This is a genomic window from Rhodoferax sp. GW821-FHT02C08, assembly GCF_059421805.1.
The window spans coordinates 1-55,311 of record NZ_JBWKVR010000014.1 but is presented as its reverse complement, the minus strand read 5'-3'; the positions used below and the strand labels follow the sequence as shown (position 1 = coordinate 55,311).

Genomic DNA, 55,311 nt, shown 5'->3' with positions numbered 1-55,311 from the left:
CTCGGCCACGCGCATCACGCGGCCAATGTCGCGGCTGTAGAAGTAGGCGGCCAGGCCGAACTCGGTGTTGTTGGCGCGCTCAATGACCTCGGCTTCGGTGTCGAACACGAAGATCGGGGCCAGCGGGCCGAAGGTTTCGTCCTGGGCGAACAGCATGTCCTCGGTGGCACCGCCGATGACGGTGGGCTCGAAAAACAGGCCACCCAGCGCGTGTGGCTTGCCACCGGCCAGCACCTTGCCACCCTTGGCCACGGCGTCGGCGATATGCTCCTTCACCTTGGCCACGGCCTTGGCGTCAATCAGCGGGCCCTGGGTGCTACCGGCGTCCACGCCGTTGCCCACCTTCAAGGCATTGACCTTGGCGACCAGCTTGGCGGTGAATGCTTCCAGCACGCCGCGCTGCACATACAGGCGGTTCGCGCAGACGCAGGTCTGGCCGGTGTTGCGGTACTTGGAGATCATGGCGCCATCGACCGCCGCGTCCAGATCCGCGTCGTCGAACACGATGAAGGGTGCGTTGCCGCCCAGCTCCAGCGACAGCTTCTTGATGGTGTCGGCCGACTGGCGCATCAGGGTGCGACCCACTTCGGTGGAGCCGGTGAAGGTCAGCTTGCGCACGATGGGGCTGCGCGTCATCTCGCCGCCGATCTGGCTGGCGGAGCCGGTCAGCACCGACAACAGTCCCTTGGGCACGCCGGCGCGGTCGGCCAGCTCGGCAAAAGCCAGGGCCGAGTACGGGGTTTGCGTGGCGGGCTTGACCACCATGGAGCAACCTGCGGCCAGCGCCGGGCCGGCCTTGCGGGTCAGCATGGCGGTGGGGAAGTTCCAGGGCGTGATGGCGGCCGTCACACCGATGGGCTGCTTGATGGCCAGCAGGCGGCGGTCGGCGTTGGGCGTGGGGATGGTGTCGCCATAGCTGCGGCGGGCCTCGTCGGCAAACCATTCGATGAAGGAAGCGGAGTAAACGATCTCGCCCTTGGCTTCGGCCAGCGGCTTGCCCTGCTCGGAGGTGAGGATCAAGGCCAGGTCATCCTGGTGCTGCAGCATCAGGTCGTTGAGCTTGCGCAGAATGGCCGCGCGGTCCTTGCCCGACACATTGCGCCACTGGCGCTGGGCGACCTCGGCGGCGGCAATGGCGCGCACGGTTTCCGCCGTGCCGCACATGGGCACGGTGCCCAGCACTTCACCCGTGGCGGGGTTGGTCACGGGCACGGTTTCACCGTTATCGGCATCGACCCAGGCACCGGCAATGAAGGCCTGCTGACGCAGCAGGGTGGGGTCTTTGAGATTGAGCTTGGTAGTCATCAGATGATCTTCGTTATGCAGTCATGGCGGCAGCCAGGATGTCCAGGCCTTCGGCCAAAACATTGTCTTCAATGGTCAGCGGGAACAGGAAGCGAATCACGTTGCCATAGACGCCGCAGGTCAACAGGATCAGGCCCGCGTCCAGCGCGCGCTTTTGTACGGCCTTGGTGAAGTCGGCGTCAGGCGTGCCGTCGGCCTTGTTGAACTCTACCGCCACCATGGCGCCCAGGCCGCGGATTTCGGCGATCTGCGGCACCTTGGCGCGCAGGCTTTCCAGGCGGGCTTTCAGCACCTGGCCCAGACGCTCGGCGCGGGCGCACAGCTGTTCTTCTTCGATCACGTCCAGCACGGCATGGGCCGCGGCAATCGCCAGCGGGTTGCCGGCGTAGGTGCCGCCCAGGCCACCGGGCGCCGGTGCGTCCATGACTTCGGCGCGGCCGGTCACGGCGGACAGGGGCATGCCGCCGGCCAGGCTCTTGGCCATGGTCATCAGATCGGGCACCACGCTGTGGTGGTCCATGGCAAACATCTTGCCGGTGCGGGCAAAGCCGGTTTGGATTTCATCGGCGATCAGCAGGATGCCGTGCTGGTCGCACAGGGCACGCAGGGCCACCATCAGCGCGGACGGCATCACATAGAAGCCGCCTTCGCCCTGGATAGGTTCCAAAATGATGGCAGCCACTTGCGCGGGGTCGATATCGCACTTGAACAGCTGCTGGATGGCATGCAGCGTGTCGTCCACCGTCACGCCATGCAGGTCCGTGGGGGCTGGCACGTGGTAGATGCTGCCGGGGAAGGGACCGAAGCCGACCTTGTAGGGCACGACCTTGCCGGTCAGCGCCATGCCCATGAAGGTGCGGCCATGGAAGGCGCCGGTGAGTGCGATCACGCCGGGGCGGCGGGTGGCGGCGCGGGCGATCTTGATGGCGTTTTCCACGGCTTCGGCGCCGGTGGTGAAGAAGGCGGTTTTCTTGGCGTGGCTGCCGGGCGTCAGTGCGTTCAGGCGCTCGGCCAGGTGCACCGAGCTTTCATAGGGTACGACCTGGTAGGCGGTGTGGGTGAAGCAGTCCAGTTGGGCCTGGATGGCAGCAACCATGCGCGGGTGGCGGTGGCCGGTGTTCAGCACGGCAATGCCTGCAGCAAAATCGATGAAGCGGCTACCTTCCACATCCCACAGCTCGGCATTCAAGGCACGGGCGGCGTACATCGGCGTGCCGATGCCCACACCACGCGGCGTGGCTGCGGCACGGCGCGCATCCAGGGCTGCGTTGCTGGCGGCGGTGGCAGGGCGGAGATGCTGGGTATCGGTAGCGGAGTTCATAGAGTCCTTGAAGACGGTAGATGGTGAGTGTGGCGAAGTTTAAAATTAATTTGGCCCCAAAATTAGAACCAATATCGAATACTTTATGGAACCAATTAAGCACAACCGGGTGGCCAAGGCCAGCACCCTGCCCGACTTTGTGCTGCGCCAGTTCGACCGGCACAGCGGCCAGCCGGACCACCGCCAGCTCTACACCATCTTGCAGGGAGGCATACGCCAGCAAGTGCTGGCGGCGGACACCAAGCTGCCGCCCACGCGCGCCCTGGCCCAGGCCCTGGGCATTGCGCGCAACACCGTGGTCCATGTGTACGAACAGTTGGCGCTGGAAGGCTATGTACAGGCCGGCGTGGGCCGCGGCACCTATGTGGCGGCCATAGGCCCGCGCCTGGTGGACCGCAGCAGCACGCCCGCCCGAGCGCGCAGCGCCCTGCTGTCCAAACGCGGCAGCCAGCTGGTCAGCGAGGCGCGGGCCGCGCGGCTGCAATGGGGCGCCTTCACCCCCGGCGTACCCGAGGTGCGCATGTTTCCCACCCAGGTGTGGAGCCGGCTGCAGGCGCGGCTGGCACGCAGGCACACGCCGGACCAGCTGACCTATGCCACCGGCCCGGGCGACGCAGGCCTGCGCCAGGCCGTGTCGGACTACCTGCAGGGCACGCGCGGCGTGGTCTGCAGCCCGGAGCAGGTGGTGATCACCAGTGGAACCCAGCAGTCGCTGCACCTGGTGGCGCAGCTGCTCAGCGACCCGGGCGACAAGGTGTGGATGGAGGACCCCGGCTACTGGGGCGCCCGCAGCGTGCTGCGCGCGCACGGCCTGGATCTGCAGCCGGTGGCGCTGGACGCCGAAGGCATGGCGCCCACGCCCGAGCAACTGCGCCAGCCGCCGCGCCTGATGTTCGTCACCCCATCGCACCAGTACCCGCTGGGCGCATTGATGGGCCACGGCCGACGCCAGCAGCTGCTGGACTACGCAGCGGTGCACGGCGTGTGGGTGGTGGAGGACGACTACGACAGCGAATTCCGCTATGGCACCCGCCCCCTGCCGGCGCTGCAGGGCCTGGACGTGCACGACCGCGTGGTCTACCTGGGCACGTTTTCCAAAACCCTGTTCCCCGCGCTGCGCATTGCCTATCTGGTGCTGCCACCCGACCTGGTGGACGGCTTCGCACGCGCGCTCAACGAGCTGTTCCGCGAGGGGCAAACCGTGCAGCAGGCGGTGCTGGCGCAGTTCTTGTCCGAAGGGCATTACGCCACCCATATCCGGCGCATGCGCGGCGTGTACAGCAGCCGGCACGACGCACTGATCCACGCCATCCAGCATGAGTTTGGCGGCCAGCTACCCGTCATCGGCGGCGATGCCGGTCTGCACCTGGTACTGGGCCTGCCCCAGCATGTGGACGACGCCGCCGTGGCGGAAGCGGCCCAGCGCGCCGGCATCAGCACCCGCCCGCTGTCGCTGTACCACCTGCAGCAACCCGCCGCAAACAAGGGCCTGCTGCTGGGCTACGGTGCAGTGCCCGAGGAAGAAATTGGCCCCAGCTTTGCGCGGCTGGCACAGGTGGTGCGGGGATTTTTGTAGTCACGGCGACGCTGAACAAGGCTGCGCGCCGCAGACCGCCCGAGACCAGGGATGCGCAGGCCGCGAGAGACTTGGTCTGCGTTGCCTTAACCCTCTGCGGGTACGTCCGCATCGCTGCAAACCTGGTTGCGGCCCTCGCGCTTGGCGCGGTAGAGCTGCGCATCGGCCGCGTCGAGCATGGTGTGAAAACTCTCCACCTGGGTATTGCTGCTCAAACCCATGCTGATGGTGATGCGCAGGTCCGGGTGCACCTCGTGCCAGGGGTAGGCCTCGACCCGCTGACGCAGGGCCTCGCAGGCTTCTCGCGCGTGCGGCAAATCGGCCTCGGGGAAGGCCACCACGAATTCCTCGCCGCCGTAGCGCGCCACCAGATCAGAGGCACGCATGCTGCTCTGCAGAATCTGGCCGATGCGGCGCAACACCTCGTCCCCCGTGGCGTGAGAAAACCGGTCATTCACACTTTTGAAGTGGTCTATGTCACCCAGCATCACACTGAACGGGCGCTGGTAGCGCTGCGCGCTGGCGAAGAACTGCGCGCACTGCTCGTCGAAATGGCGTCGGTTGTGCAGGCTGGTCAACACGTCGCGCAGGCTGAGTTCACGCATCTGCGCGGCCATGGCCTCGATCTGCGCGTGGGATTGGCGCAGGTCTTCGTACTGCTGGGCGATGACGTCGCTCATGCGGTTAAAGGCCTGGGCCAGCACGCCTGCCTCGTCCTGTGACTCCACGGGCACGCGCTGGCGCAAATCCCCCTGACCCATGGCATGCACCGCGCGGGTGAGCTTGCGCAGGGCATGGCTCAGGCGGTTGCCCAGCACCACGCCCAACACCAGGGTCAACAGCATGCCAGCCGCCGTGCCCATCAGCAGAGACTCACGCATGGCGGCCAGATAGCCCAGGTCAAGATCGGAATAGTTCACCTTCCCCTGCGGAGAGGCGTAGGCTACCAGCTGGCCGTCCAGCAAGATGGGTTGCATGCGGCCCCGATCTTCTTCACGAATAGGGTCACCCGGGTGATAGGGCTCCAACTCGAAAAGCGAGCGGTAGTCCGCATCAAACAGATAGAAGCGGAAAGGCGGCCGATGCAGATTACCCGGTGGTGGCGGCCGCTGGCCCGGCTCGGGCGCTAGCCCCAGCTGCTCCACCGGCGGCGGACGCAGCCCACCGCCGGCATCCGGGCGCATGGTGGCATGTCGGCGTTCAACAAAGGCGCGGAAAGGCTCGCGCCGCTGTGCTTCGGCCCAGGTTCCGTAGGTGCGGAAATACTGCTGCACATCGGCCTGGAAGTTGCGACTGGACTCTTTCATCACGAGGGTGTCGAACTTCTGCATCAAACGCTGGTGCGCCAGCACGCCCACGATGGCGATAGACACCTGGCTGGTCACCAGCAGATAGCAGATGAGCTTGGTTCTGAGCGAAAGGTTACTGAAAGAAAATGGGAACGGCATAGAGTGGCTCAACTTAACGTGCTGCATCCAGGGCCGAGCGCAGCGCATCCATGCTGATGCCCAACCGGCCTGCCGCGCCCACCAGGTCTGGAGGCGGCGGGCCTAGGGCATCGCGTAACTTCTGGACCGAAATACCCAGCGTAGCTGCGGCACGGCTCAGGTCCGGCGGGCCGTCCATGGGGCGCGGCGCGCCACCGCCAGGCATGGCCATGCCCGACCCAGGTGGATTGCGCCCCTCGGCCCCGGGCCTTCCGCCCTGTCCGCGCTGCGGATGCGGTCCGCTGAGAGCCATCACGTCGGCATTGCTGTACTTGCCACGCAGACAGCCGGCGGTATAGGGGAAGTCCGGTGTTGCGTGGTAGTGGTACATAGCGACCTGCTTGCCCTCCCACGCAATGGTGTGGATATGGCCATGGCATTCGTCCAGGTCCTGGCTGGCCAAGGCCTGGCCGTTTTCGCCATACGTGCCGTACAGCCCAAAACCGTCCAGCAGATAACCCACCAGCACGGAATGCCCGCCGGGTTCGCGCTTGTCGGGCAGGCAGTTGCTGAGGCTGTGGTAGTGGTACACGCCGCTTTCCTGCGGGTGTCCCTGGCAGGCGTCCTGGGTTTCATGGGCCACGGCGTCGCGGCCTGGCGCGTCCAGCGCGTTGAACAACACGGCCCCGGTTAGCAAAAAGCCCAACGCCCCCGGCGCGCAACTGGCCTGCGCCGCCAGTGCGGGCCACAGCGGCAAAGCCACCTGCAGGGACTGCGCGCCAATGCGATTGGGATTGCGGTCGTAGCGGTAGGCCTCGCTATCGCTGGGTACCGGGAAGGTGCCCGTAGCGTGGCTGGGCAGATCATTGCTGCTGAACACGCGCTGGTCCTGCCGCACCGTCAAGCTGAACTGCGAAGGCCAGGCCACCTGCCCCGGCACCACGGCCTTGGCCGTCACGTCATAGGTGCCCTTTGCCGCATTGATCCAAGGCCCGTCGCGCTGCGAGCCACCGGCCTGCGGATCGACATGGCAGGCCCAGATCCAGCCCACCTTGGGCGCCTGCGACAACTTGCCGTCGCCCAGCGGCAGCGCCTTCAAGTCATGTGCGTAGCCCAGATTGGACGCGCAAACCAAGGCCATCGTGGCCGCCATCTTGTTCATTCCCATCTCCGCTGCTTCGCTGTAGTGGGGGTGAGGATAAAGCGGTTTGTAAAGCAATTGGCTCCCGATCAACCCGGCCCGTACCAGCTACTGGACCACCCTCGCTCAGTTATGGAGTCAGGGATGGATGGACGATTGCTCTTAAATTAGTAGCTGGCTGCGCAGGTATCTTCTACGCTAGCGGGCGATTTGGCTTGATGTTTCTTTGGGGCTTGTTGACGCCACGCGCATCCCCGGCCGGGTAGTCGCCCCGGCAGGCGACTAACTTCTTTTGCTTCGCCAAAAGAAGTCAGCAAGAAAAGGCGAGCCGAAGTCGTCGCCCCCTGCGCTACGCTACGGGGTACGCTGCGTTGCTCGGTCTGGTCGGGGTCCCGCTCGAACTCGCTGCGCTCAAACAATCGCGGGCCCTGATCCGCCCAACCCTGCGCTACTCGCCGACGCCACACGGCAGGGAAACCAACAGCCAATACCCAGCCCGGCGCAGCCGGGCTGCAACAGCCTCGCGCCCTAGGCGCGATGTGGCGCACAGCGCCACCGATCCCGATCCCTGGGGTCCCCCTCTGTATGCGCCGAGGAGCACAGCTTTGGGCGGATCAGGGCTGGCGTTGTTTGAGCGCAGCGAGTTTAGCCAGACCCCGCACAAAGCGAGCACCGCAGGTTTCCCAGCGCGATAGCGCTGGGACGCAGACAGTGGGGGCGCCTTTCTTTTGGTGACTTTTCTTTTGCGCAAAAGAAAAGTTACTGCGCCGCCGGGCGCACATCCCGGCCAGGGATCGCATAGACGCCAAGTGCTATCTGCACCACCCCAAACCGCATATAAACCTTCATATAAAAACTGGCTCCAGCGCAAACTCAACCTGTGCAAGCAGCTATGAAAAGTGGAGCATTTGGTAGTTCTGAGGAAGACGCATGCGGGGCGGGAGCCGATTGGAGGGGTTACAGCTGGCGCTGCACATGCCTGCGTGCAACCCCGAAGCGCAGGAGTCGGCGCGGGACTTCATGGTGCGGGTGGGGCGTAAGGTGGTCAAGAAAGAGAGTTACAGGGCAATGCGCCGGCGTCCTCGGGGTATTGCTGTGCCGGCTGAGGCTTTGGACGCTGGCACGGTGCTTCGTCCCAGTGCGCACAGCAGACCCATCCACTGGGGCGGTCGCTTGGGTGCAGGCGTAACAGAAATAGCCACCTGAACGGCACTCGAATCACGCCATAATTTGCGCCATAGGCAGAAGGAATTTGAGTAATCCCCTATCCCGTCACCAACTATCAACGGCCATTGCGGGCGTTGGTTCAGCCTAACAAGGTTTATCCGCCGCGTATGAACATCGCCATCGTCTCTTGCAGCGCATCGCGGCAGATAAACGCTATTCGCTAGGCATCATGAGCATCGTTGCGCCCAACATAACGAACTTCGGATCGCCGGTGTATCCGCTGACGCCTGACGAGCAAGTGAACGTTCGGCTCAGCGCGATATTGAATGAGGCTGCGCATGTGTTCGATTGGCACGCTGAGGGCCTCTGGAAATCGGAATATAAAGACGGATTTGCGCGCCTGTTGGTGCCAGAAGTAAAGCAGCATCCCAAGCTAATTCGATCGATTCTCAAGCTCGATGATCGCGTCTTCTCTATGGTGGTATATCGTGCTGTTGAACTTCTCAAGCAAGATACAGATACGAATGGCTAACAGTTCGGCGCGAGGGCGACAGCCTGCGGCTGCGCTTGGCCTCAAGCGTTGAACCTCATGGGTACCAGCGCCGTCATCATCTTCGTATTGGTTTTTGGGTTTTTGTGTGGAACACTTAAAAGCCCGCGACCAGCAGGGAAGAAGTCGAACTCAGGCTGGGTTGGTCTCTTTGTTATTTGCGTGCTGCTTGGTGGACTTTTCTTTGCAAGCAAGACAGGAAATTCGAGTTACGGATGGTTTTTTGGCATCGCATTGTGTGCGGCGATACCCGCAATGTTTTTGTTTGCTGTTGGTATGGCTGCCGGTCGTAGATTCAAAGGCGGGAGAAATGAAAAGCTGTAACCAGCGCATGCGGTTTAACTGGTCGCCTAAGGCGGAAGGCTGCGGCTCTGCTTGGCGTCGACGTTAGAACGTAACCGTGGCACTCCTGTCGAATGTCCGCACGAAAGCATGGGAGGCGCTAATACGCGCGTTTCGCGGTAGTTTCAGTGCGCTGTGGGTCCCCCCGGTTGGAGCTGTGGTTGACGTGCTCGTTCGTGCCCCACTTCAGGGACCTCTAACTTTCGATCACGCCTTCGGAATTTATATCGGCCTTGGTGTTGCAGCGCTTCTGGGTTTGTTGCTGGGCGCCGCTTGGCTCTTGACTCTTGGCGTTCCAGTGCTATTTGGTTTGATCCTTGTTCGTGCTAGCCATCCGCTAATTGCAGCCGCCTTCGGTGGTTGCCTGATGTATTGGCTCTACTATGGCCATGCCACCCAGACTGTGATCGGGGCAACCGCAGGTTTGTTTGCGGCGATCAATGCACGTTCTCTCAAGAAACACCACCCAACTGATTGATTTTGCTGCTGTGTTCAAGCCGGGTTCTCTGCGGGCACGAGGCCCATGGCCTTGGCGCGCTGGGCGAAATTGTGCAAAACCCGCTGCCGGTAGCGCTAACCCTTTGCTGCAGCGGACCGATTAGCAGTCTGCCGAGCGTGAACACCCCCCCCTCACCCCCCCAACCCACCCGCCGCCTCCCGCACCCCCTGCGTCAAGCGCTGCGCGGACAGGGGCTCGCGCTCCCAGTGGTGCCAGTACAGTGCCACCTCCACGGCGCTGCCGGGTAGTACTTCTTCCAGCGGCAAGCGGCCCTCGCGGCGGGCCAAAAACTGGTCGGGCACCATGCCCCAGCCCATGCCGTGCTCCAGCGCGGTTTCATACGCATCGACGGCGGGCACGAAGTGCCGGGGGTATTGCGGCGCGGACAAGGCGAAGTGCTGCTGCAAGAATGCATCTTGCAGGCCGTCCGTGCGGTTGAAGATGATGGCCGGCGTAGCCAGCATGCGGTGCACCGATACGGCCCCCGACTTGGTGCGGCACTGCGACACCAACGCAGGCGCGCCGACACAGCGGTAGCGCATGACGCCCAGCGGCTCGGCCACACAGCCGCGCATGGGCTGGGCCAGGGTGCTGACACAGCCGACCACTTCGCCGTTTTTCAGGGCCTCATGGGTGTGGTCCTGGTCATAGACCTGCAGATCCAGCAGCAGGCGATAGCGCGCCACGCAGGTGGCCACGCCCGGCAGGAACCAGCTGGCCAGAGAATCTGCGTTGATAGCCACGCCCAAGGTTTGCCAAGCTGGCGTGCTGCCTTTGGCGCGGGGCAAGGCACCCACCAGATCCGCCTCCATCAGGCGCAGCTGCTTCACATGGGCCAGCAGGGCCTGGCCGGCGGGCGTGGCGCGCACGGTCTTGCCGCGCACCAGCAGGCGCTGGCCCAGCGCCGTCTCCAGCCCCTTGATGCGCAGCGACACCGCCGCCAGCGTGAGGTTCAGCGCGGTGGCCGCTGGCCCAAAGCCACCGTGTTCCAGCACGGCGGCCAGGGCTTCGAGTTGTTTCGCGTCGAGCATGCGGCGACTTCCATCAAGTATTTTTTACGTGATGGAGTTTATGCCGAGCCAAATTTAAACCTGCACCTTCAAATACCGTCCAACAACACCAGGTCAAACTTGGCGCCACTCAGGCGCAGCTGCTTCAGCGGAGCGTGGGCCGGGTCGTCGTACCAGGCATGGGCCTGGGCCGCGCTGGGAAACTCGATCATCACGGTGGTTCCCGGCAGATGCGCCTCGCCCTCCAGCAGTTGTACGGGGCCCCGGGCGCGCAGGATGCCGCCGTGCTTGGCCACCAAGGCGGGCATTTTTGCACCGTATTCCTTTTGCCAATCGGTGTTGTGGATCACGAGGGAGCCAATCGCGTAGGTAGTCATCAGATAGTCCTTGGATGCGTAGTACCACCCATCTGCACGGCGGCATGCAAAGCCACCGGCCTGGGCGTATAGGCATTGTTTAAGGCACTACCATTGCAGTAAATGGGGTGATCATTGCGACACCCGTAACCAATACTTCCGAATATGAGCGACAAATTGCGCAGCATGCAGGTCTTCGTGGTGGCGGCAACGGCAGAGAGCTTTGCCGCGGCGGGGCAGATGCTGGACCTGTCTGCCGTCATGGTCGGCAAACATGTGCGCGCACTGGAAGAGCAGTTGGGCGCCCGCCTGATAGAGCGCACCACCCGCAAGCAGGCTTTGACCGACATCGGCAACAGCTACCTGGAGCGTTGCCGCGAAGCGCTCGCCAGCGTGGAGGCCGCCGACCGGGTGGCAGAAAGCCTGCGCGAGGCACCGCAAGGCACACTGCATATTTCCGCGCCCGTAGCCTACGGCCTGTACTGCCTGACGCCACTGCTCAGTGCCTACGCCGCGGCCTTCCCTGCCGTGCACATCAACCTGGTGCTGAATGACCGCGTGGTGGATATGGCGGAAGAAGGCATTGATGTCGCGTTGCGCTCCGGCACCATCGCAGACAACGAACTGGTCGCGCGCGCCCTACGCCCCACCGAGGTCTGGGCCGCGGCCAGCCCGGCCTACCTGGAGCGCCGGGGCGTACCCGTCCATGCTGCGGATCTGGCGCAGCACGACTGCCTGGCATTTGCGGCCTGGGGAAGCAAGCCGCAATGGCGCTTCAGCCGTGGCGGTGAGACGGTGGCCGTGCCGGTGAAAGGCACATTCGTCAGCAACAACGGCCAGGCTTTGCTGGCGGCGGCGGTGAGTGGAATGGGCGTTGCCGTGCAGGCGGACTACCTGCTGAACCCGGCCATAGCGGCCGGCCAGCTCATCCGCCTGTTGCCTGACTGGCAATTGCCCCAGCGGGCCATGCACATCGTGCGCCGTGCGGAACGCCAGCCCACGGCCAAGCTGCGCAGCTTTATTGACTTTGTGCTGGCGCGCCTGGGCGAATAGAACTTTTACTCAATTATTTTTTATCTAATGCAATTTGAATTTAGCTTTGTTTAATTAGCAGCACAGATGCCAGACACTGCAAGCCGTTCCACAGCCCCGTTCAAAGTCCGCCATGTCCACCCTGCCCTCTTTGCTGTTCACACCCGCCTTCACCGCCGGACTGGTTCTGTGCCTGTCGCTGATCGTGGCGCTGGGGCCGCAGAACGCGCATGTGCTGCGCATGGGGCTGACCGGCCAGCATGTGTGGTTGACGGTGGCGGTATGCATCGTGTCGGACATCGGGCTGATCGGTCTGAGCGTGCTGGGCCTGGCCCAGCTGGGCGGCATGTCGGACAAGCTGCAGGGCGCACTGGTGGGCTCGGGCATCGTCTTCCTGCTGTACTACGGCTGGCAGGCGTTTGCACGCTTTCGCAGTGGCACCCATCCGGGGGCCGTGGGCCTGCCCTCACAGGCGCCGATGACGCGTCGCCAAGCAGTAACTGCGGCCCTGGCTTTCGCCTGGCTGAACCCGCATGCCTGGATGGATACAGCCGTGCTGATCGGCACCGCCTCGCTGGCCTGGGGTCGGCCGGGCAATGCCTGGTTTGGCCTGGGCGCGATCACGGCATCCACCCTCTGGTTTGCCAGCCTGGGCCTGGGTTTGATGCTGCTGGGCCAGCGCCTGCGCGCCCCAGCCCTGTGGCGTGCGCTGGACGGGCTGGTGGCGCTGATGATGTGGGGCACAGCCCTGGTGCTGGCCTGGGGGCTGGTGTAGCCGGTCAAAAACAGATTGCTATTTAAAACATAGCTGCCAGCGCAGGATATAGCTGCGCTAGCGCCTGTTTTTATGCATCAACCCAGATCAGGCTCATCCACCAGAGTAGACAGCGGCAGCTCGGCAATCTCCTGCAGCAGCAGTGCCAGCTGCTGGCCCGACGCATCCACCAGCGCCTGGCCTTTGTCTGCCGTGGCGGCGGCGGCGTTGCCGGCTGCACCGGTGGCGTTGTAGTCCTGCATCTGCCAGCCCAGCTTGGCGCTTTTGCCGTTGCCAAGGATGGGGTACTTGGCAGCCCGGTCTTGCGAGCTGGACTTGAAATCGCGCGCCTGTGCCATGTCCACAAACTGCGGGCGCAGGGCCAGCATCATCGAGGTTTCCACGTCGCCGGCATGCACGCCAAAGCGCTGCTCCTCGGCGCTGAACGGGCTGTTCGCCGCGCCCAGCGGCAGGTTGAACCAGCTGGCGCTGTAGACCAGCAAACCATGCTCGGTACGCAGGGTGCGCGCCACGATATCCATCAGACTGACCTGGCCACCGTGCGAGTTGAAGATCAGCAGCTTCTTCACGCCGCTGCGCGCCACGCAGGCGCCAAGCTCGGTCCAGATACGGATGACGGTTTCGGACGACAGAGTCAGCGTACCGGGGAAGCGCTGGTGCTCGGGGCTGAAGCCAACCTGCTGGGTTGGCAGAAATAGCACCGACGCATCGGCCGGCAGGTGCGGCAGCGCAGCCGCCACCACGCCATCGACCAGCGTGGTGTCCACACTCAGGGGCAGGTGCGGGCCATGCTGCTCGGTGGCCGCCACGGGCAAAACGGCGACGGTGCGGGCCGGGTCCAGCTGCGCGAAGTCGCGCGTGGTCAGGTCGGCCCAGAAATGGGATTTGGCTTTCATCCGCCGGATTTCACCACAGGCTGCGGCAAAAGTCGGCCACACGCGGGTCCATGTCGTGCACCACGGCCCACAAGGCCACGGCCACCAGGGCGCCCCCTGCCGCGCGCATGCCCCATTCCTTGCGCTTTGGGCTGCGCCAGGCCTGCAGGCGCAGCCACAGCCAGGGGCCGGCCATAAGAGTGATGGCGCTGCCTGCGGCAAACAAGGCCATGCATAGCGCGCCATCCAGCGGGCCGCCGCTCAAGGCCGCCACCAACAGGGCCGAATACAGCAGGCCGCAAGGCATGAAGGCCCAGGCCGCGCCCACGCCAAAGGCCCAGCCATACCCGCCGGAGCTCGCCCGCAGGCGCGCCCACAGCTTGCGGCCCATGCCGTCTACCCATACCGGCTGGCGTGCCAAAACCAGCAAAGTCCCGCCCCAGACCAGCACGGCCACATGGAACAGGGTCCACAGCGGCTGCAGCGCGGTTGACTGGCGAGCCAGCCAGGCCAGGTTGTCGGCCGCCCAGGCCGCCAGCGCACCGGCCAGGCTGTAGCCCACCAGGCGCCCGGCCTGCAGCTGCAGCATGCCCAGCCAGGGCCGCTGCGCGCCGGCCAGACGGCCCAGGCTGCCACAGGCTGCGCCGCACATGGCGGCGCAGTGCGGACCGCCGGCCAGGCCCATCAGCAGTGCGGTCCAGGCCAGGCCCGTTTGCATGTTCAAATGATTCTTGAGAAGCGGGCGCGGTTGCGGTCGGCCTGCAGGTAGCGGTCAAACACCATGGCCACCGCGCGCACCAGGAACCAGCCAGTGGCCGTGACGCGGATACCGCTGTCTTCCAGCTGCACCAAGCCGGCCTCCACCAAGGGCTGCAGAGCCGCCAGCTCGGCGGCGAAGGTCTTTTTGAAATCCACCAGAAATGCCAGCTCGATGGATTCGAACTGCACCTCGCCCTGGCACATCAGGCCCATGATGATGGCGCGGCGCACCAGGTCGTCGCGGTTCAGCGCCAGGCCACGCACCACCGGTAGCTGGCCCTGGTCGATACGGTCGCAGTACTCCTCCAGGGTCTTGGCGTTCTGGCTGTAGGTGGCGCCTATGCGGCCTATGGCCGACACGCCCAGGCCGACCAGGTCGCAGTCGGGCTGGGTGCTGTAGCCCTGGAAGTTGCGGTGCAGCCGGCCCTGGCGCTGGGCGATGGCCAGCGCGTCGTTGGGCAAGGCGAAGTGGTCCATGCCGATGTACACATAGCCGGCTTCCAAAAAGGTGTCGAAGGCCTGCGACAGCATGGACAGCTTGTCGGCCGCCGCCGGCAGCTCAGCGCCCAGAATGCGGCGTTGGGGCTTGAAGCGCTCGGGCAGATGGGCATAGGCGTACAGGGCAATGCGGTCGGGCCGCAGCTCTACCACCTGCTCCAGCGTGCGTGCAAAAGATGCCGGTGTCTGCCGCGGCAAGCCGTAGATCAGGTCCACATTGATGGACTCAAAGCCCAGCGTGCGGGCCACCTCCACCAGCTCGAACACTTGCTGCGCGGGCTGGATGCGGTGCACCGCTTTTTGCACGTCGGCATCAAAGTCCTGTACCCCAAAGCTGAGCCGGTTGAAGCCCAAGGTGGCCAAGGCCTGCAGGCGTTTGGCGTCCACGGTGCGGGGGTCCACCTCAATAGAGTATTCGCCGCCGGGGGCCAACACGAAATGGCGCCGCAACATGGCCATCAGCTGGGCCAGCTCGTCGTCACTCAAAAAAGTAGGGCTGCCGCCGCCCAAGTGCAGTTGGCTGACATTGCGCCGCTCGCCCAGCTGGGCGGTGTGCAGAGCGGTTTCGCGCTCCAGATAGCGCAGATAGGCGGCTCCGCGCTCATGCCGCTTGGTGATGATCTTGTTGCAAGCGCAGTAGTAGCAAAGCGACTCGCAAAACGGTATGTGCACGTATAGCGACAGGGGCAGGCTCAGTGCTGCCGCCCCCTGGTTGCGTTGCTGCAGGGCCCGGCTATAGTCCTCACAGGTAAAGGCCTCGACAAACCTGTCGGCGGTGGGATAGGACGTGTACCGCGGCCCAGGCACATCAAAACGGCGTAACAATTCGGGCAAAACACGGGTCATGGCGGGCAGTCAGGTTGCATGACTGGAATGTGCCGCGAAGCCACGCTTGTTTCATTGACGTGGATCAAAACCGCAGCAGATGGCACCAGAGACAATGAGATACATCAAATAGCTCCATTGATCTCCATCAAGTTCATACTCTGCGCATGGTCCCCACCTCAATCAAAGTCGCTTGCTCCAACTGCAACCTGCGTGAGCTGTGCATGCCCTTGGGCCTGAACAAAGAAGAGCTAGAGCGCATTGACGACCTGGTAGCAGTACGCCGAAAAGTACTGCGAGGCACGGCGCTGTTCCATAACGGCGAAACCTTCAAGGCGCTGTACGCCATCCGTACAGGCTTCTTCAAGACCACCGTCACCACCGAAGATGGCCGCGACCAGGTTACCGGCTTTCAAATGGCTGGCGAAATCATCGGCCTGGACGGCATCGTCAACGACCACCACACCTGCGATGCGGTGGCCCTGGAAGATGCCGAAGTGTGCGAAATGCCCTTCCACCGCATTGAAGAGCTCTCGCGCGAAGTCAACTCCTTGCAGCGCCATGTGCACAAGATCATGAGCCGTGAGATCGTGCGCGAGCACGGCGTGATGCTGCTACTGGGCAGCATGCGCGCCGAGGAACGCCTGGCGGCCTTTTTGCTAAACCTGGTGCAGCGCCTGCATGCGCGCGGGTTTTCACAGTCCGAACTCATCCTGCGCATGACGCGCGAGGAAATCGGCAGCTACCTGGGCCTGAAGCTGGAAACCGTGAGCCGCACCTTCTCCAAATTTGTGGAAGACGGCGTGGTCGAGGTCAAGCAGCGCCACATCCGCATCCTGGACACCGAAGCGCTCAAGCGTATCGTCAATCTTCAGCCCTGTCTCTAGGCACCGCCACCGGCTGGCCCACCAGCAGCGTCAGGCAACCCACCAGCACAGCCACCGCCCAGAACGCAAAGAACGCCAGGCTGTACACGCCCTGGCGTGACAAAGGCAGCGGCTGCCCCAGCCATTGCAGGCTGTAGGGATCGACCACCGCAAACACCAGCATCTCCAGCATGCATGCGCCCAGGAACGCGGGCCAGACCACACCTACCACCCTAAAGCTTTGCATAGTGCCCTCCGGCTACTTGGTACGCACCGAGCCGGGCGGCGACGCAGCATGGTTGCGCCCCTGCTCGGCCGGTGCCAGCGGGCCCTGGGCGGCCAGGGTCTTATTGATCTCCAGCCCCTGGCGGTAGTAGTCCTGGGCCAGCACCGGGTCCTGCTGGCGGATGGCGATCCAGCCCGAGACCAAGGCCGCCACCACCACGGCCAGCGGGCCAGAAATCACCAGCCAGACATAGCCGTAGCGCCACCATGGCAGCGGCACCGGTGTAGCAGATACATGAGAGGGCATGGCAGTCTCCTGGAGTTATCGTCAGCGGGGAACAAAGAACGTGGACTTTTCCGATACCTTGGTGCTTCCATCCGCGGTCTGGATGTCGAAGAATACCGGGTAAGAGCCCGGTTCGACAGAACCATAAGGGATATGCAGGCGCACCGCCACCCAGCGCGAGGCTACCGGCTCCAGGTCCACCCATTCGTCCGAGGCCAGCACAAGCCCGTCCAGCCCATGGGCTGTAAGGTGGTAGCGCTGCGGCACTTCACTGGCGTTCATGACCTGCAGGCGGTACACGTTTTCAAGCTGGCCACCGGACACAATGCGCGATAGCGCCGCGCGGTCACGCACCACGTCCACCTTCAGCGGGGTACGCGTCAACAGGCTGCCTAGCAGCGCCAGCGTCAACACCAGCAGCACCGTGCCGTAGACCAGTACCCGAGGCCGCAGCACACGCCGCAGTATCTGCCGGCCCGACCAGCCCTGGGCCATGCCGTTCTGGGTGGCAAAGCGGATCAGGCCTGGGGCATAGCCCATCTTGTCCATCACGCCGTCGCACACATCCACGCAGGCGGCGCAGCCTATGCATTCGTACTGCAAGCCCTCGCGGATATCGATACCTGTGGGGCAGACCTGCACGCACAGCGTGCAGTCCACGCAAGAGCCCAGGCCCAAGGCCGCGGGGTCCGCCTTGCGCGAACGCGAGCCCCGGGGCTCGCCACGGGTGGTGTCGTAGCTGACGATCAGCGTGTCCTTGTCGAACATGGCGCTCTGGAAGCGCGCATACGGGCACATGTATTTGCAGACCTGCTCGCGCATGAAGCCGGCGTTGCCATAGGTGGCAAAGCTGTAGAACAGGCCCCAGAACACTTCCCACGAGCCAAAGCTGCCGCTCAAAGACTCCTGCAGCAGCGCATAGGTGGGCGTGAAATACGAGACGAAGGTAAAACCGGTCCAGAGGGACAGCAGCAGCCAGGCGGCGTGCTTGGCCGACTTGCGGGCCAGCTTGTGGCCCGACATAGGCGCACCGTCCAGCCGCATGCGGGCGGCGCGGTCGCCCTCGATATGGCGCTCTATCCACATGAAGATTTCGCTGTACACCGTCTGCGGGCAGGCAAAGCCACACCATAGGCGCCCTGCCACGGCGGTGAACAGAAACAGGGACAGCGCAGACACCACCAGCAGCCCGGTCAGGTAGATGAAATCCTGCGGGTACAACACCAGTGAAAAGATGTAGAAGCGGCGAGCCTCCAGGTCAAACAGTACCGCCTGGCGCTGGCCCCATTGCAGCCAGGGCAGGCCGTAGAACACCAGTTGCGTCAGCAACACCATGGCCCAGCGCCAGCGCGCAAACAGGCCCTGCACTGAACGTGGGTAGATCTTCTTGCTGGCCGCGTACAGCGACACCATCACCTCATCGGCATCTGCTCCAGGCACAGGCACGATGGGGATGGTCTTGCGGGGCGCGGCGGTGTTCACACCATGCTCCTACTTGCTGGCCACGGGCTTGTTGGACATGCCCCAGATGTAAGCCGTCAACACATGGATCTGGGCCTCGGTCAGCTTGCCTTGCTGGGCCGGCATCTGGTTGATCTTGCCCTTATTGACCATCTCCATGATGGCGGCCTCGCCCCAACCGTGCAGCCAGATGTCGTCCGACAGATTCGGGGCGCCCAGCGCCTGGTTGCCCTTGCCGCCCACCCCGTGGCAGGCCGCGCAGACACCAAACTTGGCCTTGCCCAGACCGGCGCGCACCGAGTCATGCGGGCTACCCGACAGGCTCAGCACATAGTTGGCCACGTTCTTCACGTCGTCCGGCGTGCCCACTGCGGCGGCCATCGGGGGCATTTGGCCGATGCGGCCATGGGTGATGGTTTCCTTGATCTTGTCCGGCGTACCACCGTGCAGCCAGTCGGCATCGGTCAGGTTGGGGAAGCCTTTGCTGCCACGGGCGTCCGAGCCGTGGCACTGGGCGCAGTTGTTCATGAACAGGCGCTCGCCAATCGCCATGGCGGGCGCGCGGCCCGCCAGTTGCTCGGGCGGCAGAGCCACAAAATCGGCATACAGGGGCTGCAGCGCCGCATCTGCGGTCTTCACTTCGTCGCTGTATTCGTTGGCCGAAGTCCAACCCAGCTTGCCGGCAAAGTTGCCCAGGCCAGGGTAGAAGGCCAGGTAGCCGACTGAGAACACGATGGTCAAGACGAACAAGCCCACCCACCAGCGTGGCAAGGGGTTGTTCATCTCGCGCAGGTCACCGTCCCACACATGGCCGGTGGTGTTGTCGCTCTGGAACGGCACCTTTTTACGGGCCGTGATCCAAAGCAGCAGCAGGCAGGCGGCAATGCTGGCGACCGAGATGGCCGCGATGCATACCGACCAGAGATTGTTTGTGAAATCGCTCATACAAAATCCTCTTGGGAATCAGTCTTGCTGGAAAGGCAGTTGTGCTGCCTCGTCAAACTGGGCTTTGTTGCGGCTGGAAAAAGCCCAAACCCAGATACCAACAAAGGTGATGAAGCTGACAACCGTGGCGGCGATGCGCAAGGTGGTGACGTCCATGGCGGGCTTTCTGTATCAAGGAGCGTTAACTGGAGTAACGGGCGTGGCGGACGCTGGAGCAGCGGGCGCCGTGGCAGCGGCCTGCGCGGCCAACTGATCAGACAGCGCACGGCCCAGCACCTGCAGGTAGGCGATCAGGGCTTCCTGTTCGGTCTTGTCTTTCACCTCGGCCGCTGCGCCGGCAATTTCGGCGTCGGTATAGGGCACGCCCACGGTGCGCAAGGCCTTCATGCGCGGCGCCACATCGGTCGGGTCCAGCAGGGCCTTTTCCAACCAGGGGTAGGCCGGCATGTTCGACTCGGGCACCACGTCGCGCGGGTTGTGCAGGTGGATGCGATGCCATTCGTCGCTGTACTTGCCGCCCACGCGGTGCAGGTCCGGGCCGGTGCGCTTGCTGCCCCACTGGAACGGGTGGTCGTAGACAAACTCACCCGCCACCGAGTAGTGGCCATAGCGCAGTGTCTCGGCGCGGAACGGGCGGATCATCTGCGAATGGCAGCCGTAGCAGCCTTCGCGCAGGTAGATGTCGCGGCCCATCAGCTGCAAGGGTGTGTAGGGTTTCAGGCCGGTGACCGGCTCGGTGGTGGACTTCTGGAAGAACAGCGGCACGATCTCCACCATGCCGCCCACGGCGACCACCAGCAGGATCAGCACGATCATCAAGAAGTTATTGGTCTCGATCTTCTCGTGCGAGAAGAAGGGCACGGGTTTGTTGTTGTCAGACATGGGTTGTATTCCTCAGGCGTGGGCCACCGACGTGTTGGGCACAGGCACCAGTTGCGAGCGTCCGGAGATGGCGGTCATCCACACATTCCAGGCCATGACCAGCATGCCGCCCAGGTACAGAACGCCACCGGCCACACGCACCACATAGAACGGGAAGGTGGCTTTCACGCTTTCCACAAAGGTGTAGGTCAGGGTGCCGTCGGCATTGATGGCACGCCACATCAGGCCCTGCATCACGCCGGCAATCCACATGGCGGCGATGTACAGCACCACGCCGATGGTGGCCATCCAGAAGTGCAGCTCGATGGCCGGCACGCTGTGCATCTTCTTGCCGCCAAACATGCGCGGAATCAGGTAGTACAGAGAGCCCATGGACACAAAGCCGACCCAGCCCAGCGCACCGGAATGCACGTGGCCAATGGTCCAGTCGGTGTAGTGGCTCAAGGCGTTCACCGTCTTGATGGCCATCATCGGACCTTCAAAGGTACTCATGCCGTAGAAGGACAGGGACACGATCAGGAAGCGCAGGATCGGGTCGTCGCGCAGCTTGTGCCAGGCGCCCGACAAGGTCATCACGCCGTTGATCATGCCGCCCCAGCTAGGCGCCAGCAGGATCAGCGAGAACACCATGCCCAGCGACTGGGTCCAGTCAGGCAAGGCCGTGTAGTGCAGATGGTGTGGGCCGGCCCACATATAGGTGAAGATCAGCGCCCAGAAGTGGACGATGGACAGGCGGTACGAGTACACCGGCCGCTCGGCCTGCTTGGGGATGAAGTAGTACATCATGCCCAGGAAGCCGGCCGTCAGGAAGAAGCCCACAGCGTTGTGACCATACCACCACTGCACCATGGCGTCTTGCACACCGGCGTAAGCCGAGTAGGACTTCATCCAGCCCGCAGGCACCTCGGCGCTGTTCACCACGTGCAGCAGGGCCACGGCGATGATGAAGGCCCCGTAGAACCAGTTAGCCACGTAGATGTGGCGCACGCGGCGCCGACCCACGGTGCCGAAGAAAACAATGGCGTAAGCCACCCACACCAGGGTGATGAGGATGTCGATGGGCCATTCCAGCTCGGCGTATTCCTTGCCGGTGGTGTAGCCCAGGGGCAGGCTGATGGCCGCGCCCACAATGACAGCCTGCCAGCCCCAGAACACAAAGGACGCCAGCGGCGGGCAGAACAAGCGCACCTGGCAGGTACGCTGCACCACGTAGAAGCTGGTCGCCATCAGGGCGCAACCGCCAAAGGCAAAAATCACCGCATTGGTGTGCAGGGGGCGAATCCGGCCGTAGCTGAGCCAGGGAATGCCGTTGGTAAGGTCTGGCCATGCCAGCTGGGATGCGATAAGCAAACCTACCGTCATGCCCACCACACCCCACACGACGGCCATGATGGAAAACTGCCGGACGGCGGTGTCGCTGTAGACCTCCGGTCCTGCGGATTGTGAATGCGTGATAGCCATGGGCACCTCTTCTGTGTATGGCATGCAGTGTCCCGGCGACAGGTCGGACACACTTTGATGCAAGTCAACCGAAAGTCACTTAGCGCCCTTGCAACCAGCCTCCCCGCATCTTTCAAGAACACCGCAGAACCGGCTTTGCAAGGGGGGTTGGAGTGGCGACATGCGTTCTCGGCCCAACGGGCCGATTCCGGGAAGCGCGCGAAGCCTGGGGGGAGCCACCAAGCTAGTCGTTGTGCAGAATGCGCTCGCCTTCTTGCTCCACCGATTCGAACTGGCCCTGGTAAATAGCCCACCACAGCCCGCCCAGAATGGCTAGCACCAGCACTACCGACAAGGGAATCAACAGGTACAGGATGTCCATCAGCGCCTCGCACCTTGTTTGCTATGCATTCCATAGCTTCTTGCGCAGACAACACCTGCCCAGGCAGGTCTTTTTATGTAAATCATGCAAATACTCGCCACCCGACAACGGGCACAACGGACCTCAAGCCAGGAACCCGTGGAACCGGCTCCGCCGGGCCACTGGGTTCGCCCCCTGCAAGGGGGTTGGCGAAAACGCGCAGCGTGTAGCCTGGGGGTGAGCAATGACACATCATGCTTTGGACAATCTAGCGGCGTTCAGCACCACCAGCAGGGAACTCAGCGCCATGCCCAGGCCTGCCGCCCAGGCGGGCAGCCAGCCCACCAAGGCCAGCGGCACGCACAGCGCGTTGTAGGCCGCGGCCCAAGCCAGGTTTTGCCGCACCACACGCAGCGTGCGGCGGGCGGTGCGCAATGCCTGCGGCAGGGCCAGCAAAGCGCCACCGGTCACCACGAAATCCGCCTGTCGCTGGGCCAGAGGCACGGCCTGGCCAAAGGCAAACGACACATGGGCCCCGGCCAGCACCGGCCCGTCGTTCAGTCCGTCGCCCACCATGGCCACCCGGTGGCCACCGGCCTGCAGGGCGCGCAAATGGGCCAGCTTGTCCTGCGGCGTGCAGCCCCCGCGCGCCTGCTCTATGCCCAGTTGCGCAGCCACGCGCTGGGCCGCCGCCGACTGGTCGCCAGACAGCAACTCCACGCGCACGCCCGCCTCGCGCAGGGCCTGCACCGCCTGCGCCGCATCCGGTCGCAGATCTTCTGACACGTCAAAGCTGGCCAGCCAGCCCTGGGCATCGCTGAGATGCACCTGCTGCTGCGCCGGGTCGCCCGGCGTGCCGCAAAAGCGGGCCGAGCCAAAGCGCAAGGCGCCGTGGCGGCTCTGGCCACGCATGCCCAGGCCGACCGCCTCCTCCTCCTTCACCACATCGGACGGCAACTGCAGCCCCCGGGCCTGCGCGGCCGCCGCCACCGCCCGCGCCACCGGGTGCAGAGAGGGTGCGGCCAGCGCCGCCGCCAGGGCCAGGGCCTCGTCGTCGGACAGGCCGGCGCAGGTATGGATAGCCGATACCGCCATGCCATCCAAGGTCAGCGTGCCGGTCTTGTCAAAGACTACGGTGTCCACCTGGGCCAGGTTTTCCAGTGCCTGCAGGCGGCGCACCAGCACGCCCGATTTGGCCAGCTTGCCGGCGGCGGCCAGCAGCGCCGCCGGCGTGGCCAGCGACAGCGCGCAAGGGCAGGTCACCACCAGCACGGCCACCGCCACCATCAGCGCATGGCCGGGGCCGGACGGCCACCAGAACGCGCCCGCCAGCGCGGCGGCCACCAGCACACACCACAAAAACGGGCGCGCCATGCGGTCGGCCAGTTGGGCCAGGCGTGGCTTCTGGCTGGCGGCCTCGGCCATCAGCGCGACGATCTGGGCGAAGCGGGTGTCGCTGCCCAGGCACTCCACCTGCAGCTCCACCGGGGCACTCAGGTTGTAGCTGCCGGCCAGCACGGCGTCGCCGGGACCACGGCCCAGCGGCGTGGATTCGCCGGTCAGCAGGGCCTCGTCCACCTGGGTGCGGCCCAGCAACAGGCTGCCGTCTGCCGGAAAGGCCTCGCCCGGCAGCACGCGGATGCGGTCGCCCAGCTGCAGGCGCCGCACCGCCACGCGTACAAAGGCCGGCACGGCGGCGCTGGCGTCCCAGCGCTGCACGCTGTCGGGCAGGCGGCTGATCAGTGCCTCCAGCGCGCCGGCGGTACGGTCGCGCAGGCGCAGCTCCAGCCAGCGGCCGGTGAGCAGAAAGAAGACGAACATGGTGAGCGAGTCGAAATACACCTCACGGCCCAGCGGCCCGGTGGGGTCGAAGGTACCGGCGGTGCTGACCGCAAACGCCACAGCCATGCCCAGCGCGGCCGGCAGGTCCATGCTGGCGCGGCGGTGCCACAGGTCACGCCAGGCGGCACTAAAGAACGGTCCGCAGGAAAACACCACCACCGGCAGGGTCAGTACCCAGGAGGCCCAGCGCAGCAGTTGGGCCATGTCGGGCGTCAACTCGCCCGGCCCGGCCACATAGGCAGGCATTGCATACATCATCACCTGCAGCATGCAAAAGCCGGCCACCAGCCAGCGCCACAGGGCGCGCCGCTGGGCCTGCTGGCGCAAGGCCCGCTCGGTGGCGTCCAGCGCGGGCACTGCACGGTAACCCGCGCGTTGCACGGCGGCCAACCACTGCGAGGGCCGGCCCACATCGTCCAGCCAGACCACACGTGCGCGTTGGGATGCCGCCCCCACCTCGACCTGCACCACGCCGGGCAGCTTGCGCAGCGCATCTTCCACCGACAAGGCACAGGCCGCGCAGCGCATGCCCTCCACCAGCAGCTGCGACTCCTGGCAGTGGGGCCACTGCGTGGAAGGCCGGCTGAAGGCCGCCCATTCGGACGGTTCGTCCAGCCACGCGGTCTGCTCTGCCTGCGCGGAAGGCGTAGGCAGGGACAGGGGCGGCGGGGCGATCTCAAGGCTGGCGGGCATGCCACGAGACTAGCGCTGTAGGACGGCGCCGCGTTTGACCTAGATCAACACCCCAGTCCCCACATAAGACTTATGCTGAAGCCATTCCACTACCGGAGAACGCCATGTACCGCTGCATTCTTGTCGCAACCGATGGGTCCGAACTGTCCCAACTGGCCGTTACCAGCGGCATTGACCTGGCCAGACTGACCGGCGCCCAACTGGTCATCGCGAAGGTCGTGCCAACCTATGCCCGCACCTATTTCGAAGGCTCCATCCCGGTGAGCCTGGACGAAAGCGCCCGCATCGAACAGCAATGGGCCGATGAAGCCCAGGCCGTGGTGGATGCCGCCAAGGCCCTGGCCGATGGCGTCAATACCAAGGCCGTGGTGGTGCGTTCGGACCTGGTGGCCGAGGGTCTGATTGCCGCCGCCACCGAGCACAATGCCGATCTGATCGTGATGGCCTCGCACGGCCGACGCGGTCTGAAACGCCTGCTGCTGGGCAGCGAAACCCAGCAGGTGCTGACGCACTCGCACACCCCGGTGCTGATTCTGCGTTGAAGACACTGCATTGAATAACCATCCAGCGCAGGTACTACCTGCGTCAGTAGCTACCAAATATATAGCAAACACGGAGTCGGGGAATTCCTGGTCCCCGGCTACGCCATGCGCCAGATGCGGCGACACTGGGGGCTTGTTGTGCTCTCAAAGGCTGATGCCATGGCTTTAGGCTGGTTCTCGCTGCTCAAAACCGTTCCCTGGTCCGACGTGATCGCCACCGCCCCGGTGGTGGCCGACGGCGCCAAACGGCTGTGGAAAAGCATGGCCAAAAAACCACCGGTAGTGCCCACCCCGGTGCCGACGGCGGTAGCTGGCGAGCCCACATCGCTCGCCCAGTTGCAAGCACGCGTGGCCGCGCTGGAGCTGGGAGCCGAAGAAATGCGCGCCCAGCTGCGCGTCTCGTCCGAGCTTATCCAGTCACTGGCCGAACAGAACAAGGAGTTGGTGCAAAGGGTGGAGGCGCACCGCGTGCGCCTGCTCTGGGCCAGCACCGGCATAGTTGCCCTGGTGCTGGCGGTCGCCTGGCTGGCGACACGCTAAAACCCTGAAGCCCTGTAAGAAGGGCCAGAAGGGCCGTCGCTTAGACCTTGCCGCCGGGGTTGGCGATCAACGCCACGCCAGCTGCGTCCGAGCCGGTGCCCAGCAGGCCGGCACGGGTGTAGACGCCCAGCTTCTCGCGGGTGTCGGCGATGTCCAGATTGCGCATGGTCAGCTGGCCGATGCGGTCGGCCGGCGTGAAGGCCGCGTCTTCCACTTTTTCCATTGACAGGCGCTCGGGCGCGTAGGTCAGGTTCGGGCTGCTGGTGTCCATGATGGAATAGTCGTTGCCGCGGCGCAGTTCCAAGGTCACTTCGCCGGTAATGGCGCGGGCGATCCAGCGCTGGGCGGTTTCGCGCAGCATCAGGGCTTGCGAGTCGAACCAGCGGCCTTGGTACAGCAGGCGGCCCAGGCGGCGGCCATTGCTGCGGTACTGCTCGATGGTGTCTTCGTTGTGGATGCCGGTGACCAGGCGCTCGTAGGCGATGTGCAGCAGCGCCATGCCGGGGGCTTCGTAGATGCCGCGGCTCTTGGCTTCGATGATGCGGTTCTCGATCTGGTCGCACATGCCCAGGCCGTGGCGGCCACCGATTTCATTGGCGGCATACATCAGGGCCACAGCGTCGGGGTAGGTCTGGCCGTTCAGGGCGACCGGCTGGCCTTCTTCAAAGCGCACGGTGACCGATTCGGCCTTGACCACGCAGTCCTCGCGCCAGAACGGCACGCCCATGATGGGCTTGACGATGTGCATGCCGGCGTTCAGGAATTCCAGGTCCTTGGCTTCATGGGTCGCGCCCAGGATGTTGGAGTCGGTCGAATAGGCCTTCTCTACGCTCATCTTGTAGTCGAAACCGTTGGCCACCAGGTACTCGCTCATCTCCTTGCGGCCACCGAGCTCGTCGATGAACAGCTGGTCCAGCCAGGGCTTGTAGATGCGCAACTCGGGGTTGCACAGCAGACCGTAGCGGTAGAAGCGCTCGATGTCGTTGCCCTTGTAGGTGCTGCCGTCGCCCCAGATGTTCACGCCGTCGTCGCGCATCGCCACCACCAGCGCGGTGCCGGTAACAGCACGGCCCAGCGGCGTGGTGTTGAAGTAGGTGGCACCACCGGTGCTGATGTGGAAGGCGCCGGACTGGATAGCGGCAATGCCTTCGGCCACCAGCTGTGGGCGGCAATCGACCAGGCGGGCCATTTCGGCGCCGTAGGCCAGGGCCTTGCGGGGGATTTCGTCGTAATCGGACTCGTCGGGCTGGCCCAGATTCGCGGTGTAGGCGCAGGGAATGGCGCCCTTGGCGCGCATCCAGTGCACGGCGGCGCTGGTGTCCAGCCCCCCCGAAAACGCGATGCCGACACGTTCGCCAGCGGGGAGTTTTTGCAAAATATTGGCAGCCATGGTGTTCTCTGTGTCAGTGCGAAACCTTCGATGTTAATTGACGCGGGGGATTCCCCTTGCCAGGACGCCATTGCAGTTGGATCTGGATGGGCATGTATTGCTATATTTTTTGCAGCTGCCAGCACAGATAAATATTACGCCCACGGCATATTTGAACCCCGTGCCACCCGCCTGGTGTTTGGCATCTGGGGGCTCGGTGCACCAGTGCGCTGGCTCTGTACATTCACATACAAACACAGTGGTGTTTCGTCACTACCATGGTCCAACGCAGCGCGCAAGGGCAGCACTCTCCGAGACCCGGCCCCAAGCCACTTGCCCCACACACCAAGGATTCGCCATGCCGCAAAAGACCTGGAGCGCAAAACGTGAGCGCCAATACATGCACATCAAGGAGAGCCTGCTGAAACGCGGAAAACCCCAGCCCCTGGCCGAGGAAATTGCCGCACGCGTCGTCAACAAGGAACGCGCGCAACACGGCGAATCCGTCGAGGCCAGCGCCTCGTCACTCAACGATATGCCGGCGGGCCGGCGCGGTGGCTTGCGCTCGCATAAGGGGCCGGGCGGACGTACGCTGCTGCAGCTGCGCAATGAGGCCCGACAGCGCGGCATCAAAGGCCGCTCGACAATGAACAAGGCGCAGCTTGAAGCTGCGTTGGCCCCATGAAAACACTAGCGTCCGTTATGGCCGCAAGCACCGCCCCCGAGAGCCCGCCTGCGGCGGTGGCAGAGGCCCGTACCGTGGCCCCCTTGCTGGTCGGCAGCATCGAATCGGTGGCCCGCTCGCGGCTGCTGACCGTATCACCGGACAGCCAACTGGTCGAAGTGGCCGCGCTGTTGTCCGAGGCGCAAATCAGCACCGTGGTGGTGTGCGATGCCGGGGGAGTCCCCCTGGGCACGATCACGGAGACCATCCTGATCAAGCATCTGGGTTTGGGCCAAGCGAACTTCTTCACCACCCGCGCTGGTGAAGTGATGACGCGTGGGTTCACCACTTGCGCACCAGAAGACTTGCTCTCCGATGTTCTGACCATGATGCATGCACGCGGGCTCATCCACGTGCTGCTGGTGCGCTCGGACGGCAAGCTGCTGGGGGTCGTGAACTCCCGCGACGGACTGCGTGCGCTACTGGCCGCAGGCAACCACGAAGAGGCGCTGCTGCGCGACTATGTAATGGGCGTCGGCTACCAATAAGCCTGTCTTGTCTTCATCGCCCTCGCGCGGTACGCATGCGCGCTCCACCACCCAGGAGACATTCATGCATACAGCCAACAACTCGCCACGCAAGCCCGCCCAGGTCACGGCATTCCCTCGCAAGACCCGGACTCTGCAACGCAAACCGCGCTGGACCCCGAGGAATCGGAGCGCGAAGTCAAGTCCCTGCTGGCCGACGATCTGCAGCGGGTCCTGGACCACTGCGAGTTGCAGGACGTGACGCTGGTGGGCTTCTCGATGGGCGGGGGGCGAGGTGGCCCGCTACATCGCGCGGCATGGCGAATCACGCCTGCACAGCCAGGTGTTTGCCGCTGCCGTGCCGCCCTACCTGATGCAAACGGCCGCCCCCCCCCGATGGTCCGCTCACGCACAAAGCACAACAAAGCAGGAATGCGCTGGAGCGAGACCGCGACGCCTTCTTCGCGCATGTCACCCAGGACTTCTTCTCGGCCCACGGTGTGCTGCAGGTCACAGAGTCGCAGCGCAGCAACGCCATCGCCCTGTGCCACCAGTCGGCGCAGTATGCGGCCTTAGCGTGCATGGACGCCTTCGGCACCACCGACTTCCGCGCAGACCTGCAGCGCATAACCGTGCCAACGCTCGTCATCCATGGCGAGGCAGATGCTATCGTACCCATCGAAGGCGCGGGCCTGCGCACCCACCACGCGGTGCACCATAGCCAGTTGGTAAAAGCGAGCGGTGCACCGCAATGGCTTCAACGTTTCGCACGCGCAAGCGTTCAACGATGCGCTGCTGGCGTTCCTGCGGTTGTGATCGCATAGCCGTGGATAGCTTTGGCACGTGACCACAATTGCCATAAAACACTACTTTTTTAGTAGCATCTTCCACAGGTGGATATTGCGCTAAAGGCTGATTTATCTAAAAACCAGCCCCCAGCGCCATGCTCACGCAACCTGCCGCTCGGCAACAGGCGCATGCTGTTGCATTAGCCCGACGACCCAGTCGATAAACACCCGCAGCTTGCTACTGACATACCGGTTCGGCGGGAAAGCCAGGTAGAGCGGCATCGGGTCCAGGCGCCAGCCCGCAAACAGGGGCACCAGTTCCCCACTTGTCAGGTGCGGCTTGGCCATGTAGTCCGGTAGCCATAGCACGCCCACACCGGCCAGACCGGCCGCCAAGTAGGCATTGCCATCATCCACCGAGAACACGTAGCGGCCTTGCACCTTGACACTCTCGCCGTCGCGGCGCATTGCATAGGGATAGGTCTTGCCACTGCGCGCCCTCAGAAAGCCGACCACGCGGTGGTGCGTGTCCTCCAACTCGCGCGGGTGCCGGGGCGTACCGGCCTGCGCCAAGTAGCTGGGAGCGGCATAAACCCCAAGCTGCAGATCGCCCACCCGACGCGCCACCAGCGACTGGTCGGTGAGTTCGCCGCCGCGCACCACGCAGTCCACGTTCTCGTCGATCATGTCCACCATGCGGTCGCTGACGCCCATGTCGATCTGGATGTCGGGGTATTGGGCGTGGAAGGCCGGCAATGCCGGCACCAACACCATGCGGGCCAGGGGGCTGGGCACATCGACCCGCAGCCGGCCACGCGGCAAGGCGGCGGCGCTGGACAGGCTGGTCTCGGCATCGTCCACGTCGGCCAGGATGCGCAGCACACGCTCGTAATAAGCCGCGCCATCGGCGGTGACGTTGACCTTGCGCGTGGTGCGGTTCAGCAGGCGCACGCGCAGCCGCGCCTCCAGCTGCTGCACCAGCTGCGTCACGCTGGTCTTGCTCATGTGCAGGGTCTCGGCAGCCTTGGTAAAGCTGCCGGTTTCCACCACCCGGGCGAAGGCCTGCATGGCATCAAAACGGTCCATCGCGGCTCCCCCTACGTTGACGCTGCCGATTGTTTGGATTTTACAAACAATGATGGGTGGACTTGCCGGTTTATCCGCCGGCCATGGCGCCCTAAAGTTGCTCCATCTTTTACTCCTTACAAGGACAGCCATGACCCAACGCGACGTTGTTTTCCCACCCGGCCGCCAGGCGCTCTACGAGCGCAACCGCTACTCGCCAGCAGTCCGCTCCAACGGCTTTTTATTCGTTTCAGGCCAAGTGGGCAGCCGCGAAGACGGTTCGCCCGAGCCCGACCTGGAAGCCCAGGTCCGCCTCGCCTTTGATAACCTGAACGCCATCCTGAAAGCCGCCAGCTGCACTTTTGACGACGTGGTGGACGTCACCGTCTTCATCGTCGACCCGGCGTCCAAGTTCGAGACCATCTGGAAGGTGTTCCCCGACTACTGGGGCCAGGCGCCGCACCCGACACTGACCGGTGTCGGCGTGACTTGGCTGTATGGCTTCGACTTCGAGATCAAGGTGATTGCCAAGCTGCCGGAGCCCAATGCAGGCTGATCTGGCGCGGCGGAATCGGAACGGTGCGCGCGAATGAAGTGCCCACCGTTTGGGTCTGCCGTAGCGAGAAGCCGGCAGGCGGTTGGGGCCAATACCGGCCATAGTACCCGTAAGAAGGTTATGACATACGGGCGAAACTTCGTCGCTACGGTTACCTCCGATCGCGAAATTGCTTTCTCCCAATGAGAACCGCGGCTACGCCCGCCCTTCAGCCCGCGAGCCCAGCTGCTCCTGCAGGAATTCAATAAAGCGCTGCGTCTTGGCCGGCAGCAAGCGGGTTTCGGTCAACGCGTAGACCGGTATCGGGTTGCTCTGCCACTGCGGCAAAACCCGGCGCAGGCGGCCTGCCGCCAGCTCGTCCGCAGCGATCTCCCCAGGCAGCAGGATCACGCCCTGGTCCAGTGTGGCCAGCCGGCGCAGCATGCCGATGCTGTTGACCTGCAAGCGCCCGCCGACCTCCACCTCGACGCTTTCTGCCCCCTGGTGCAGCGTCCATGTGCCGACCTTGGGAAAGCCCAAGCACGCGTGCCGCGCCAGGTCGCTGGGGTGCATGGGCTCGCCAGATATCTCCAGGTAGCGCGGCGAGGCATAAGCCTGCACCGAAAGACGGGCCAGCAGGCGGGCAACCAGGCCCGAGTCCTTCAGCTCGCCCATGCGAATGGCCACGTCGAAGGGTTCAGCGACCAGGTCCACGCGGCGGTGCGTGAGGTCTAAATCAAAGCGGATACCGGGGTAGCGACGCCCAAATTCGGCAATCAGCGGCGCCAGGTAGATGGTTGCAAAGTCCACCGGCAGCGACGCGCGCAGCACGCCGCTGGGCTGCGCCAGCATTTCGCCCAATTGCTCGTGGGCGATGCGCGCCTCGTCCACGATGCGCCGGCAGCGCTCGTAGTACAGCTGCCCGGCTTCGGTCAACTCCACCTTGCGGGTGGTGCGGTGCAGCAGGCGCAGGCCAATCGCCTTCTCCAGGGCGCTGATGCGCCGGGACAACGTGGAGTTCGGCACACCCGTGGCGTCGGCCGCGCGGCGAAAGCTGCGCGCCTGGGCGACCTCCACAAACAAGGCCATGTCGTTCAGCATTTCCATCTTGATTACGCCATTTATGGATCAATGATTGCCATTTTTACGTATTTATCTCTTAGAAGGATTAATCGAAGATACACCCATCGCATCCGCACCAGAAGAAATCCACCATGACCATCCCCATCGCCCGCATGCAGCACGCCCACCGGGGGCCGCATTTCCAGGCTTACCGCCTGCATGCCTCTGAAGCTGCACCGCTGGACCCTTTCATGGGCATAGACCATGCCTGGATGGGCGCACCCACGTTTCCGCCGCATCCGCACGCTGGCTTTTCGGCGGTGACGTACTTGTTCCTCGACTCGGAAACCGGTATTGCCAACCGCGACTCGCAGGGCAATCGCACATTGATCGAGCCAGGCGGCCTGCATTGGACCGCCGCTGGCAGCGGCGTGGTGCACGAAGAAAACCCCGCAGTGCCAGAGCGCACCGCGCACCTGCTGCAAATCTTCGTCAACCTGCCGCAGGACCGGCAGAACGCAGCGCCGTTCGCGTTGACGCTGGCCCCGCAGGACGTGCCCGTGGTGCAGCGCCCCGGCGTCCAGGTTCGCGTGCCCTTGGGCAGCTTTGGCGGTCTGCACTCGCCGCTGGCGCCGCCCACCGCAGCCACTTTGCTGGACATCACGCTGGAGGCGGGTGCCGAGCTGGTGCTGCCCGTGCCTGCCGGGCAGCGCGCCTTTTTCATGCCGATCGCGGGCAACTCAGCGCTGGATGGCCAAGGCTTCGGTCTGGACGATCTCGGCGCCCCGATCCTGCCCGTCTACGCCGAGGCCAGGACGCACACGCTAGCCGCCCCAACGGCGCACGCCCAGGTCGCCGTGTTCATCGGCGCACCACTGCACCAAGCTATTTTTTCCAACGGGCCCATGGCTTTTGCGAGCCAACAGGACCTTGTCGCGGCTACCGCCGCTTACCACCGTGGCGATATGGGAAAGCTGTAACAGCTCGCCACCCTTCCCGGGGGCGGGTATTCCACGCGCCCCATTCCATTCACTACCTAGGAGTTACGCCATGAAAGTTGAACGATTCACCGCCGACAACACTGCCTTGCTGCTGATCGACCACCAAGTCGGCACCATGCAACTGATCAAGAACATTGACAAGGAGCTGGCCGCCAAGCAGTCGATTGCTCTGGCCAAGATGGCCAAGATACTCAATATGCCGGTGGTCATCACGTCCAGCCAGGAAACCAACGCCCAGGGCCCGATCCTGCCGGAAATCGCCAACATCCTGCCCGAAGCGCATGCAGCCCGCGTCAAGCGCCCCGGTGTGGTGAATGCCTGGGCCTACGCCGACTTCCACAACGCGGTGCTTGCAACCGGCCGCAAAAACCTGATCATGGCTGGCGTCACCACCGACGTGTGCCTGATCTTCCCAGCTATTGATGCCGCGCTAGAAGGTTTCAACGTGCAGGCCGTGATAGATGCATCAGGCTCCCCCAGCGACTTGTCCGAAGAGTTTTCGCGCCAGCGCATGCACGACTCGGGCGTGGTGCTGACCGCTACCAACACGCTGATGGCGGAGATTGCGCAGGACTGGTCCACACCAGCCGGACAACAGCTGATCACCCTACTGTTCACCGATGTGTTCCCAGCCCTGGGTGCTGGCATCGTCTAAGGCTCGCGTCGCGCTGCGACGCGCGACTATCAATGCCCCGCCAGCACCTGCTCCAACTCGGAAAAGGTCTGTGCCATGGCCGTCACCGGCAAGGGGTGGCCCAGCTGGCGCTCGACCTGGGTTTGCGACACCAGGCCGCGGATGCGCGGGGTGCGGTCGGCGGTGTCGGAATCAATCACCAACAAGTGCGGGCGGCCGCGCTGTACCAGCGTGGCCACCACCTGCTCCACGGTAGAGCGCTGCAGCGCCGCGAAGGTGATGGCGTCGATCTCGGACAGCGGCGTCATCACGTCAGCCGCGGTCAGGTCTTCGTGCTTGATCTGGCGTTGGTGCACCAGGCGCATGGGTTTGTCACCGGCAATGTCGGCCGATGTCAGGATGCCGTCCACCGAGGGCATGTCGGACACCACGAACAGTAGGCGCACGCCCTGGTAGATCATTTTCAGTTCGGACTGGTCCAGTGAGGTTTGCGGCTGCACCGTGGCGGCGCGGATCTGCGCCAGGTCGGTAAACACTTCCATGGCGGGCGACTCCAACGTCACCGGGCCGTGCTGCGGGGGCTGGACCTGAACGATATGCGTACCTGCGGGGAAGCGGAATGTGGGGAGAGAGCCGTCTGACATGGGAACCTTTCAAAACCGCACCCTGTGTTGTGTCTGCGGCGCTGTACGTCTGCCAGATGCTGGTTGCTACGGGTGCCATAAAGCTGCAACCGACTCCGTTATAGGCCTGTCTCTGCAGGGCCACAAGGGGTTTTACTAGGGTTAACCCTCAATTTACCTGCGCTTTGCAATGCCCTCCCGAAACCTGGCTTTTCAGGCAACTAATACACAGCGCGGGACCCTACCAAACAACCAAATCGGGTAGATTCCATGCTCCCGCATGTTCGCTCAAGCCCACCATGACCACGACCACCTGGCTACTTTTCATCACCATTTCCCTGGTTACCGCCTTCACTCCCGGCCCGGCCGTGTTATTGGCGGTGTCCAACACCATCGCCTGGGGCTTGCGCAAGACGCTGCTAGGCAGCTCGGTGGGTAGCGCGATCGGGGTCTTTACGGTGTCTGGCATTGCCATGGCAGGGCTGGGCACCTTGCTGCATACCTCGGCTTGGCTGTTTGCCGGGTTGAAGACCGCCGGCGCGCTGTATCTGATGTACCTGGGCTACCGCCAATGGACTAATCCCGGCTCGGTGTTCAGCAAAGCCGCCCAGGCCCAGGCACAGCAACACAAGTCCCGCTTTGCGCTGGCCCGCCAGGGCCTGCTGGTGTCGCTGACCAACCCCAAGAGCATTTTGTTCTTCACCGCGCTGTTTCCACAATTCCTGCGCCTGGACGCCCCCATGCTGCCGCAATTTCTGGAGCTGACCAGCGTATTTACCGCCTGCGCTTTGTCTTCACACGTGGTCTATTCGCTAATGGCCACACGCTTGCAGGGCTGGTTCTCCACCCCTCGCCGCGCCCAGGTGTTCAACCGCGTCACCGGCGGCGCCTTTGGCCTGCTGGGTCTGGGGCTGCTAAGGCTGAAGAACCCGAACTGAGCGGGCTGGCTGCGGGCCGCACAGCGGGCCGCGCATGCTACAAGCGTGTCATATTTCGTCACGCAACGTAGCGTCGCGGGCTGGCCGGCATTTGCACAATCGTGGTTCCACTCGTGACCACGGATTGACGACCATGCCCAAACCCCTCTTCTCCCACATACGGCTCCAGTCAGCGGCGCGCAGCACGGTGCTGGCTACGCTGACCACCCTCGCGGCCTGCGGCGGTGGCAGCGGAGATACATCCAGCAGCCCCACCACGGTAGACGCAGAGAAGCTGCAGCAGACCACAGTCAGTGGCTTTCCGCATGCGGTGGACATCTACAAGCCGGTGGGCGCCACGCGGGCCATCGTGGCGCTGCATGGTGGCGGCGGCAACAAGACGGCCATCGCCTACCAGCTGGGGTTGAACAGCACGGCCGACAGCGCCAGCAACACCACCATCAACTGGGCCTGGCTGCAAGCCCACCATGTCATGTTGGTGCTGCCCCAGGGCCAGCACATAGACGGACAGGAGGGCGCCACCACCTGGACCAACTACGCCATGCGGTCAGGCCAGGATGACAAGGCTTTTCTGCAGGCCCTGGCGGCGCAAATACGCAGCGACTACGGCATCGACACCATCACGCTGATGGGGCACTCCATGGGCGGGGTGATGACCAACCGCATGTGGTGCGAATCACCCAGCACCTTTTCCAGCTATGTGTCGCTGGCCGGCCCGGCGTCCACCACCTTCAACCGGCCGGCCACCCCGTGCCAGCCGGGCAGCGCCGCCAAACCCTATATGGGCATCATCGGCGACAGCGACGAGGTGATGCAGACCACCGGCGTCTGGACTGCGCCCAGCTGGACCATCAACCCGGCGGTCGTGCTCGCTTCGCTGCCGGCCTGGGACAACAACACCGTCATCGCCGAAATGCTGCAGCAGCAAACCCGCACTACGCTGCTGTGCGGGCAGACGCTCAATGCCAACAACTACAGCACCAGCGGCAATATCGACAGCTGGACCAGTTGCGGTGGCCGGCTGGTACTGAAGCGGGTGCACGGCGCAGAACACGGCGTGGCATCCATCAACACCCAAATGAACAGCAGCAACCCCACCCAGGTGATGGACACCGTGGCCAGCTTTATTGAAGGGCTCTGAGCCAGCCAAGGAGTCTAGGCCGGCCTAAAATCCGGCCATGCAGCAGCCCCGCAACACCACCGGCGACAGCTTCTTCGCCTGGGACGGAGACGTGCTGATCCTGAACGTCCTCGGCAAGCCCGCCGCCAGCAAGGATGCGATTGGCAAACCCAAGGGCACGCAGCTGAAGATCAGCGTCACAGCCGCCCCCAAGAACGGCAAGGCCACCGACCATATGGTGCGCTTTCTGGCACCGCTGTTCGGCGTGGCGGTGGCCGATATCGAGGTGGTGTTTGGCCAGGAAAACGTCAACAAACAGCTGCGCATCAAAGCCCCCAAGAAACTGCCGCCAGTATTCGGCGCGGACTAGCCCCCCGGAACTTTGCCGGGGCGCACAGGCTCCGACCCGGCATACTCTGGCCCCACCATGCTGCATCGCTTCCTCACCGCTCTTATTTTCATAGCTTCCGGCGCAATACCTATCTGCGCAAACGCCCAAAAATCCATAGTAAGCACCGAACAGGTTCGCGCCGAGCTGGTGGCCCATGCCCCCCAGGGTGCAGTGCCTGGCCAACCGGTCTGGGTCGGCCTGCAGATCAGCCACCAGCCCGAATGGCACACCTACTGGAAGAACGCCGGCGACTCCGGCCTGCCCACCACACTGAGCTGGACCCTGCCACCCGGCGTGACGGCGGGCGACATCGCCTGGCCGCTGCCGCACAAGATTCCGGTGGGCACGTTGGCCAACTACGGCTACGAGGGCACGGTGCTGCTGCCGGTGCCGCTGACCATCACCCCGGCCTTCAAGCCCTCGCTGCTGGCCAGCGACCTGGAGGTCAAGCTGCACGCCGCCTGGCTGGTGTGCCGCAAGGAATGCATTCCGCAGGAAGGCGACTTTGTGCTGAAGATCCCGGTGAGAAGCTCCATTGGCCTGAACGCCGCCGCCTTTGACGCCGCGCATGCCGCCCAGCCCGAACCGTTGGTAGGGCGCAGCAACGTGGTGGTCAAGGGCAACACCCTGCGCGTCAGCGTGACCGACCTGCCGCCCGAAATACGCGGCAAGACGCTGCAGCTGTTCCCCGAAACCCCGGAGATCACCGAAACCGCCGCCGAGCCCACCCAAAACTGGGAAGGCGATGTGTGGACTGCCGACGTGCCCCTGTCCGCCCAGCGCAGCCAAAGCCCGGACGAGATGCCGCTGGTACTGGTAACGGCCGACGGCGAGCCGCGCCGGGGCTTTCGCACACTGGCCAATGTGAGCGGCCGCTGGCCGGCCGTGGCCGCCGTACCCACCGTGTCGCCCGCCCTGAGCGCCGCCTTGCAGGCGAACAGCGCGGCATCGCAAATCCCCACCGCCCCCAGCCTGACCTGGGGCGCGGCCCTGCTGGGTGCGCTGCTAGGGGGCTTGATACTGAACCTGATGCCCTGCGTGTTCCCGGTGCTAGCCATCAAGGTTATGGGCTTTGCGCAGCACGCCGGTGACCGCCGGGGCCACCGCGTGGACGGCCTGGCCTATAGCGCCGGCGTGGTGCTGTCCTTTCTGGCGCTGGGCGGCCTGATGCTGGCCCTGCGTGCGGGCGGCGAGCAGCTGGGCTGGGGCTTTCAACTGCAGTCGCCGGCCGTGGTGGCGGCGCTGGCCGTGCTGTTCACCGTGGTCGGGCTGAACCTGGCCGGGCTCTTCGAATTTGGCCAGTTCCTGCCCAGCCGCGTGGTGACGCTGCAGGCGCGCAATCCGGCGCTGAACGCATTTTTGTCCGGCGTGCTAGCGGTGGCCGTGGCCTCGCCCTGCACCGCGCCCTTCATGGGGGCTTCGCTGGGCTTTGCCGTGGGCTTGCCCGCCGTGCAGGCGCTGCCGGTGTTCGCCATCATGGGTCTGGGCATGGCCCTGCCCTACTTGGCCGCCAGCCTGAGCCCGGCCGTGGCACGGCTGCTGCCACGCCCCGGCGCCTGGATGCAAACCCTGCGCAGGCTGCTGGCGATTCCCATGCTGGCCACGGTGGCCTGGCTGGTCTGGGTGCTGGCCCAGCAAAGCGGCATGGCGGGCGCCGCCAGCCTGCTGGCGCTACTGGCCGGGGTGGCGGTGGTGCTGTGGACGCTGCGCCAGAAAAACACCACATACGCTATGGTTTCGATAGCTGCTACCGCAGTATTAGCCTTCGCTATCGGCCACAACATTACACAACTGGCGCCTCCTGTCCGCGCCCTTGCCGATGGCCGCTGGCAAGCCTGGGAGCCGGGCCGGGTCGAGCAGACCCTGGCCGCCGGCCAGCCAGTGATGGTGGACTTCAGCGCCGCCTGGTGCATCACTTGCCAATACAACGAGCGCACCACCCTGGCCCACCCCGCCGTACTGGCCGACCTGGACGCCAAAAACGTGCAGCTGCTGCGCGCCGACTGGACCCGGCGCGACCCGGCCATCACCGCCGCCCTGGGCCAGCTGGGCCGCAACGGCGTGCCGGTGTATGTGCTGTACAAGCCCGGCACCGCGCCGCAGGTGCTGTCGGAGGTGCTGAACGTGGACGACTTGCGCGCGGCTATCGCCCAGCTGTAGATGTAGCTGCAGCACCCGGCAGGCCTTGTCACGGGACTGTCACTGATAAAGGGTTTTCCCGTCACGCAAGAGTCATGTTTTGTGGATATCGTTTGCTGTAGTCAAACGACGTCCGACAAAGAAGCCCGCTGTGAACCCGATTATTTCCGTGCGCGGCCTCCGCGTAGCCTATGGCGCGAACGAAGTGCTCAAAGGCATTGACCTGGATATTGAACCGGGCAGTTTCGTGGCCCTGCTGGGCGCGTCGGGCTGCGGCAAGACCACGCTGTTGCGCACCCTGTCGGGCTTCAACCCCGTCAAGGCGGGCAGCATCACCGTCAAGGGCCAGGACATCCTGCACGAACCGCCCGAGCGCCGTGGCATGGCGATGGTGTTCCAGTCGTACGCGCTGTGGTCACACATGAGCGTGGCGCAAAACATTGGCTACGGCCTGAAGCTGCGCCGCGTGCCGCGCGCCGAGATCCAGCAACGCGTAGACAAGCTGCTGCAAATGCTGGGCCTGCAAGGCTTTGGTGCGCGCGGCGTAGGCGAGCTGTCCGGCGGGCAGCGCCAGCGCGTGGCCCTGGGCCGCGCCCTGGCGGTGGAGCCTGAAATCTTGCTGCTGGACGAGCCGCTGTCCAATCTGGACGCCGGCATACGCCTGCAGATGCGCCACGAGATCCGATCCATCCAACGCGCGCTGGGCGTCACCGCCATCCTGGTCACGCACGACCGCGAAGAAGCCATGGTGATGGCCGACCAGGTGGTGGTACTGGAGCAGGGCCGCATCGCCCAGATCGGCGCCCCGGAAGACGTATACCAGCGCCCGCAAACACCGTACGTGGCGACCTTCATGGGGGCCGACAACACCATCCACTGTGAAGCCCAAGCCGACAACAGCGGCGTACAGCTGCGTGTGCCGCGCGTACCGCAAGCCCAGGTGTGGTGCGCTGCCAGCATGCCGGTGCATGGCCCGGCGCAAGTGCATTTCCGCAGCGAAATGGCGAGCCTCGGCGCGCCCGACGCGCAGGCCGATGACAGCCTGCAGATCCCCGGCCGCATCCACCAGGTGAGCTACTTGGGCGGCGGCTACCGTTGCGAAATCACGACCGAATGCGGCGCATTCTTCATCGACCACCCGCGCCCCATGGCGAACGGCGACACCGTCACCGTTTGCATTCCCGCCCACGCGCTGCACATCTACCCACGTGCCTCGGCACAGGCCTGAGCCCCTTTTTTTTATTGCTACACAGGAGCACTCCATGCCACTACTTCGCCGCACACTCGCTGCCTCCATTGCCCTGGCGCTGGGCACTTTGACCCTGGGCGCACAGGCCCAGACCACCACGCTGCATGTGATCAGCGGCGGCTCGCAGAACATGGTGGACTACGTGACCGACTACCTGGGCCCGCTGTTCGAGAAGCTGAACCCCGGCGTCAAGGTCAGCGTCGTCGGCACCGGCCCGGACGATGCCGGTTCGCAAAAGATGATGGAAAAACTGCAGGCCCAGAAAGCTGCTGGCGCCGCCACCTGGGACACCGACGTGATCGTGCCCAATCAGCAAAAAACCGGCGAAATGGTGCGTGACGGCCTGCTACTGAAATACCGAGACAGCATCCCCACCGGCAAGTACGCCGTCAGCCAATCTGCAAAGCAGGCCCTGGGCGTGAATGTGGACGGCTATGTGATGCCCATGTTTGAAAGCCAAACCGCGCTGGCCTACAACCCCGATCTGATCAAGACCCCGCCCGCTTCCTATGACGAGCTGCGTGCCTTTGTGGCCAAGAACCCCAAGAGCTTTGGCTACAACGGCCTGAAGGGCGGTATGTCGGGCGTGGCCTTTGTGGTGGGCTGGATGTATGCCTACGGCGGCAACCCCGAGACCGTGCAGCAGGGCCCGTACGACGGCAAGTCGCCTGCCGGCTGGAAGAAGGCTTTCGCCGACCTGAAAAGCTTCAACCAGCAAGTAGTGTTCACGCCAGGCAACGCCGGCACGCTGGACATGTTGAACCGTGGCGAAATCGCCATGGGCCCCGTGTGGGTAGATATGTTCCAAAGCTGGAAGGCCGAGGGCCGCCTGGCACCCAACATGAAGCTGAAAATCCTGTCGCCCGGCATGCCTGGCCAGCCCTACTACTACGCCATCCCGGCCAAGGCGAAGAACGTGGAACTGGCCAAGAAATTCATCGCCCTGGCCACCAGCCCGCAAGTGCAGGCCGACGGCATTGTGCGGCGCTTCAACTGGTACCCGGGCATTGACGCTAATGTGGTCAAACCCGTACTGGACCCCAAGATCTGGAACCAGCTGTTCGTGGACGTAACCCCGGCCGACCTGGCACGCAATGGCAAGCCCTTCCCGCTGGCGCCTTATTTCAAGGACCTGCGCGAGCAGTACGAAGCCCAGGTACAGAACTAAGCACGCCAAGCGATGCGCCGCAGACCTTCCGAACTTTTGTCCGCCCTGACCCTGCTGCTGCCCGCCTTGGTGATGGTGGGTCTGCTGTTTGTCTACCCGCTGGTGTTTTCACTCACCTATGCCTTCCGTAATGAAGGCACGGGCGGCTGGGACCTGGGCAATTTCTCCAAGGCCTTTGCACTGTATGGTGGCGATATCACACTGACCGCCGCCGTCACCGTGCTGTCTACCGCGCTGGTGGGCGTGCTGGCAGTAGCCATTGCGGGCTATCTCACGCTGGGTGAAAACCGGCGCGCGGTAGCTGCGCTGCGCTGGATTTACCGCTGGCCACTGTTCATTCCTTTTGTGGTGGCGGCCCAGCTGATGCGCACCTTTCTGGCCAAGAACGGCATGCTGAACAACGCACTGATGGCGGCGGGCCTGGTGGAGCCGCTAAATGCCATGAGCCTGCTGGACTGGCGTGGCGTGGTGGTCACCTTTGTGTGGAAGCAGCTGCCGTTTGCCGCGCTGCTGATCAGCGGAGCCATGGCCTCCATGGACCGGTCCATGATCGAGTCGGCGCGTGGCCTGGGTGCAGGGCGGCTGCGCATCCTGCTGGAAATCGTGCTGCCGCAGGTGATGTCCACCGTGTGGGTCAGTCTGATCTTGTCTTTTGTGACCATGCTGTCGGCGCTGTCGGTGCCGATGATGATCATCGCCGGCTCGCCCACGCTGCTGACGGTGGACATGGCCTGGCGCGTCAACTCCTATGGCGACTACGGCGTAGCCAACGCGCTGGGCTTTGTGGCATTTGCGATGAGCGGAGTGGCCGCGTGGTTCTATCTGCGCCAAGGTCTGCGCACGGGCGGGCAACCCAAATGAAGCTCAGCCATTCCCGCACCCCGGACTTCGTGGGCACGCTGCTGCAGGTGCTACTCATTGGCCTGCTAGCAATTGCCGTGTTCGGCCCGCTGCTGAACATGCTGATCTGGACCGTGACCGAAGCCTGGTACTTCCCGGCCAAGCTGCCGGTACGCTGGGGCTTTGCCTTCTGGAACAAGGTGTTCCGCCCCGAAGCCGGAGCCATGCGTGCACTGACCACCAGCCTGCTGATAGCGGTGCTGACGGTGCTACTGAGCCTGGCGGTGGCCATTCCCGCCGGTTACGCCTTGTCCAAACGCACGCTGCCGTTTCGCAACTTGTTTTTGCTGTTTTTTCTGCTGCCGCAGGCCTTCCCTACGGTGGCGGTGCACATGAATATCGCGCGCATCTTCTACGGTCTGGGCCTGACCGGCACCATCTGGGGCGTCATGCTGGTGCATGCCATACAGGGTCTGGTGTTCGCCGTGTGGATCGCCTCGGCCTCATTCGCCGCAATCCACCAGGAACAGGTGGAAGCCGCGCGCAACCTGGGTGCATCTCCGCTGCGCGCCTTCCTGACTGTGACCCTGCCTCTGGCGGCACCCGGGCTGATGGCCAGCGCCATCTTCGTATTCCTGATCTCGCTGGACGAGTTCTCGGGCACCTTCTTCGTCGGCGTGCCGGATGTGCACACCCTGCCGCTGACCATGCTGAACGCGGCCATGGAAGGCAACTACCAGATCGCATCCATCACCGCACTCTTGCTGCTGGTGCCATCGGTACTGTTCATGCTGTTTGTGGAGCGTTTCCTGAAGGCCGATGTGCTGGCGGGCGTGGGGAAATAAGCCCATGGTGGTGCCAGCTGAATACTCCATCTGGCTACGCCCCGCAGCACCGGATGAAGCCGCGCTGCTGCAGACGATTGATCGCCTGGCGGCCCTGCGCGGCAGCGAGCGCTTCGCCCCGCACGTGACGGTGCAGGGCGACCTGGCCCAGCCGCTGGACGCACTACGCCACATGCTGGCGCCCCTGGCACGCAAAATACCGGCACAGCGCTGGCGGGTGGAGGCAGTGGAATGCAGCCCGCATTTCTTCCGCTGTATGGTGTTGCGCTTTGCCCCCTGCACCGCCTTCAAGGGAATGCAGGCTGCGGCACAAGCCTTCAGCCAGACAGAGCTAGGCTTGTCACCCTTTCCCCACCTGAGCCTGGCCTATGGCGAAGCGCAACCGGACAACGCCCGGCTGTGCCAGGAACTGGCCGATGAATACGTGGGGCGTGAGATCGTGCTGGACCGGCTCAGCATCTGTCACTCGTCCAAAAAAGTACCCGTACCAGACTGGCGCTACCTGGCGGACTATGTACTGACCCGCTAAAAACCGGGGTTTTGACCACGTCGAATACGTAAAGTTTACATATACAAACGCAAAGAATTCCAATTTCACGGTATTCTAAAAAGCCGGCAATTGTTGCCTGTGCAAAAAGACAGGCCATGAAAAACTCCCTCATCTCAACAAGCTTCTTTCGCGCATGCGCGCCAACTACTTTTGCGCTAGCTCTTGCCATTAGCTTGGCCGCCTGCGGCAGTGGCGGCGGTGGCAGTAGCAGCGGTACCTCTGGCACCGTCAGCATAGGAGGCACCGTAAGCGGCCTCACGGGCTCAGGCCTGGTGCTGCAAAACAACGCGGGCGACAACCTCGCCATCTCCGCAAACGGCAGTTTCACCATGGCCACGGCCCTGGCCGTGGGGGCCAGCTATAGCGTCACAGTCAGTAGCCAGCCAAGCTTGCCCAGCCAGACCTGCACCGTCAGTAACGGTAGCGGTACGGCCAGTGCGTCCGTCACCAATATCGCGGTGACTTGCACCACACCTTCAGTGCGATTTGCCTACGTGGCAAATAGCGGTGCAAATACGGTGTCGGCCTACACGGTCGATACCAACACGGGGGCTTTGACCTCGGTAGGCGCCGCCTATACGACAGGCGTAGCTCCTGACTCGGTAGTGGTTGCGCCGTCGGGCAAATTTGCCTATGTGGTGAACTTCAATGACAACACCCTGTGGACTTACGCCATTGACACCAGCACCGGCGCCTTGAGTACTGTTGGCAGCAGCTCCGCGACCGGCAATAACCCAACCACTGTTGCCCTCGCTCCCTCGGGCAAATTCGCTTATGTGGCCAACTCCATCGACAACACGGTTTCCAGCTACACCGTGGACACGACCACTGGCGCCTTGACAACACTTGGAACGGTCGCAACGGGAACCAGTCCGCGCTCCGTCACAGTGGATCCCTCGGGTAAATTCGCCTACGCCAGCAATTACAGCGACGGCACGGTTTCCGCCTACACAGTGGATAGCAGCACCGGCACGCTGACGGCCATTGGCACAGTAGCAACCGGCTCAGGCCCCCGCTCAATCGCTATAGACCCCACCGGCAAATTCGCCTATGTGGCAAACTTCGGTTTCGGCAGCTTCAACAACACGGTTTCGGCCTATAGCATCAACACCAGCACCGGAGTATTGACCACCGTGGGAACATACACCGCAGGCACGGCACCCCGCTCGGTAGCGGTAGACCCGCGGGGCAAGTTCCTCTATGTGGCCAACTCGGAGGCCGACACCGTGACCGCCTACAGCATCAACACCAGCACAGGGGCACTGACCACGGTAGGAAGCTTTGCCACCGGTAGCAAACCGTATGCAGTGGCCGCCGACCCCACGGGCCAATTTGTCTACGTAGCCAACTCCAACGCCGCCACTGTCTCGACCTACAGCATCAATAGCAGCACAGGCGCCCTGACGCAGACCGGAAGTTATGCCGCAGGTACGGGAGCGGCTGCCGTAGCCACCACGCAGTAGCTAGACCAGGCCATCGACGACATGCCGCTGCCGATGGCCTATCCCGCACCGACCACCGCCGTCGGTAAACGGCATCCCTGCTGACAACCAGGTTCATCGAAGCCTGCTATGTTGGAACCTGTGTCAAAAAACAGGAGCCTCTATGACAGCCCCATCTCCCCACGCGTTCGCGCCCGCCCTGCAAACATTCACCACCACTACGGGTGAGTCCGGCCAGTACTGGTCGCTGCCGGAGCTGGCCAAGCGGTTCCCCAGCGTAAATCGACTTCCGGTATCTGTACGCATCGTGCTCGAATCGGTGCTGCGCAACTGCGACGGCAAAAAGGTGACGCCCGAGCACGTGGCGCAATTGGCGCACTGGTCCCCCACTGCCGAGCGCACCGATGAAATCCCCTTTGTCGTGACCCGCGTGGTGCTGCAGGACTTCACCGGCATCCCCCTGCTGGCCGACCTGGCCGCCATGCGCAGCGTAGCCGCATCGCTGGGACAAAGCCCCAAGACCATAGAGCCGCTGGTGCCGGTAGACCTGGTGGTAGACCACTCGGTGATGGTGGACTACTACGGCACCCCCCAGGCGCTGGACCTGAACATGAGGCTGGAATTCCAGCGCAACCACGAACGCTACCAGTTCATGAAATGGGGCATGCAGGCCTTTGACACCTTCCGCGTAGTGCCGCCTGGTTTTGGCATCGTGCACCAGGTGAACCTGGAATACCTGGCGCGCGGTGTCTACAAGAACCCCAAGGACACGGCTGCCGCACCGGTGTACTACCCCGACTCGTTGGTCGGCACCGACAGCCACACCACCATGATCAACGGCATCGGCGTGGTGGGTTGGGGTGTGGGCGGCATCGAGGCTGAAGCCGCCATGCTGGGCCAGCCGGTGTACATGCTGACACCGGACGTGGTGGGCTTCGAGCTGACCGGCACGCTGCGCGAAGGTGTGACCGCCACCGACCTGGTGCTGTTTGTCACCAACATATTGCGCGCCGAGAAGGTGGTGGGCAAGTTTGTCGAATTCTTCGGCCCTGGCGCGGCGTCCATACCCGTGCCGGACCGCGCCACCATTGGCAATATGGCACCGGAATATGGCGCCACCATGGGCTTCTTCCCCGTGGATGACAAGACCGTGGCCTACTTCAAGGGTACGGGCCGCACCGATGCCGAAATTGCCTTGTTCGAGGCCTACTACAAGGCGCAAGGCCTATTCGGCATGCCCAACCCGGGCGATATCGACTACAGCAAAGTCGTGCGATTAGACCTGGGCACCGTCGTCCCCAGCCTAGCCGGCCCCAAGCGTCCGCAGGACCGCATCGATCTGGACAAGCTCTCCAGCACCTTCAGCACGCTGTACAGCCAACCCAATGAAGCCAACGGCTTCAACCAGCCGGCCGAAACCCTGCTGTCGCGCTACCCACTGCCATCCGGCGGCGGCGTGGACATCGGCAATGGCGACGTGCTGATTGCCGCCATCACCTCCTGCACCAACACCTCCAACCCCAGCGTCATGCTGGCAGCAGGCCTGCTGGCCCAAAAGGCCGTAGAAGCCGGCCTGACGGTGCTGCCGCACATCAAGACCTCGTTGGCACCCGGCTCACGCATCGTCACCGAATACCTGGAAAAAGCCGGCCTGCTGCCCTACCTGGAAAAGCTGGGCTTCTACCTGGCGGGCTATGGCTGCACCACCTGCATTGGCAATGCAGGTGACCTAACACCCGAAATCAATGCTGCCATCACTGGCAACAAGCTGGTGTGTGCTGCCGTGCTGTCGGGCAACCGCAACTTCGAAGCCCGCATCCACCCCAACCTGAAGGCCAACTTCCTGGCCTCGCCTCCGCTGGTGGTGGCCTATGCCATCGCGGGCAATGTGATGACCGACCTGGCTACCCAGCCGCTGGGCAAGGGCAACAAGGGCCAAGACGTGTACCTGCGCGACATCTGGCCCAGCATGGCTGAGATCGACGAAAAGCTGCACTACGCCATGAACGCCCAGTCCTTCCGCACCAACTACGACAAGGTCAAGGCCGAACCCGGTGCGCTGTGGAGCAGCATCCAGGGCGTCACCGGCCAGGTCTACAACTGGCCGCAGTCCACCTACATTGCCGAACCGCCCTTCTTTGGCGGCTTCACCCAACAGCCCGCCGTAGCAGCTGCGGGCTTTACCGGTGCGCGCCCCATGGCACTGTTTGGCGACTCCATCACCACCGACCACATCTCGCCGGCTGGCTCGATTGCCGAGAAATCACCGGCCGGCCAGTGGCTGCTGGCCAACGGGGTACCCAAAGCCGACTTCAACAGCTACGGCTCGCGCCGCGGCAACCACGACGTAATGGTGCGCGGCACCTTCGCCAACGTGCGCATCAAGAATCTGATGCTGCCACTAGACGCCAACGGCTCACAGGTCGAAGGCGGGCTGACGCTGCATCAACCCAGCGGCGAGAAGCTGTTCATCTACGACGCAGCGCAAAAGTACATGGCGGCAGGTGTGCCCACCGTGGTGTTTGGCGGCGAGGAATACGGCACGGGTTCGTCCCGCGACTGGGCGGCCAAGGGCACGCAGCTGCTGGGCATCAAAGCCGTGATTGCCCGCAGCTTTGAGCGCATCCACCGCGCCAACCTGGTGGGCATGGGCGTACTGCCGCTGCAGTTCAAAGGAGACGACAGCTGGCAAAGCCTGGGCCTGCGCGGCGACGAAACCATTGACGTGCTGGTAGACGGCGCGCTGCAGCCACAAATGGATGTGCAACTGGTGATCCACCGCGCCAATGGCACGCAGCAAAACGTAGCCGTACGCCTGCGCATCGATACACCTATTGAGGTGGACTACTACCAACACGGCGGCATCCTGCCATTTGTGCTGCGCCAGTTACTGGCCAATTGATCAAAAGAAGCAGGGGCGCCCTCCCCTGCGGTCACACTAATTTGCTGAGCGTGTTCTTGACCGCTGCAGCGGCTCCGGTGGAATAGGCCGCAATGGCACTGGCAGATGCGAGTCCCCCACGGGTCACACCCTTGTAAACCGACTGCACTGCGTTTTCGAGATTGACTGTGCTTTGCGCCACCGACTTGATGCCGTTCCCCAGGCTCTGCACGCCTTGCGCGACGGCATCGGTCACACCAATGGCCGCAGCCCCCACCACCCCATACTTGTCGATATTGCTGCTGGAGGCGCGTGCTGCAAGCACTTGGGCATATCTGGATACGCCATTTGTACGCTGAATACTCATACGTCCCCGGCTGGTTGGTAGATAAGGAAGCGGCCTCTGCGTGGCTGCGCAGGCGTGAATGGAAGTTTACCCGTCACATACAAAGACACGCAAGCCGATCACACAGCCTTTACAAGTTGCTACTCAGGCACCAGGTAGCGTAAAAATGCATACGCCAGCTTCACAACTGGTCGTTGAACACCGAAATATTTGCCACCTGAAAGCCACCGCTGAGTGACTGCAGCTCCTTGTGGTGCAGCTCGGCCAGGCGGCGCAAACAGGTATCGCCCTTGGACGTCAGCCGCACCTCCACTTGCCGCCGGTCCACAGCGCTGGCTGAGCGGGTCACCAGCTCGGCAGCCTCACAGCGCGACACCAGTGCCACCACACCATGCTGCTGGGTCTGCAACCGCTCGGCCAGCTCGCCCACCGTGGCCCATTCACGCCCTGGATAGCCCTTGATATGCAATAGCAACTGGTACTGCAGCGGAGTCAGCCCTTCGGATTGGGCGGCGTCCTCACTGAAACGCAGAAACCGGCGCAGCTGGTAGCGGAATTCCGATAGAGCCTCGAAGTCGGCTTTGGCAAGGGTCTTGGGGCGTGGGGGCATAGGTTCGGTCAAGGCAGGCAATTACATCACAATGTGATGTAATTGCAGTTTTGTGTGGCATCCATATCGCATGAAGCTCTCCCCTCCATTGTGGCTGTTGAACCTCTACCCCGCGACCACCTCGGTCAACAACGCCGAGCGGCTGCGGGCCAGCCTGGGTGCATTGATCGGCATCGCACTGACCGGCTGGCTCAGCACCCAGGCCATGGGTCTGACCCTGGCCGCCGCCTGGCTGATCGCGCCCATGGGCGCATCAGCCGTGCTGCTGTTTGCCCAGCCGGCCAGCCCGTTGGCACAACCCTGGTCCATTACCGGGGGTAATCTGCTCGCAGCTGTCATCGGCGTCAGCTGCGCCAAGCTCATCCCCATGCCGGTGGCGGCTGCAGCCGTGGCCATCAGCCTGTCCATCGCAGCCATGTTCTGGCTGAGATGCCTGCATCCGCCCAGCGGTGCGGTAGCACTGACCGCCGTGCTGGGTGGGCCACAAATCCATGCAGCAGGCTATGGCTTCGTTGCCAATCCGGTGGCGCTGAACACGGCACTCCTGCTGCTGGCGGCATTGCTCTACAACAAAGTCACCGGCCGCCGCTACCCACACACCCAGCGCGCCGACGCCCCGCATCCGCACCACACCAGCGATGCCGTACCCACCGCTCGCCTGGGCTTCACGCCTGAAGACCTGCAGACCGTGCTGAAGGACTACAACCAGGTGCTGGACGTGAGCTTTGACGACCTGGAAACGCTATTCCACCGCACGGAAACACAGGCCTTTCGCCGGCGCTTTGGTGCCAAACAATGCAGCGACATCATGTCCAAGGATGTGCTGTCCGCCGAGTTCGCCACCGAGCTGGCCGAAGCCTGGGACAGCATGCACACCCACCAGGTGCAAGCCCTACCTGTGCTGGACCGGGCGCGACGGGTTATCGGCATCGTCACGCGCTCCAGCTTTTTGCGCCAGATTGATGACCATGGCTATCCAGGCCTGTCCACGCGGCTGCGTGCCCTGCTGCTGCGCACCCCGCACACGCACTCCAGCAAGGCCGAAGTGGTGGGCCAGATCATGACCACACCGGTCACCACGGCCTTTGACACCACGCCGCTGGGTGAGCTGGTGTCGCTGATGGCCGATGCGGGCCTGCACCACATACCGGTAGTCAACGCCCAGCGCCGCCTGGTGGGCATGGTCACGCAAACCGATGTGATGGCCGCCCTGTACGAAACCAGCCTGGCCCACCTGGGCCCGGCCAGCACAACAGCAAACTGATATGGACCACACCGCGACCCCCAACCGTGATTACGCCGCAGACCGGCGCATGCTGCTGACCGCCGGCCTGGCCGTTCCCGTAGGCGTGTTGGGCGCCTTGGCGGCCTGGCTGCTGCTGACGCTGATCCACACCTGCACCAATCTATTTTTCTTCCAGACGCTATCCACTGCAGACCAGTCACCCGCAGCAAACCACCTCGGCGCATGGAGCATCCTGCCTCCGGTGGTCGGTGGTTTGCTGGTCGGCCTGATGGCCCGGTTTGGCTCGGAAAAAATCCGCGGCCACGGCATTCCTGAAGCGATTGAAGTCATCTTGTTTGCCCGCAGCCGCATGTCGGCCAAGGTCGCCGTACTCAAGCCGCTGGCGTCGGGCATCGTTATAGGTTCGGGCGGCCCCTTCGGCGCCGAAGGCCCCATCATCATGACCGGCGGCGCCCTGGGCTCGCTGCTGGCCCAGCTCTTCCACCTGTCGGCATCGGAACGCAAGACCCTGCTGGTCGCGGGCGCTACGGCGGGCATGACGGCCGTGTTTGGAACCCCTGTGGCCGCCGTTCTGCTGGGCGTGGAGCTGCTGCTGTTTGAGCTGCGCCCGCGCAGCCTGCTAGCCGTCTCCATCGCATGCGCCGTGGCGGGCTTTGTACGGCCACTGCTGCTGGAGGCCGGGCCCTTGTTTCCACTGCAAACCCAGGTCGCCAGCTGGCCGACCCTACTCGCCTGCATGCTGCTGGGGCTGCTGGCCGCAGTGCTGGCGGCCGGCCTGTCCAACGCGCTGTATGCGATGGAGGACGCCTTCCACCGCCTGCCCCTGCATTGGATGTGGTGGCCGGCCATCGGGGGTTTGGCCGTGGGTCTGGGCGGCTGGCTGCAGCCCCGGGCCCTTGGCGTGGGTTACGACGTGATCAGCGACCTGCTGAACCAGCGCCTGCTGCTGGCCAGCATACTGGCCCTGCTGGCGGTCAAGGCCATCATCTGGGTGATCGCCCTGGCCTCGGGCACTTCGGGTGGCGTGCTGGCGCCGCTGCTGATGCTGGGAGCGGGTATGGGCGCGGTGCTGGCGCACGGTTGGACAGGCACGGACGGCGCGGTGTGGCCCTTGGTGGGCATGGCAGCCATGCTGGCCTGTGCGCTGGGTGCACCGCTGACGGCCACGGTCTTTGCTGTCGGCTTGACGGGCGACGTGAACGCCCTGCTGCCGCTGCTGCTGGCATGTACGGTGTCGCACGGCCTGAGCGTGCTGCTGATGCGCCGCTCCATCATGACCGAGCGCCTGGACCGCCGGGGCCGCCACGTGCACCGGGAATACGGTATGGACCCGCTGGAACGTACCCGCGTCGATGAAGCCATGACCCGCCAGGTGCAGACCATACCGGCCAGCACGCCGCTAACCGACATTCCAGAACGCTGGTTTGGCGCCCAACAGCAGCACCGCGCCTTTGCCGTAGTCCAGGCCGATGGCCGCTACGTAGGCATGCTGGACATCCATACCTTGGCAAACCCAGCCCCCGCGGCGCAGCTTGCAAGTGATCTGTTCCCCCAGGCAACACCTGTATCCGCCTTGCCGGAGGAAACCTGCCGCACGGCAGCCCGGCGCATGGCGGCACACGGGCTGGAGCGCCTGCCCGTGCTGGCCGACCACCAATCACAGCGCCTGGTCGGCATCGTCAGCCGTAGCGACTTGGTCAAACCACTGCAAGCCCAACAGGATGAAGAAGATATCCGGGAGCGGCTCTTGGTGTGGCGGCGACACGCCTCCTGACGCCCAGCCGCGCGCCCATTTGAGATGCGGTCAATATCCCCTTCAGAAGCCCTGACAGCTTCCTGAGGCCGACGCATTGGGTTTAGCATGCAGGCTGCTTGTCAACCCGCAATGCCTAAGGAGTCCGCCATGCGCCACCACCCGTTTTACGCTCTTGCCTCCATCGGCCTGCTCGCCGCCTGCGCCAGCACGCCGCCGGCGCCCATGGCCAGCGCCCCCTTGCAGCCCACCAAAGGCAATACCGCCACCGGCACTGTGCAGTTCAAGCAGCTGCCAGGCAAGGTGCTGGTTAGCGGCAGCATCAGCGGCCTGGCGCCCAACGCCACGCTGGGCTTTCACCTGCACGAAAAGGGTGACTGCTCCAGCGGTGACGGCATGAGCGCTGGCGGCCACTTCAATCCTGACGGCCACGCCCACGGGGCAGCCAGCAGCGCCATGCACCACGCGGGCGACTTGCCCAGCCTGCAAGCCGATGCCCAAGGCGTGGCGAAATTCAGTTTTGAGTCCACCAGCCTGTCGGTGGGCAGCGGCCCGCACGACGTTGTGGGCCACGGCCTGATCGTGCACCGCGATGCGGACGACTACACCACCCAACCCACAGGCAACTCCGGCCCGCGCATCGCCTGCGGTGTCGTACGCGCCGGCTAAGCGCCGGCGGCCTAATTAGGCCATCAGCGCACGAAACGCCTGTTCGCCCGGCGGTGTGAAGCGGATCACACGTGAATCCGCATCGCGCCGAGCCCAGCCCAATGCATAAATGCGCTGCAGCAATGCCGCCCCCAAGACGCCACCCAGATGGTGGCGGCGCTCGCCCCAGTCCAGACAGGGCCGGCAAAAAGCGCGCTTTTGCGCCTGAGCAGCCGCCGCATCCACACCCAGCGCGGTAAACCAGCCGTAGCCTGACTTTGTGAGCTGCACACCACTGGCCTGGGCCTGCAACAGCTGCCGGCCCAGCAAGGCCTCGTAGGCCAGCACCCCCATTTCACCGGCAAGATGGTCGTAGCAGATGCGCGCCTTACGCAGGGCCGGCTCGCGCGGGCTGGAGCGCAGGCGCACCGCGCCGGTACGAAAAGCCACACCCATCAAAGACTCCAGCAAATGCGCCACGTCGTGGTCCGCCAGGCGGAAGTAGCGGTGCCGGCCCTGGCTGTCCACAACCACCAGTCCGGCCTCCACCAGCTTGGCCAGATGCGCGCTGATGGTCTGTTTGGTCACGCCGGCAATGCCGGCCAGCTCGGTGGCGGTGAGCGCGCGGTCGGCCATGAGGGCGGTGAGCACCTCGGCGCGGGCATGGTCGCCGATCAACGCGGCGATACGGGCAATGCTGGGTCCGTCTTTCATGGTTCGATCTTCAGCGAACCATTTCATGGCGTCAAGCCATTATCGTTAGCCGCACCACCACTGAAAGCTGTTCCATGAAAATCACCTGCTGCATACGCTACGAAATCGACCCGTTCCAGCGCGATGCCTTCCAGCAATACGCCGAAAACTGGGGCCGCATCATTCCCCGCTGCGGCGGCCACCTGGTCGGCTACTTTCTGCCGCTGGAGGGCAGTAACTACGAGGCCTGGGGCCTGATCGCCTTCGACTCGCTGGCCGCCTACGAGCGCTACCGGGCCCGGCTGAGGACCGACGCCGAGGGCCGCGCCAACTTCGCCTTCGCCCAGGCCCACAAGTTCATCCTGCGCGAGGAACGCAGCTTTGTCGAAGTGGTGGACGGCACCCTGGGCGTGCCGGCCCAGGCCGTGGAGGGCGCAGCATGATCGCCGTGATCTTCGAAGTGCAGCCCCAGCCCGAGCACATGGATGCCTACCTGGACACCGCCGCCGCCCTGCGCCCACAGCTGGAGGCGATGGACGGCTTCATCTCCGTCGAACGCTTCAGCAGCCTCAGCCAGCCCGGCAAGCTGCTGTCGCTGTCCTTCTGGCGCGACGAGGAAGCCGTCAAACGGTGGCGCCAGCTGGACAGTCACCGCCAGGCGCAAGAGGCCGGGCGGCAGCAGATCTTTGCTGGCTACCGGTTGCGCGTGGCCCAAGTGGTGCGCGACTACGGCATGCACGACCGGGAGCAGGCCCCTCCAGACTCGCGCACAGTACATGGCTGAATCCACCCTGCTCTCGTAAAATCGCCCCCTCTTGCTTGATAACTACAAGCCTTTAGGCACCCCATGATCCGCATTTCCGAACTCAAACTCCCCCTCGACCACGCCGAGGACGCGCTGCCCGCCCTGGTCGCCCACACCCTGGGCCTGGCGCCGGCGCAAATCGCCCACTTCACCATCCACAAGCGCAGCTTCGACGCGCGCAAAGCCACGCTGATGCAGGTCTACATCGTGGACGTGGCGCTGGTGGATGCCGCGCAAGAAGCCGAACTGCTGCGCCGCCACCCGGACAACCCGCACCTGCGCCCTGCGCCCGATATGGCCTACTACCCGGTAGGCACGGCCCCCGCCGATCTGCCGGTGCGCCCGGTGGTGGTCGGCTTTGGCCCCTGCGGCATCTTCGCGGCCCTGGTGCTGGCGCAGATGGGCTTCAAGCCCATCGTGCTGGAGCGCGGCACCACGGTGCGCCAGCGCACCCAGGATACCTGGGGCCTGTGGCGCAAGAGCGTGCTCAAGCCCGAGAGCAATGTGCAGTTTGGCGAGGGCGGTGCCGGCACCTTCTCGGACGGCAAGCTGTACAGCCAGATCAAGGACCCGCGCCATCTGGGCCGCAAGGTGATGCGCGAGTTCGTCAAGGCCGGCGCGCCAGAGGAAATCCTGATCGCCGCGCACCCGCACATCGGCACCTTCAAACTGGTGAAAGTGGTGGAGAACCTGCGCGAGCAGATCATCGCCCTGGGCGGCGAAATCCGTTTCGAGCAACGCGTGACCGACGTGCAGATCGAAGATGGACACATGCGCGGCCTCACCGTGTTGGACCAGGCCACTGGCCAGAGTTACCAGCTGCGCGCCGACCAGGTCGTCCTGGCCCTGGGTCACAGCTCGCGCGACACCTTCCAGATGCTGCACGCACGCGGCGTCTACATGGAGGCCAAGCCCTTTTCCATAGGCTTCCGCATCGAACACCCGCAGGGCCTGATCGACCGCGCCCGCTGGGGCCAGCACGCCGGCCACCCACTGCTGGGTGCGGCCGACTACAAGCTGGTGCACCACGCACAACATGGTGAAGGACGCGGCCGCGCTGTCTACAGCTTCTGCATGTGCCCCGGCGGCACGGTGGTGGCCGCCACCAGCGAGCCGGGCCGCGTAGTCACCAACGGCATGAGCCAATATTCCCGTAATGAGCGCAATGCCAATGCAGGCATCGTGGTCGGCATCACGCCGGAAGACTACCCCCACGACCCGGCAGCCTGGGCCGCCACGCTGGGCGATGTGGCACAGCCCGCGCCCGGCCCCGGCCAACAAGTGCACCCGCTGGCCGGCATCGTGCTGCAGCGCCAGCTGGAATCCAACGCCTATGTGCTGGGCGGCAGTAGCTACCAGGCGCCGGGCCAGTTGGTCGGCGACTTCATCGCCGGACGCGCGTCTACCCAGCTGGGCAGCGTGGAGCCGTCGTACAAGCCCGGCGTGCAGCTGGGCGATCTGCATGCGGCCCTGCCCGGCTATGCGATCGCCGCCATCCGCGAAGCGCTGCCGGCCTTCGGCCGCAAGATCAAGGGCTTTGACATGCCCGACGCGGTGCTGACCGGGGTGGAGACACGCACCTCCTCGCCGCTGAAGATGACGCGTGGCGAAGACTTCCAGAGCCTGAACGTGCGCGGCCTGTACCCGGCGGGCGAAGGCGCCAGCTACGCCGGCGGCATCCTGTCGGCCGGTGTGGACGGCATCAAGGTCGCCGAGGCCGTGGCGCGCAGCATTCTGGCCAGCATTTGAATTTATAAAAACAGCCTGATTAGCTACCTGCCTCAGACAGACTTGAATTTTGGTTCAGATGCGCCATACTGGTGTTTCATCCAGTTGTG

At 64.0% G+C, this 55,311-nt stretch carries 57 protein-coding genes (1 of these 57 only partly in view); 32 read left to right on the top strand and 25 right to left on the bottom strand.

Annotation, left to right across the window (positions count from 1 at the left end; genetic code table 11):
• Positions 1-1,305, bottom strand: partial view of an NAD-dependent succinate-semialdehyde dehydrogenase gene (locus AC07VY_RS17195; RefSeq protein WP_495098537.1) — the 5' portion only. The gene continues 165 nt to the left of window position 1, outside the view; the window shows 1,305 of its 1,470 coding nt (coding positions 1-1,305); its start codon is at positions 1,303-1,305; its stop codon lies beyond the left edge, outside the window.
• A 13-nt stretch (positions 1,306-1,318) separates the two neighbouring features.
• A complete protein-coding gene (gene gabT, locus AC07VY_RS17190) occupies positions 1,319-2,626 on the bottom strand; it encodes a 4-aminobutyrate--2-oxoglutarate transaminase (protein ID WP_495098538.1) in 1,308 nt (435 codons plus the stop codon).
• A gap of 85 nt (positions 2,627-2,711) precedes the next feature.
• Between gabT and pdxR the strand changes: the two genes are divergently transcribed.
• Positions 2,712-4,202 (top strand): MocR-like pyridoxine biosynthesis transcription factor PdxR, encoded by a 1,491-nt coding sequence (gene pdxR, locus AC07VY_RS17185; protein ID WP_495098539.1) that lies wholly within the window; start codon positions 2,712-2,714, stop codon positions 4,200-4,202.
• Between the two features lie 86 nt (positions 4,203-4,288).
• Here pdxR and AC07VY_RS17180 read toward each other — a convergent pair whose 3' ends face one another.
• Both AC07VY_RS17180 and AC07VY_RS17175 read right to left on the bottom strand, forming a co-directional pair.
• On the bottom strand, positions 4,289-5,650 hold the full coding sequence (locus tag AC07VY_RS17180) for a GGDEF domain-containing protein (protein ID WP_495098540.1): 1,362 nt from the start codon (positions 5,648-5,650) through the stop codon (positions 4,289-4,291).
• Between the two features lie 13 nt (positions 5,651-5,663).
• Positions 5,664-6,791: a YHYH protein gene (locus AC07VY_RS17175; protein WP_495098541.1), complete on the bottom strand. Its 1,128-nt coding sequence runs from the start codon at positions 6,789-6,791 to the stop codon at positions 5,664-5,666.
• A 1,333-nt stretch (positions 6,792-8,124) separates the two neighbouring features.
• On the opposite strand from AC07VY_RS17175, the gene AC07VY_RS17170 reads away from it, so the two are divergent.
• The 3 genes from AC07VY_RS17170 (at position 8,125) to AC07VY_RS17160 (ending at position 9,307) form a co-directional block, all read left to right on the top strand.
• Positions 8,125-8,469 carry a hypothetical protein gene (locus AC07VY_RS17170; RefSeq protein ID WP_495098542.1) on the top strand — a complete coding sequence of 115 codons (345 nt, stop codon included), beginning with the start codon at positions 8,125-8,127 and terminating at the stop codon, positions 8,467-8,469.
• Positions 8,470-8,526: 57 nt separating this feature from the next.
• Positions 8,527-8,811, top strand: coding sequence for a hypothetical protein (locus AC07VY_RS17165; RefSeq protein WP_495098543.1), 285 nt, complete (start codon positions 8,527-8,529; stop codon positions 8,809-8,811).
• A gap of 184 nt (positions 8,812-8,995) precedes the next feature.
• Positions 8,996-9,307 carry a hypothetical protein gene (locus tag AC07VY_RS17160; protein ID WP_495098544.1) on the top strand — a complete coding sequence of 104 codons (312 nt, stop codon included), beginning with the start codon at positions 8,996-8,998 and terminating at the stop codon, positions 9,305-9,307.
• 152 nt (positions 9,308-9,459) lie between these two features.
• Here the strand turns inward: AC07VY_RS17160 and AC07VY_RS17155 are convergent, their stop codons facing one another.
• Both AC07VY_RS17155 and AC07VY_RS17150 read right to left on the bottom strand, forming a co-directional pair.
• Entirely contained in the window at positions 9,460-10,359 is a 900-nt protein-coding gene (locus tag AC07VY_RS17155) for an HTH-type transcriptional regulator ArgP (protein ID WP_495098545.1), read from the bottom strand.
• Between the two features lie 68 nt (positions 10,360-10,427).
• Positions 10,428-10,715 (bottom strand): DUF1330 domain-containing protein, encoded by a 288-nt coding sequence (locus AC07VY_RS17150; RefSeq protein WP_495076734.1) that lies wholly within the window; start codon positions 10,713-10,715, stop codon positions 10,428-10,430.
• Positions 10,716-10,859: 144 nt separating this feature from the next.
• Between AC07VY_RS17150 and AC07VY_RS17145 the strand changes: the two genes are divergently transcribed.
• Both AC07VY_RS17145 and AC07VY_RS17140 read left to right on the top strand, forming a co-directional pair.
• Positions 10,860-11,747: a LysR substrate-binding domain-containing protein gene (locus AC07VY_RS17145; RefSeq protein ID WP_495098546.1), complete on the top strand. Its 888-nt coding sequence runs from the start codon at positions 10,860-10,862 to the stop codon at positions 11,745-11,747.
• 112 nt (positions 11,748-11,859) lie between these two features.
• Complete coding sequence (locus AC07VY_RS17140; RefSeq protein WP_495098547.1) at positions 11,860-12,501, top strand: LysE/ArgO family amino acid transporter; 642 nt, start codon at positions 11,860-11,862, stop codon at positions 12,499-12,501.
• A 77-nt stretch (positions 12,502-12,578) separates the two neighbouring features.
• Here the strand turns inward: AC07VY_RS17140 and AC07VY_RS17135 are convergent, their stop codons facing one another.
• Genes AC07VY_RS17135 through hemN form a run of 3 tightly spaced genes read right to left on the bottom strand, consistent with a single transcriptional unit; the run spans position 12,579 to position 15,479 of the window.
• Positions 12,579-13,397: a creatininase family protein gene (locus tag AC07VY_RS17135; RefSeq protein ID WP_495098548.1), complete on the bottom strand. Its 819-nt coding sequence runs from the start codon at positions 13,395-13,397 to the stop codon at positions 12,579-12,581.
• Between the two features lie 10 nt (positions 13,398-13,407).
• The gene (locus AC07VY_RS17130) at positions 13,408-14,094 is read right to left on the bottom strand and encodes a sulfite exporter TauE/SafE family protein (RefSeq protein WP_495098549.1); all 687 of its coding nucleotides are present in this window, start codon (positions 14,092-14,094) and stop codon (positions 13,408-13,410) included.
• Positions 14,095-14,096: 2 nt separating this feature from the next.
• Entirely contained in the window at positions 14,097-15,479 is a 1,383-nt protein-coding gene (gene hemN / locus AC07VY_RS17125; RefSeq protein WP_495098550.1) for an oxygen-independent coproporphyrinogen III oxidase, read from the bottom strand.
• Positions 15,480-15,625: 146 nt separating this feature from the next.
• Here hemN and fnr point away from each other — a divergent pair, with 146 nt between their 5' ends.
• Entirely contained in the window at positions 15,626-16,345 is a 720-nt protein-coding gene (fnr, locus tag AC07VY_RS17120) for a fumarate/nitrate reduction transcriptional regulator Fnr (protein ID WP_495076741.1), read from the top strand.
• On the opposite strand, the gene AC07VY_RS17115 is transcribed toward fnr, so the two are convergent.
• The 9 genes from AC07VY_RS17115 to AC07VY_RS17075 form a co-directional block, all read right to left on the bottom strand.
• Positions 16,323-16,571: a hypothetical protein gene (locus tag AC07VY_RS17115; protein WP_495098551.1), complete on the bottom strand. Its 249-nt coding sequence runs from the start codon at positions 16,569-16,571 to the stop codon at positions 16,323-16,325. The genes fnr and AC07VY_RS17115 overlap by 23 nt on opposite strands.
• A gap of 12 nt (positions 16,572-16,583) precedes the next feature.
• Complete coding sequence (locus AC07VY_RS17110; RefSeq protein ID WP_495076743.1) at positions 16,584-16,856, bottom strand: FixH family protein; 273 nt, start codon at positions 16,854-16,856, stop codon at positions 16,584-16,586.
• A gap of 21 nt (positions 16,857-16,877) precedes the next feature.
• On the bottom strand, positions 16,878-18,317 hold the full coding sequence (gene ccoG / locus AC07VY_RS17105) for a cytochrome c oxidase accessory protein CcoG (protein WP_495098552.1): 1,440 nt from the start codon (positions 18,315-18,317) through the stop codon (positions 16,878-16,880).
• A 9-nt stretch (positions 18,318-18,326) separates the two neighbouring features.
• Positions 18,327-19,241 (bottom strand): cytochrome-c oxidase, cbb3-type subunit III, encoded by a 915-nt coding sequence (gene ccoP / locus AC07VY_RS17100; protein ID WP_495076744.1) that lies wholly within the window; start codon positions 19,239-19,241, stop codon positions 18,327-18,329.
• Between the two features lie 18 nt (positions 19,242-19,259).
• A complete protein-coding gene (locus AC07VY_RS17095; protein ID WP_495076745.1) occupies positions 19,260-19,397 on the bottom strand; it encodes a cbb3-type cytochrome oxidase subunit 3 in 138 nt (45 codons plus the stop codon).
• A gap of 15 nt (positions 19,398-19,412) precedes the next feature.
• The gene (ccoO, locus tag AC07VY_RS17090; protein WP_495098553.1) at positions 19,413-20,123 is read right to left on the bottom strand and encodes a cytochrome-c oxidase, cbb3-type subunit II; all 711 of its coding nucleotides are present in this window, start codon (positions 20,121-20,123) and stop codon (positions 19,413-19,415) included.
• A 12-nt stretch (positions 20,124-20,135) separates the two neighbouring features.
• Positions 20,136-21,584, bottom strand: coding sequence for a cytochrome-c oxidase, cbb3-type subunit I (gene ccoN, locus AC07VY_RS17085; protein WP_495076906.1), 1,449 nt, complete (start codon positions 21,582-21,584; stop codon positions 20,136-20,138).
• A 223-nt stretch (positions 21,585-21,807) separates the two neighbouring features.
• Positions 21,808-21,945, bottom strand: a complete 138-nt coding sequence (ccoS, locus tag AC07VY_RS17080) for a cbb3-type cytochrome oxidase assembly protein CcoS (protein WP_495076747.1) — start codon at positions 21,943-21,945, stop codon at positions 21,808-21,810.
• 231 nt (positions 21,946-22,176) lie between these two features.
• The gene (locus AC07VY_RS17075; RefSeq protein ID WP_495098554.1) at positions 22,177-24,459 is read right to left on the bottom strand and encodes a heavy metal translocating P-type ATPase; all 2,283 of its coding nucleotides are present in this window, start codon (positions 24,457-24,459) and stop codon (positions 22,177-22,179) included.
• A gap of 104 nt (positions 24,460-24,563) precedes the next feature.
• Between AC07VY_RS17075 and AC07VY_RS17070 the strand changes: the two genes are divergently transcribed.
• Together AC07VY_RS17070 and AC07VY_RS17065 are read left to right on the top strand one after the other, a co-directional pair.
• Positions 24,564-25,001: a universal stress protein gene (locus tag AC07VY_RS17070; RefSeq protein ID WP_495076749.1), complete on the top strand. Its 438-nt coding sequence runs from the start codon at positions 24,564-24,566 to the stop codon at positions 24,999-25,001.
• A gap of 159 nt (positions 25,002-25,160) precedes the next feature.
• Positions 25,161-25,541 (top strand): hypothetical protein, encoded by a 381-nt coding sequence (locus tag AC07VY_RS17065; RefSeq protein ID WP_495076750.1) that lies wholly within the window; start codon positions 25,161-25,163, stop codon positions 25,539-25,541.
• A gap of 40 nt (positions 25,542-25,581) precedes the next feature.
• Here the strand turns inward: AC07VY_RS17065 and argG are convergent, their stop codons facing one another.
• Entirely contained in the window at positions 25,582-26,931 is a 1,350-nt protein-coding gene (gene argG / locus AC07VY_RS17060) for an argininosuccinate synthase (protein WP_495098555.1), read from the bottom strand.
• A gap of 337 nt (positions 26,932-27,268) precedes the next feature.
• On the opposite strand from argG, the gene AC07VY_RS17055 reads away from it, so the two are divergent.
• The 3 genes from AC07VY_RS17055 (at position 27,269) to AC07VY_RS17045 (ending at position 28,925) form a co-directional block, all read left to right on the top strand.
• Positions 27,269-27,595, top strand: a complete 327-nt coding sequence (locus AC07VY_RS17055; RefSeq protein ID WP_495098556.1) for a plasmid stabilization protein — start codon at positions 27,269-27,271, stop codon at positions 27,593-27,595.
• The gene (locus tag AC07VY_RS17050) at positions 27,592-28,122 is read left to right on the top strand and encodes a CBS domain-containing protein (RefSeq protein ID WP_495098557.1); all 531 of its coding nucleotides are present in this window, start codon (positions 27,592-27,594) and stop codon (positions 28,120-28,122) included. Before AC07VY_RS17055 ends, AC07VY_RS17050 begins: the two co-directional genes overlap by 4 nt.
• A 479-nt stretch (positions 28,123-28,601) precedes the next feature.
• The gene (locus AC07VY_RS17045; RefSeq protein WP_495098558.1) at positions 28,602-28,925 is read left to right on the top strand and encodes an alpha/beta fold hydrolase; all 324 of its coding nucleotides are present in this window, start codon (positions 28,602-28,604) and stop codon (positions 28,923-28,925) included.
• Between the two features lie 123 nt (positions 28,926-29,048).
• On the opposite strand, the gene AC07VY_RS17040 is transcribed toward AC07VY_RS17045, so the two are convergent.
• Positions 29,049-29,975, bottom strand: a complete 927-nt coding sequence (locus AC07VY_RS17040) for a LysR family transcriptional regulator (RefSeq protein WP_495098559.1) — start codon at positions 29,973-29,975, stop codon at positions 29,049-29,051.
• Between the two features lie 130 nt (positions 29,976-30,105).
• Between AC07VY_RS17040 and AC07VY_RS17035 the strand changes: the two genes are divergently transcribed.
• Positions 30,106-30,510, top strand: a complete 405-nt coding sequence (locus AC07VY_RS17035; protein ID WP_495098560.1) for a RidA family protein — start codon at positions 30,106-30,108, stop codon at positions 30,508-30,510.
• Between the two features lie 195 nt (positions 30,511-30,705).
• Here AC07VY_RS17035 and AC07VY_RS17030 read toward each other — a convergent pair whose 3' ends face one another.
• Positions 30,706-31,596: a LysR family transcriptional regulator gene (locus AC07VY_RS17030; protein WP_495098561.1), complete on the bottom strand. Its 891-nt coding sequence runs from the start codon at positions 31,594-31,596 to the stop codon at positions 30,706-30,708.
• 107 nt (positions 31,597-31,703) lie between these two features.
• On the opposite strand from AC07VY_RS17030, the gene AC07VY_RS17025 reads away from it, so the two are divergent.
• Both AC07VY_RS17025 and AC07VY_RS17020 read left to right on the top strand, forming a co-directional pair.
• Positions 31,704-32,531 carry a pirin family protein gene (locus AC07VY_RS17025; protein WP_495098562.1) on the top strand — a complete coding sequence of 276 codons (828 nt, stop codon included), beginning with the start codon at positions 31,704-31,706 and terminating at the stop codon, positions 32,529-32,531.
• A gap of 70 nt (positions 32,532-32,601) precedes the next feature.
• Positions 32,602-33,207, top strand: coding sequence for an isochorismatase family protein (locus AC07VY_RS17020; RefSeq protein WP_495098563.1), 606 nt, complete (start codon positions 32,602-32,604; stop codon positions 33,205-33,207).
• Between the two features lie 29 nt (positions 33,208-33,236).
• On the opposite strand, the gene AC07VY_RS17015 is transcribed toward AC07VY_RS17020, so the two are convergent.
• Positions 33,237-33,830, bottom strand: a complete 594-nt coding sequence (locus AC07VY_RS17015) for a CBS domain-containing protein (RefSeq protein ID WP_495098564.1) — start codon at positions 33,828-33,830, stop codon at positions 33,237-33,239.
• 278 nt (positions 33,831-34,108) lie between these two features.
• On the opposite strand from AC07VY_RS17015, the gene AC07VY_RS17010 reads away from it, so the two are divergent.
• From AC07VY_RS17010 to acnA, 11 genes are all read left to right on the top strand, one after another.
• Positions 34,109-34,747: a LysE family translocator gene (locus tag AC07VY_RS17010; RefSeq protein WP_495076761.1), complete on the top strand. Its 639-nt coding sequence runs from the start codon at positions 34,109-34,111 to the stop codon at positions 34,745-34,747.
• A gap of 133 nt (positions 34,748-34,880) precedes the next feature.
• Entirely contained in the window at positions 34,881-35,888 is a 1,008-nt protein-coding gene (locus tag AC07VY_RS17005; RefSeq protein ID WP_495098565.1) for a CE1 family esterase, read from the top strand.
• A 37-nt stretch (positions 35,889-35,925) separates the two neighbouring features.
• A complete protein-coding gene (locus AC07VY_RS17000; protein WP_495098566.1) occupies positions 35,926-36,237 on the top strand; it encodes a DUF167 domain-containing protein in 312 nt (103 codons plus the stop codon).
• Positions 36,238-36,294: 57 nt separating this feature from the next.
• The gene (locus tag AC07VY_RS16995) at positions 36,295-38,418 is read left to right on the top strand and encodes a protein-disulfide reductase DsbD family protein (protein ID WP_495098567.1); all 2,124 of its coding nucleotides are present in this window, start codon (positions 36,295-36,297) and stop codon (positions 38,416-38,418) included.
• A 130-nt stretch (positions 38,419-38,548) separates the two neighbouring features.
• Complete coding sequence (locus AC07VY_RS16990) at positions 38,549-39,625, top strand: ABC transporter ATP-binding protein (protein ID WP_495098568.1); 1,077 nt, start codon at positions 38,549-38,551, stop codon at positions 39,623-39,625.
• Between the two features lie 34 nt (positions 39,626-39,659).
• A complete protein-coding gene (locus AC07VY_RS16985; RefSeq protein WP_495098569.1) occupies positions 39,660-40,814 on the top strand; it encodes an ABC transporter substrate-binding protein in 1,155 nt (384 codons plus the stop codon).
• A gap of 12 nt (positions 40,815-40,826) precedes the next feature.
• The gene (locus AC07VY_RS16980) at positions 40,827-41,675 is read left to right on the top strand and encodes an ABC transporter permease (protein WP_495098570.1); all 849 of its coding nucleotides are present in this window, start codon (positions 40,827-40,829) and stop codon (positions 41,673-41,675) included.
• A complete protein-coding gene (locus tag AC07VY_RS16975) occupies positions 41,672-42,499 on the top strand; it encodes an ABC transporter permease (RefSeq protein ID WP_495098571.1) in 828 nt (275 codons plus the stop codon). Before AC07VY_RS16980 ends, AC07VY_RS16975 begins: the two co-directional genes overlap by 4 nt.
• A 4-nt stretch (positions 42,500-42,503) precedes the next feature.
• Positions 42,504-43,028 carry a 2'-5' RNA ligase family protein gene (locus AC07VY_RS16970; RefSeq protein WP_495098572.1) on the top strand — a complete coding sequence of 175 codons (525 nt, stop codon included), beginning with the start codon at positions 42,504-42,506 and terminating at the stop codon, positions 43,026-43,028.
• A gap of 116 nt (positions 43,029-43,144) precedes the next feature.
• Complete coding sequence (locus tag AC07VY_RS16965; RefSeq protein ID WP_495098573.1) at positions 43,145-44,512, top strand: lactonase family protein; 1,368 nt, start codon at positions 43,145-43,147, stop codon at positions 44,510-44,512.
• A 142-nt stretch (positions 44,513-44,654) separates the two neighbouring features.
• Positions 44,655-47,393: an aconitate hydratase AcnA gene (gene acnA, locus AC07VY_RS16960; protein ID WP_495098574.1), complete on the top strand. Its 2,739-nt coding sequence runs from the start codon at positions 44,655-44,657 to the stop codon at positions 47,391-47,393.
• 31 nt (positions 47,394-47,424) lie between these two features.
• Here the strand turns inward: acnA and AC07VY_RS16955 are convergent, their stop codons facing one another.
• Together AC07VY_RS16955 and AC07VY_RS16950 are read right to left on the bottom strand one after the other, a co-directional pair.
• Positions 47,425-47,697: a hypothetical protein gene (locus AC07VY_RS16955; RefSeq protein ID WP_495098575.1), complete on the bottom strand. Its 273-nt coding sequence runs from the start codon at positions 47,695-47,697 to the stop codon at positions 47,425-47,427.
• A gap of 202 nt (positions 47,698-47,899) precedes the next feature.
• On the bottom strand, positions 47,900-48,328 hold the full coding sequence (locus AC07VY_RS16950; RefSeq protein WP_495098586.1) for a MarR family winged helix-turn-helix transcriptional regulator: 429 nt from the start codon (positions 48,326-48,328) through the stop codon (positions 47,900-47,902).
• 70 nt (positions 48,329-48,398) lie between these two features.
• Between AC07VY_RS16950 and AC07VY_RS16945 the strand changes: the two genes are divergently transcribed.
• From AC07VY_RS16945 to AC07VY_RS16935, 3 genes are all read left to right on the top strand, one after another.
• Entirely contained in the window at positions 48,399-49,592 is a 1,194-nt protein-coding gene (locus AC07VY_RS16945; RefSeq protein WP_495098576.1) for an HPP family protein, read from the top strand.
• 1 nt (position 49,593) lies between these two features.
• Complete coding sequence (locus tag AC07VY_RS16940; protein WP_495098577.1) at positions 49,594-51,348, top strand: chloride channel protein; 1,755 nt, start codon at positions 49,594-49,596, stop codon at positions 51,346-51,348.
• Positions 51,349-51,477: 129 nt separating this feature from the next.
• Entirely contained in the window at positions 51,478-51,996 is a 519-nt protein-coding gene (locus tag AC07VY_RS16935) for a superoxide dismutase family protein (RefSeq protein ID WP_495098578.1), read from the top strand.
• 15 nt (positions 51,997-52,011) lie between these two features.
• On the opposite strand, the gene AC07VY_RS16930 is transcribed toward AC07VY_RS16935, so the two are convergent.
• Complete coding sequence (locus AC07VY_RS16930) at positions 52,012-52,689, bottom strand: ArsR/SmtB family transcription factor (protein WP_495098579.1); 678 nt, start codon at positions 52,687-52,689, stop codon at positions 52,012-52,014.
• A gap of 74 nt (positions 52,690-52,763) precedes the next feature.
• On the opposite strand from AC07VY_RS16930, the gene AC07VY_RS16925 reads away from it, so the two are divergent.
• The 3 genes from AC07VY_RS16925 to AC07VY_RS16915 all read left to right on the top strand — a co-directional run bounded on the left by AC07VY_RS16925 (position 52,764) and on the right by AC07VY_RS16915 (position 55,222).
• Positions 52,764-53,111: an NIPSNAP family protein gene (locus tag AC07VY_RS16925; RefSeq protein ID WP_495098580.1), complete on the top strand. Its 348-nt coding sequence runs from the start codon at positions 52,764-52,766 to the stop codon at positions 53,109-53,111.
• Entirely contained in the window at positions 53,108-53,452 is a 345-nt protein-coding gene (locus tag AC07VY_RS16920; protein WP_495098581.1) for an antibiotic biosynthesis monooxygenase family protein, read from the top strand. The genes AC07VY_RS16925 and AC07VY_RS16920 overlap by 4 nt, the downstream gene beginning before the upstream one ends.
• A gap of 63 nt (positions 53,453-53,515) precedes the next feature.
• Positions 53,516-55,222, top strand: a complete 1,707-nt coding sequence (locus tag AC07VY_RS16915) for an NAD(P)/FAD-dependent oxidoreductase (protein WP_495098582.1) — start codon at positions 53,516-53,518, stop codon at positions 55,220-55,222.
• Positions 55,223-55,311 lie beyond the last annotated feature (89 nt).

Excerpts from the sequence above, each read along its gene's own strand:
- AC07VY_RS16995 (WP_495098567.1), top strand. The coding sequence starts at position 36,295 with ATGCTGCATCGCTTCCTCACCGCTCTTATTTTCATAGCTTCCGGCGCA.
- AC07VY_RS17065 (WP_495076750.1), top strand. The coding sequence starts at position 25,161 with ATGGCTTTAGGCTGGTTCTCGCTGCTCAAAACCGTTCCCTGGTCCGAC.
- AC07VY_RS17070 (WP_495076749.1), top strand. The coding sequence starts at position 24,564 with ATGTACCGCTGCATTCTTGTCGCAACCGATGGGTCCGAACTGTCCCAA.
- ccoS (WP_495076747.1), bottom strand. The coding sequence starts at position 21,945 with ATGGACATCCTGTACCTGTTGATTCCCTTGTCGGTAGTGCTGGTGCTA.
- AC07VY_RS16925 (WP_495098580.1), top strand. The coding sequence starts at position 52,764 with ATGAAAATCACCTGCTGCATACGCTACGAAATCGACCCGTTCCAGCGC.
- AC07VY_RS17000 (WP_495098566.1), top strand. The coding sequence starts at position 35,926 with ATGCAGCAGCCCCGCAACACCACCGGCGACAGCTTCTTCGCCTGGGAC.
- AC07VY_RS16965 (WP_495098573.1), top strand. The coding sequence starts at position 43,145 with ATGAAAAACTCCCTCATCTCAACAAGCTTCTTTCGCGCATGCGCGCCA.
- AC07VY_RS16950 (WP_495098586.1), bottom strand. The coding sequence starts at position 48,328 with ATGCCCCCACGCCCCAAGACCCTTGCCAAAGCCGACTTCGAGGCTCTA.
- AC07VY_RS16935 (WP_495098578.1), top strand. The coding sequence starts at position 51,478 with ATGCGCCACCACCCGTTTTACGCTCTTGCCTCCATCGGCCTGCTCGCC.
- AC07VY_RS16975 (WP_495098571.1), top strand. The coding sequence starts at position 41,672 with ATGAAGCTCAGCCATTCCCGCACCCCGGACTTCGTGGGCACGCTGCTG.
- ccoN (WP_495076906.1), bottom strand. The coding sequence starts at position 21,584 with ATGGCTATCACGCATTCACAATCCGCAGGACCGGAGGTCTACAGCGAC.
- AC07VY_RS16940 (WP_495098577.1), top strand. The coding sequence starts at position 49,594 with ATGGACCACACCGCGACCCCCAACCGTGATTACGCCGCAGACCGGCGC.
- AC07VY_RS17020 (WP_495098563.1), top strand. The coding sequence starts at position 32,602 with ATGAAAGTTGAACGATTCACCGCCGACAACACTGCCTTGCTGCTGATC.
- AC07VY_RS17050 (WP_495098557.1), top strand. The coding sequence starts at position 27,592 with ATGAAAACACTAGCGTCCGTTATGGCCGCAAGCACCGCCCCCGAGAGC.
- AC07VY_RS17110 (WP_495076743.1), bottom strand. The coding sequence starts at position 16,856 with ATGCCCTCTCATGTATCTGCTACACCGGTGCCGCTGCCATGGTGGCGC.
- AC07VY_RS17150 (WP_495076734.1), bottom strand. The coding sequence starts at position 10,715 with ATGACTACCTACGCGATTGGCTCCCTCGTGATCCACAACACCGATTGG.
- AC07VY_RS17145 (WP_495098546.1), top strand. The coding sequence starts at position 10,860 with ATGAGCGACAAATTGCGCAGCATGCAGGTCTTCGTGGTGGCGGCAACG.
- hemN (WP_495098550.1), bottom strand. The coding sequence starts at position 15,479 with ATGACCCGTGTTTTGCCCGAATTGTTACGCCGTTTTGATGTGCCTGGG.
- AC07VY_RS17030 (WP_495098561.1), bottom strand. The coding sequence starts at position 31,596 with ATGGAAATGCTGAACGACATGGCCTTGTTTGTGGAGGTCGCCCAGGCG.
- AC07VY_RS17180 (WP_495098540.1), bottom strand. The coding sequence starts at position 5,650 with ATGCCGTTCCCATTTTCTTTCAGTAACCTTTCGCTCAGAACCAAGCTC.
- AC07VY_RS17155 (WP_495098545.1), bottom strand. The coding sequence starts at position 10,359 with ATGCTCGACGCGAAACAACTCGAAGCCCTGGCCGCCGTGCTGGAACAC.
- AC07VY_RS17165 (WP_495098543.1), top strand. The coding sequence starts at position 8,527 with ATGGGTACCAGCGCCGTCATCATCTTCGTATTGGTTTTTGGGTTTTTG.
- AC07VY_RS16985 (WP_495098569.1), top strand. The coding sequence starts at position 39,660 with ATGCCACTACTTCGCCGCACACTCGCTGCCTCCATTGCCCTGGCGCTG.
- AC07VY_RS17175 (WP_495098541.1), bottom strand. The coding sequence starts at position 6,791 with ATGAACAAGATGGCGGCCACGATGGCCTTGGTTTGCGCGTCCAATCTG.
- AC07VY_RS17005 (WP_495098565.1), top strand. The coding sequence starts at position 34,881 with ATGCCCAAACCCCTCTTCTCCCACATACGGCTCCAGTCAGCGGCGCGC.
- AC07VY_RS16930 (WP_495098579.1), bottom strand. The coding sequence starts at position 52,689 with ATGAAAGACGGACCCAGCATTGCCCGTATCGCCGCGTTGATCGGCGAC.
- fnr (WP_495076741.1), top strand. The coding sequence starts at position 15,626 with ATGGTCCCCACCTCAATCAAAGTCGCTTGCTCCAACTGCAACCTGCGT.
- AC07VY_RS16970 (WP_495098572.1), top strand. The coding sequence starts at position 42,504 with ATGGTGGTGCCAGCTGAATACTCCATCTGGCTACGCCCCGCAGCACCG.
- AC07VY_RS17055 (WP_495098556.1), top strand. The coding sequence starts at position 27,269 with ATGCCGCAAAAGACCTGGAGCGCAAAACGTGAGCGCCAATACATGCAC.
- ccoO (WP_495098553.1), bottom strand. The coding sequence starts at position 20,123 with ATGTCTGACAACAACAAACCCGTGCCCTTCTTCTCGCACGAGAAGATC.
- AC07VY_RS17010 (WP_495076761.1), top strand. The coding sequence starts at position 34,109 with ATGACCACGACCACCTGGCTACTTTTCATCACCATTTCCCTGGTTACC.
- acnA (WP_495098574.1), top strand. The coding sequence starts at position 44,655 with ATGACAGCCCCATCTCCCCACGCGTTCGCGCCCGCCCTGCAAACATTC.
- AC07VY_RS17115 (WP_495098551.1), bottom strand. The coding sequence starts at position 16,571 with ATGCAAAGCTTTAGGGTGGTAGGTGTGGTCTGGCCCGCGTTCCTGGGC.
- AC07VY_RS16945 (WP_495098576.1), top strand. The coding sequence starts at position 48,399 with ATGAAGCTCTCCCCTCCATTGTGGCTGTTGAACCTCTACCCCGCGACC.
- AC07VY_RS16980 (WP_495098570.1), top strand. The coding sequence starts at position 40,827 with ATGCGCCGCAGACCTTCCGAACTTTTGTCCGCCCTGACCCTGCTGCTG.
- AC07VY_RS16915 (WP_495098582.1), top strand. The coding sequence starts at position 53,516 with ATGATCCGCATTTCCGAACTCAAACTCCCCCTCGACCACGCCGAGGAC.
- pdxR (WP_495098539.1), top strand. The coding sequence starts at position 2,712 with ATGGAACCAATTAAGCACAACCGGGTGGCCAAGGCCAGCACCCTGCCC.
- AC07VY_RS16920 (WP_495098581.1), top strand. The coding sequence starts at position 53,108 with ATGATCGCCGTGATCTTCGAAGTGCAGCCCCAGCCCGAGCACATGGAT.
- AC07VY_RS17035 (WP_495098560.1), top strand. The coding sequence starts at position 30,106 with ATGACCCAACGCGACGTTGTTTTCCCACCCGGCCGCCAGGCGCTCTAC.
- AC07VY_RS17040 (WP_495098559.1), bottom strand. The coding sequence starts at position 29,975 with ATGGACCGTTTTGATGCCATGCAGGCCTTCGCCCGGGTGGTGGAAACC.
- AC07VY_RS17025 (WP_495098562.1), top strand. The coding sequence starts at position 31,704 with ATGACCATCCCCATCGCCCGCATGCAGCACGCCCACCGGGGGCCGCAT.
- AC07VY_RS17095 (WP_495076745.1), bottom strand. The coding sequence starts at position 19,397 with ATGGACGTCACCACCTTGCGCATCGCCGCCACGGTTGTCAGCTTCATC.
- AC07VY_RS17075 (WP_495098554.1), bottom strand. The coding sequence starts at position 24,459 with ATGCCCGCCAGCCTTGAGATCGCCCCGCCGCCCCTGTCCCTGCCTACG.
- AC07VY_RS17015 (WP_495098564.1), bottom strand. The coding sequence starts at position 33,830 with ATGTCAGACGGCTCTCTCCCCACATTCCGCTTCCCCGCAGGTACGCAT.
- AC07VY_RS17140 (WP_495098547.1), top strand. The coding sequence starts at position 11,860 with ATGTCCACCCTGCCCTCTTTGCTGTTCACACCCGCCTTCACCGCCGGA.
- argG (WP_495098555.1), bottom strand. The coding sequence starts at position 26,931 with ATGGCTGCCAATATTTTGCAAAAACTCCCCGCTGGCGAACGTGTCGGC.
- AC07VY_RS17135 (WP_495098548.1), bottom strand. The coding sequence starts at position 13,397 with ATGAAAGCCAAATCCCATTTCTGGGCCGACCTGACCACGCGCGACTTC.
- gabT (WP_495098538.1), bottom strand. The coding sequence starts at position 2,626 with ATGAACTCCGCTACCGATACCCAGCATCTCCGCCCTGCCACCGCCGCC.
- AC07VY_RS17130 (WP_495098549.1), bottom strand. The coding sequence starts at position 14,094 with ATGCAAACGGGCCTGGCCTGGACCGCACTGCTGATGGGCCTGGCCGGC.
- ccoP (WP_495076744.1), bottom strand. The coding sequence starts at position 19,241 with ATGAGCGATTTCACAAACAATCTCTGGTCGGTATGCATCGCGGCCATC.